Source organism: Bradyrhizobium sp. NAS96.2 (assembly GCF_001908235.1).
GTDB lineage: Bacteria > Pseudomonadota > Alphaproteobacteria > Rhizobiales > Xanthobacteraceae > Bradyrhizobium.
In genome coordinates this window covers 1-57671 of the sequence record NZ_LGHK01000027.1, presented here as the reverse complement: position 1 = coordinate 57671, position 57671 = coordinate 1, and the positions used below count along the sequence as shown (strand labels likewise).

49 protein-coding genes and 1 pseudogene (1 of these 50 running past the window's edge) are annotated in these 57671 nt (G+C 64.4%); 25 read left to right on the top strand and 25 right to left on the bottom strand.

The window, feature by feature from the left end:
- The 6 genes from fabG to gmk form a co-directional block, all read left to right on the top strand.
- Positions 1-492 carry the 3' portion of a 3-oxoacyl-[acyl-carrier-protein] reductase gene (fabG, locus tag AC628_RS08055; RefSeq protein ID WP_024581467.1) on the top strand. It extends 246 nt beyond the left edge of the window, so 492 of the gene's 738 nt are visible here — the last part of the coding sequence; its start codon lies beyond the left edge, outside the window; the stop codon is at positions 490-492.
- Between the two features lie 289 nt (positions 493-781).
- Entirely contained in the window at positions 782-1021 is a 240-nt protein-coding gene (locus AC628_RS08050) for an acyl carrier protein (protein WP_002716125.1), read from the top strand.
- Between the two features lie 96 nt (positions 1022-1117).
- Positions 1118-2383, top strand: coding sequence for a beta-ketoacyl-ACP synthase II (fabF, locus tag AC628_RS08045; protein ID WP_074126185.1), 1266 nt, complete (start codon positions 1118-1120; stop codon positions 2381-2383).
- A 225-nt stretch (positions 2384-2608) separates the two neighbouring features.
- Entirely contained in the window at positions 2609-3865 is a 1257-nt protein-coding gene (gene mltG, locus AC628_RS08040) for an endolytic transglycosylase MltG (RefSeq protein ID WP_074126184.1), read from the top strand.
- Between the two features lie 214 nt (positions 3866-4079).
- Positions 4080-4967 carry a YicC/YloC family endoribonuclease gene (locus AC628_RS08035; RefSeq protein ID WP_074126183.1) on the top strand — a complete coding sequence of 296 codons (888 nt, stop codon included), beginning with the start codon at positions 4080-4082 and terminating at the stop codon, positions 4965-4967.
- A gap of 3 nt (positions 4968-4970) precedes the next feature.
- Positions 4971-5624, top strand: coding sequence for a guanylate kinase (gmk, locus tag AC628_RS08030; RefSeq protein ID WP_074126214.1), 654 nt, complete (start codon positions 4971-4973; stop codon positions 5622-5624).
- Positions 5625-5691: 67 nt separating this feature from the next.
- Here gmk and AC628_RS08025 read toward each other — a convergent pair whose 3' ends face one another.
- The 9 genes from AC628_RS08025 to lptF all read right to left on the bottom strand — a co-directional run bounded on the left by AC628_RS08025 (position 5692) and on the right by lptF (position 17001).
- On the bottom strand, positions 5692-6669 hold the full coding sequence (locus tag AC628_RS08025; RefSeq protein ID WP_074126182.1) for a hypothetical protein: 978 nt from the start codon (positions 6667-6669) through the stop codon (positions 5692-5694).
- A 252-nt stretch (positions 6670-6921) separates the two neighbouring features.
- Complete coding sequence (locus AC628_RS08020; RefSeq protein WP_074126181.1) at positions 6922-8133, bottom strand: ABC transporter substrate-binding protein; 1212 nt, start codon at positions 8131-8133, stop codon at positions 6922-6924.
- A 126-nt stretch (positions 8134-8259) separates the two neighbouring features.
- A complete protein-coding gene (locus tag AC628_RS08015; protein ID WP_074126180.1) occupies positions 8260-9318 on the bottom strand; it encodes an alcohol dehydrogenase in 1059 nt (352 codons plus the stop codon).
- Positions 9319-9337: 19 nt separating this feature from the next.
- Positions 9338-10192 carry a 16S rRNA (adenine(1518)-N(6)/adenine(1519)-N(6))-dimethyltransferase RsmA gene (rsmA, locus tag AC628_RS08010; RefSeq protein ID WP_074126179.1) on the bottom strand — a complete coding sequence of 285 codons (855 nt, stop codon included), beginning with the start codon at positions 10190-10192 and terminating at the stop codon, positions 9338-9340.
- The gene (gene pdxA, locus AC628_RS08005) at positions 10193-11194 is read right to left on the bottom strand and encodes a 4-hydroxythreonine-4-phosphate dehydrogenase PdxA (protein ID WP_074126178.1); all 1002 of its coding nucleotides are present in this window, start codon (positions 11192-11194) and stop codon (positions 10193-10195) included.
- A gap of 17 nt (positions 11195-11211) precedes the next feature.
- A complete protein-coding gene (locus AC628_RS08000) occupies positions 11212-12168 on the bottom strand; it encodes a SurA N-terminal domain-containing protein (protein ID WP_074126177.1) in 957 nt (318 codons plus the stop codon).
- Between the two features lie 77 nt (positions 12169-12245).
- Positions 12246-14663, bottom strand: a complete 2418-nt coding sequence (locus AC628_RS07995) for an LPS-assembly protein LptD (protein ID WP_074126176.1) — start codon at positions 14661-14663, stop codon at positions 12246-12248.
- 77 nt (positions 14664-14740) lie between these two features.
- The gene (gene lptG / locus AC628_RS07990; protein WP_074126175.1) at positions 14741-15838 is read right to left on the bottom strand and encodes an LPS export ABC transporter permease LptG; all 1098 of its coding nucleotides are present in this window, start codon (positions 15836-15838) and stop codon (positions 14741-14743) included.
- The gene (lptF, locus tag AC628_RS07985) at positions 15835-17001 is read right to left on the bottom strand and encodes an LPS export ABC transporter permease LptF (RefSeq protein WP_050425932.1); all 1167 of its coding nucleotides are present in this window, start codon (positions 16999-17001) and stop codon (positions 15835-15837) included. Before lptF ends, lptG begins: the two co-directional genes overlap by 4 nt.
- 369 nt (positions 17002-17370) lie before the next feature.
- On the opposite strand from lptF, the gene AC628_RS07980 reads away from it, so the two are divergent.
- From AC628_RS07980 to AC628_RS07970, 3 genes are all read left to right on the top strand, one after another.
- On the top strand, positions 17371-18873 hold the full coding sequence (locus AC628_RS07980; RefSeq protein ID WP_074126174.1) for a leucyl aminopeptidase: 1503 nt from the start codon (positions 17371-17373) through the stop codon (positions 18871-18873).
- Positions 18874-18888: 15 nt separating this feature from the next.
- Positions 18889-19341: a DNA polymerase III subunit chi gene (locus AC628_RS07975; RefSeq protein ID WP_074126173.1), complete on the top strand. Its 453-nt coding sequence runs from the start codon at positions 18889-18891 to the stop codon at positions 19339-19341.
- A 103-nt stretch (positions 19342-19444) separates the two neighbouring features.
- Positions 19445-19996, top strand: a complete 552-nt coding sequence (locus tag AC628_RS07970) for a hypothetical protein (protein ID WP_083632704.1) — start codon at positions 19445-19447, stop codon at positions 19994-19996.
- Between the two features lie 251 nt (positions 19997-20247).
- On the opposite strand, the gene AC628_RS07965 is transcribed toward AC628_RS07970, so the two are convergent.
- The 3 genes from AC628_RS07965 to AC628_RS07955 all read right to left on the bottom strand — a co-directional run bounded on the left by AC628_RS07965 (position 20248) and on the right by AC628_RS07955 (position 22888).
- Positions 20248-22113, bottom strand: a complete 1866-nt coding sequence (locus AC628_RS07965) for an ABC-F family ATP-binding cassette domain-containing protein (RefSeq protein WP_074126172.1) — start codon at positions 22111-22113, stop codon at positions 20248-20250.
- Between the two features lie 107 nt (positions 22114-22220).
- A complete protein-coding gene (locus tag AC628_RS07960) occupies positions 22221-22391 on the bottom strand; it encodes a hypothetical protein (protein ID WP_168193329.1) in 171 nt (56 codons plus the stop codon).
- Positions 22392-22621: 230 nt separating this feature from the next.
- The gene (locus AC628_RS07955; RefSeq protein WP_050627571.1) at positions 22622-22888 is read right to left on the bottom strand and encodes a hypothetical protein; all 267 of its coding nucleotides are present in this window, start codon (positions 22886-22888) and stop codon (positions 22622-22624) included.
- A gap of 119 nt (positions 22889-23007) precedes the next feature.
- Here AC628_RS07955 and AC628_RS43810 point away from each other — a divergent pair, with 119 nt between their 5' ends.
- The 3 genes from AC628_RS43810 (at position 23008) to AC628_RS07945 (ending at position 24614) form a co-directional block, all read left to right on the top strand.
- Positions 23008-23148: a hypothetical protein gene (locus AC628_RS43810; RefSeq protein ID WP_168193328.1), complete on the top strand. Its 141-nt coding sequence runs from the start codon at positions 23008-23010 to the stop codon at positions 23146-23148.
- A gap of 91 nt (positions 23149-23239) precedes the next feature.
- Positions 23240-23662, top strand: coding sequence for a nucleoside-diphosphate kinase (gene ndk, locus AC628_RS07950; protein WP_050425938.1), 423 nt, complete (start codon positions 23240-23242; stop codon positions 23660-23662).
- A 112-nt stretch (positions 23663-23774) separates the two neighbouring features.
- Positions 23775-24614 carry a TerC family protein gene (locus tag AC628_RS07945; RefSeq protein ID WP_074126170.1) on the top strand — a complete coding sequence of 280 codons (840 nt, stop codon included), beginning with the start codon at positions 23775-23777 and terminating at the stop codon, positions 24612-24614.
- Between the two features lie 65 nt (positions 24615-24679).
- Here the strand turns inward: AC628_RS07945 and ppx are convergent, their stop codons facing one another.
- The 4 genes from ppx to AC628_RS07925 all read right to left on the bottom strand — a co-directional run bounded on the left by ppx (position 24680) and on the right by AC628_RS07925 (position 29839).
- Complete coding sequence (gene ppx / locus AC628_RS07940; RefSeq protein WP_074126169.1) at positions 24680-26182, bottom strand: exopolyphosphatase; 1503 nt, start codon at positions 26180-26182, stop codon at positions 24680-24682.
- Positions 26183-26194: 12 nt separating this feature from the next.
- Complete coding sequence (locus AC628_RS07935; RefSeq protein ID WP_074126168.1) at positions 26195-28399, bottom strand: RNA degradosome polyphosphate kinase; 2205 nt, start codon at positions 28397-28399, stop codon at positions 26195-26197.
- 132 nt (positions 28400-28531) lie between these two features.
- A complete protein-coding gene (locus tag AC628_RS07930; RefSeq protein WP_074126167.1) occupies positions 28532-29209 on the bottom strand; it encodes a P-loop NTPase family protein in 678 nt (225 codons plus the stop codon).
- 87 nt (positions 29210-29296) lie between these two features.
- Positions 29297-29839 (bottom strand): CDP-alcohol phosphatidyltransferase family protein, encoded by a 543-nt coding sequence (locus AC628_RS07925; RefSeq protein WP_028332358.1) that lies wholly within the window; start codon positions 29837-29839, stop codon positions 29297-29299.
- A 160-nt stretch (positions 29840-29999) separates the two neighbouring features.
- Here AC628_RS07925 and purM point away from each other — a divergent pair, with 160 nt between their 5' ends.
- On the top strand, positions 30000-31073 hold the full coding sequence (gene purM / locus AC628_RS07920; RefSeq protein ID WP_074126166.1) for a phosphoribosylformylglycinamidine cyclo-ligase: 1074 nt from the start codon (positions 30000-30002) through the stop codon (positions 31071-31073).
- Entirely contained in the window at positions 31070-31720 is a 651-nt protein-coding gene (purN, locus tag AC628_RS07915) for a phosphoribosylglycinamide formyltransferase (RefSeq protein ID WP_074126165.1), read from the top strand. Before purM ends, purN begins: the two co-directional genes overlap by 4 nt.
- A 96-nt stretch (positions 31721-31816) precedes the next feature.
- Here purN and AC628_RS07910 read toward each other — a convergent pair whose 3' ends face one another.
- A complete protein-coding gene (locus AC628_RS07910; protein WP_021079877.1) occupies positions 31817-32020 on the bottom strand; it encodes a cold-shock protein in 204 nt (67 codons plus the stop codon).
- Between the two features lie 327 nt (positions 32021-32347).
- A complete protein-coding gene (gene rnd / locus AC628_RS07905; protein WP_050425945.1) occupies positions 32348-33496 on the bottom strand; it encodes a ribonuclease D in 1149 nt (382 codons plus the stop codon).
- Between the two features lie 260 nt (positions 33497-33756).
- Here rnd and AC628_RS42645 point away from each other — a divergent pair, with 260 nt between their 5' ends.
- The 7 genes from AC628_RS42645 to AC628_RS07870 all read left to right on the top strand — a co-directional run bounded on the left by AC628_RS42645 (position 33757) and on the right by AC628_RS07870 (position 42273).
- Positions 33757-34728, top strand: a complete 972-nt coding sequence (locus tag AC628_RS42645) for a GNAT family protein (protein ID WP_143201489.1) — start codon at positions 33757-33759, stop codon at positions 34726-34728.
- 375 nt (positions 34729-35103) lie between these two features.
- Complete coding sequence (locus AC628_RS07895; protein WP_074126163.1) at positions 35104-37074, top strand: AMP-dependent synthetase/ligase; 1971 nt, start codon at positions 35104-35106, stop codon at positions 37072-37074.
- The gene (locus AC628_RS07890) at positions 37071-37856 is read left to right on the top strand and encodes an ABC transporter ATP-binding protein (protein WP_074126162.1); all 786 of its coding nucleotides are present in this window, start codon (positions 37071-37073) and stop codon (positions 37854-37856) included. Before AC628_RS07895 ends, AC628_RS07890 begins: the two co-directional genes overlap by 4 nt.
- Before the next feature lie 9 nt (positions 37857-37865).
- A complete protein-coding gene (locus tag AC628_RS07885; RefSeq protein ID WP_283806544.1) occupies positions 37866-38795 on the top strand; it encodes a branched-chain amino acid ABC transporter permease in 930 nt (309 codons plus the stop codon).
- Between the two features lie 15 nt (positions 38796-38810).
- Positions 38811-39938, top strand: a complete 1128-nt coding sequence (locus tag AC628_RS07880; protein ID WP_074126161.1) for a branched-chain amino acid ABC transporter permease — start codon at positions 38811-38813, stop codon at positions 39936-39938.
- A 96-nt stretch (positions 39939-40034) separates the two neighbouring features.
- Positions 40035-41360, top strand: a complete 1326-nt coding sequence (locus tag AC628_RS07875) for an ABC transporter substrate-binding protein (RefSeq protein ID WP_074126160.1) — start codon at positions 40035-40037, stop codon at positions 41358-41360.
- Positions 41361-41457: 97 nt separating this feature from the next.
- Complete coding sequence (locus tag AC628_RS07870; protein ID WP_074126211.1) at positions 41458-42273, top strand: ABC transporter ATP-binding protein; 816 nt, start codon at positions 41458-41460, stop codon at positions 42271-42273.
- A 17-nt stretch (positions 42274-42290) separates the two neighbouring features.
- On the opposite strand, the gene AC628_RS07865 is transcribed toward AC628_RS07870, so the two are convergent.
- The 3 genes from AC628_RS07865 to AC628_RS07855 form a co-directional block, all read right to left on the bottom strand.
- Positions 42291-43448: an acyltransferase family protein gene (locus tag AC628_RS07865; RefSeq protein ID WP_245321088.1), complete on the bottom strand. Its 1158-nt coding sequence runs from the start codon at positions 43446-43448 to the stop codon at positions 42291-42293.
- A gap of 43 nt (positions 43449-43491) precedes the next feature.
- Complete coding sequence (gene chrA, locus AC628_RS07860) at positions 43492-44700, bottom strand: chromate efflux transporter (protein ID WP_502689551.1); 1209 nt, start codon at positions 44698-44700, stop codon at positions 43492-43494.
- A gap of 441 nt (positions 44701-45141) precedes the next feature.
- Positions 45142-46041: a LysR family transcriptional regulator gene (locus AC628_RS07855; RefSeq protein WP_074126209.1), complete on the bottom strand. Its 900-nt coding sequence runs from the start codon at positions 46039-46041 to the stop codon at positions 45142-45144.
- A 104-nt stretch (positions 46042-46145) separates the two neighbouring features.
- Between AC628_RS07855 and AC628_RS07850 the strand changes: the two are divergent.
- A pseudogene (locus tag AC628_RS07850) lies at positions 46146-47134 on the top strand (zinc-dependent alcohol dehydrogenase family protein).
- A gap of 100 nt (positions 47135-47234) precedes the next feature.
- Here the strand turns inward: AC628_RS07850 and AC628_RS07845 are convergent.
- A complete protein-coding gene (locus AC628_RS07845; RefSeq protein WP_074126158.1) occupies positions 47235-48707 on the bottom strand; it encodes a protein adenylyltransferase SelO in 1473 nt (490 codons plus the stop codon).
- Positions 48708-48907: 200 nt separating this feature from the next.
- On the opposite strand from AC628_RS07845, the gene aspS reads away from it, so the two are divergent.
- A complete protein-coding gene (gene aspS, locus AC628_RS07840) occupies positions 48908-50683 on the top strand; it encodes an aspartate--tRNA ligase (protein ID WP_074126157.1) in 1776 nt (591 codons plus the stop codon).
- 302 nt (positions 50684-50985) lie between these two features.
- Here the strand turns inward: aspS and AC628_RS07835 are convergent, their stop codons facing one another.
- The gene (locus AC628_RS07835) at positions 50986-52980 is read right to left on the bottom strand and encodes an aq_1923 C-terminal domain (RefSeq protein WP_074126156.1); all 1995 of its coding nucleotides are present in this window, start codon (positions 52978-52980) and stop codon (positions 50986-50988) included.
- 223 nt (positions 52981-53203) lie between these two features.
- Here AC628_RS07835 and AC628_RS07830 point away from each other — a divergent pair, with 223 nt between their 5' ends.
- Both AC628_RS07830 and AC628_RS07825 read left to right on the top strand, forming a co-directional pair.
- A complete protein-coding gene (locus tag AC628_RS07830) occupies positions 53204-55513 on the top strand; it encodes an NADP-dependent malic enzyme (RefSeq protein ID WP_074126155.1) in 2310 nt (769 codons plus the stop codon).
- Positions 55514-55669: 156 nt separating this feature from the next.
- Complete coding sequence (locus AC628_RS07825; RefSeq protein WP_074126154.1) at positions 55670-56122, top strand: DoxX family protein; 453 nt, start codon at positions 55670-55672, stop codon at positions 56120-56122.
- Between the two features lie 147 nt (positions 56123-56269).
- Here the strand turns inward: AC628_RS07825 and AC628_RS07820 are convergent, their stop codons facing one another.
- A complete protein-coding gene (locus AC628_RS07820) occupies positions 56270-56827 on the bottom strand; it encodes a dihydrofolate reductase family protein (RefSeq protein WP_074126153.1) in 558 nt (185 codons plus the stop codon).
- 19 nt (positions 56828-56846) lie between these two features.
- A partial coding sequence (locus AC628_RS07815; protein ID WP_074126152.1) for a polysaccharide deacetylase family protein occupies positions 56847-57671 on the bottom strand: 825 nt, incomplete at its 5' end.

Here is a 57671-nt window from a genome sequence, read left to right as displayed (position 1 = left end):
ATCCTGATCGCCAATGCCGGCATCACCCGCGACAATCTGTTCGTGCAGTTGCGCGACGAGGATTGGGACGACGTCATCGCGGTCAACCTGACCGCGACCTTCCGCCTGGCGCGCGCGGCGACCAAATTGATGATGCGCAAGCGCTTCGGCCGCATCATCGCGATCACCTCGATCGTCGGCGTCACCGGCAATCCGGGGCAGGGCAACTACACCGCGTCGAAGGCCGGCATCATCGGCCTGATCAAGACGCTGGGCGCCGAATACGCCAAGCGCGGCGTGACCGCGAACTGCATCGCGCCGGGCTTCATCAAGACGCCGATGACCGATGCGCTGAACGACAAGCAGCGCGAAACCATCCTGGCGAAGGTTCCTGCGGCGCGGCTCGGAACGCCCGAGGATATTGCTGCGGCAGCGGTCTATCTGGCCTCCAACGAGGCCGCCTACGTCACCGGACAGACGATTCACGTCAACGGTGGGATGGCCATGATTTGAGCTACTTGCCGGTTCTCGCAATGCGGCGAAAAGCCGTTTTCGGGAGCCGGTTCAGGCGTGTAGTCAAGGCTTTGGAAGTATGGTAGCTGAACCCCCCGTGGATGGGCGAAGAACGCCATTGCAGGATTTTGAAACCCTGTATATTGGCGTGGCGACGCCTGCCGTTCGCCGGGGCTTTAGTCGGCTACGACCGGGCCGAATCAAGACTATGCGCGACTGAGTAATCGAGACGACCACGATGGCTCGTATCGTCTTGGGGTCGGGTCCAATGGAACAACGAGGTTGAACGATGAGTGAGATTGGCGAGCGGGTTAAGAAGATTGTGGTCGAGCACCTTGGTGTCGAACCCGAGAAGGTGGTCGATAGCGCGAGCTTCATCGATGACCTCGGCGCCGACAGCCTCGACACGGTCGAGCTCGTGATGGCTTTCGAAGAAGAATTCGGTTGCGAGATTCCCGACGACGCGGCGGAGACGATCCTGACCGTGGGCGACGCGACCAAGTTTCTTGAGAAGAACGCGAAGAGCTGACGCCGATCGCGAAGTTGACGGGGCCGGACGGACCGCGATCGAGCGGTCCCCCGGCTTCTTACTATTAGCCGCGCATTGCTGGCCGGAGACGTGGAAATGAGACGAGTTGTCGTCACGGGGCTGGGCATGCTTACACCGCTCGGCTGCGGCGTTGACGCAACTTGGGCGCGCATCCTTGCCGGAGACAGCGGCGGCAAGAAGATCGACACCTTCGAAGTGTCCGACCTGCCGAGCCAGGTCGCCTGCTACATTCCGCGCGGCGACGGCTCCAACGGCACCTTCAATCCCGATCAGTGGATGGAGCCGAAGGACCAGCGCAAGGTCGACGACTTCATCGTCTATGCGATGTGCGCGGCCAAGCAGGCGCTCGACGATGCCGACTGGCATCCGAAGTCCGATGAGGACCAGTTCGCGACCGGCACGATGATCGGCTCCGGCATCGGCGGCCTCACCGGCATTGCCGAGACCGCGGTGCTCCTGAAGGAGCGTGGACCGCGCCGGGTCTCTCCCTTCTTCATTCCGGGCCGCCTGATCAATCTGGCGTCCGGCTACGTCTCGATCGAGCACGGCCTGAAGGGTCCCAATCATGCGGTCGTCACGGCGTGCTCGACCGGCGCGCATGCGGTCGGCGATGCGGCGCGGCTGATCGCGCTGGGCGATGCCGAGGTGATGGTCGCGGGCGGCGCCGAATCGCCGATCTCCCGCATCGGCATCGCCGGCTTCTGTGCGGCGCGTGCGCTGTCCACCGGCTTCAACGACACCCCGGAAAAGGCATCGCGGCCCTACGACAAGGATCGCGACGGCTTCGTGATGGGCGAGGGCGCCGGCGTTCTCGTGCTCGAGGAATATGAGCACGCCAAGCGGCGTGGCGCGAAGATCTACGCCGAGGTCACCGGCTACGGCTTGTCGGGCGATGCCTTCCACATCACCTCGCCGCCGCCGGACGGCAATGGCGGCTTCCGCAGCATGAGCATGGCGCTGAAGCGCGCCGGCCTCGTCGCATCCGATCTCGACTACATCAATGCGCACGGCACCTCGACGCAGGTCGGCGACGAGATCGAGCTCGGTGCCGTCGAGCGTCTGCTCGGCAATGCGGCCTCGAAGGTTTCGATGTCGTCGACCAAGTCCGCGACCGGACATCTGCTCGGTGCGGCCGGCGCGATCGAGGCGATCTTCGCGATCCTGGCGATTCGCGATAACGTGGTGCCGCCGACCATCAATCTCGACAATCCGTCGGTGCAAACCGCGATCGATCTTGTGCCGCATACGTCGCGCAAGCGTGACGTGAATGTGGCGCTGTCCAATTCCTTCGGTTTCGGCGGCACCAACGCCTCCGTGATCGTGCAGCGTGTGACCAATTAGTCGGTCTTTGGAGCGTTTTCGAGCGAAGTGGGTACCGGTTCGCGTGAAGAAAACGCGTCAAAACAAGAATCTAAAGTCCCGTTCCGATTCAGTCGGAACGGGACTTTAGAACTAGTCCACCGTTTTGCCGTATTCCGCGGTGACTCCTAATAGCGGGCGTATGCTATTGGCAGGGCAGGGGTTTGTCCGGCCACGATTCAACCGGCAGGATATTGGTTTGCATCGATGAGTGAGAGGCCGCCCATTTCACCAAGGAGTCCACGTGCCGCGCTGGAGCCTGAACAGGTTCCGCCGCCGCCCAAGCGCTCGGATCGTGCCCGCAATCCCTTCGTGATCGTCGGCAATGCCATCTTCACCATCCTGATCATCCTGATGCTCGGCGCCGGAGCGACCTACTACTACGGCAAGCAGGCGCTGGAATCGCCGGGACCGCTGCAGGAAGACAAGATCGTCAACATCCCGGCGCGCGCCGGCAAGCGCGACATCGCCGACGTGCTGTTGCGCGAGGGCGTGATCAACGTCAATCCGTGGGTCTTCATCGGTGGCGTGTTTGCGCTGAAGGCGAGCTCCGACCTCAAGCCCGGCGAATATTCGTTCCAGAAGAATGCGAGCCTGCGCGACGTCATCGCCACCATCGTCGACGGCAAGGTGGTGCAGCACGCCATCACGATTCCGGAAGGCCTGACCTCGGAGCAGATCGTGACGCGGCTCTCCGACAACGACATCTTCACCGGCTCGGTGCGCGAGATTCCGCGCGAGGGCACGCTGTTGCCGGAGACCTACAAATTCCCGCGCGGCACGACGCGCGACCAGGTGATCCAGCGCCTGCAGCAGGCGCAGAAGCGCGTGCTCGCCGAGATCTGGGAGCGCCGCAACACCGACACGCCGCTGAAATCGCCGGACCAGCTGGTGACGCTGGCCTCGATCGTCGAGAAGGAAACCGGCCGCGCCGACGAGCGCAGCCGTGTCGCCGCCGTGTTCGTCAACCGCCTGCGGCAGCGGATGAAGCTGCAATCCGATCCGACCATCATCTACGGGCTGGTGGGCGGCAAGGGCACGCTGGGACGCCCGATCAAGCGCAGCGAGATCACGCAGCCGTCGCCCTACAACACCTATGTGATCGACGGCCTGCCGCCCGGACCGATCGCCAATCCCGGCCGCGCCTCGCTGGAGGCGACCGCCAATCCGGCGCGCACGCGCGACCTGTTCTTCGTTGCCGACGGAACCGGCGGCCACGCCTTTACCGAGACCTACGACCAGCACGCCAAGAACGTCGCCAAGCTGCGTGCGTCGGAAAAGCAGATCCAGAACGACACCGTCGAGCCCGCGGATGATCCGGCGCCTGCCGCCGCTGCGCCCGGGGCGGCCGACACCAATCCGACGGCGACGACGCCGCCGAAGCCCACCAATCAGAAGAAGCCGCCGCGCGGTCGCCAGGGCGCAGCCCAGCAGACCAATTCGCCGCCGGTCGTGCAGCGCTAAAGCGCGATGCGATCATTGCGCTTTAGCTTCTTGTTTGGGCATGATCTTTCGGAAGACTGCTTCACAGGTCTCCGGATCATGTTCTAGCTCTGCGTTTCCCGAAGGTGGACGTAATTCCACTTTCACGGAATCCGTTTTAAGGTCGTAACGGCTGCCCACGAGTCTCGGAAGGCTCCGGGTTGGTCCCATATCCTTCTGTTGGAGAGTTTACGCGATGGCGCTGTCGAGCATGACTGGCTTTGCCCGGAGCCATGGCGCAAGCGGTCCCTATGCGTTCGAGTGGGAGCTGAAATCGGTCAACGCCAAGGGCTTTGACCTGCGCTTGCGGCTGCCGCCCGGCTGGGACGAACTGGAAGCCTTGGCCAAGAAGCGCGCCGGCGAACTGCTGTCGCGCGGCACGGTCTACGCCAACCTCACCGTCAAGCGCACCGATGCGGCGCAGACGATCCGCATCAACGAGGACGTGCTCGCCGCCGTCGTGAAGGTCGCAGGTGAGCTGGCGCAGCGGATCGACGCAGTGGCGCCGAGCATCGACGGACTGCTCGGCATCAAGGGCGTCATCGAGGTGGTCGAGCCCGACAGCAACGAGGACGACGACAAGGCGGCCCGCGAGGCTGCGGCGATCGCCTTCGAGCAGGCGCTCACGAGTCTCGTCGAGATGCGTCGCCGCGAGGGCGATGCGCTGGGCCAGATCCTGATGCAGCGGATGGACGAGATCGAGAAGCTCGCCAAGCGCGCCGAGGCGGCGCCCGGCCGCAAGCCCGAAGCGATCAAGGCCCGGCTCGCCGAGCAGATCGCGGCGCTGCTCGAGACCTCCGATCGCTTCGATGCCGATAGGCTGAGCCAGGAGGCGATCCTGATCGCCACCAAGGCCGATATCCGCGAGGAGCTCGATCGCATCGCCTCCCACATCGGCCAGGCGCGCGAGATGATCGGCAAGGGCGGCCCGGTCGGGCGGCGGCTCGACTTCCTCGCCCAGGAGTTCAACCGCGAGGTCAACACCTGCTGCTCGAAGTCGAACGACGTCGAACTGACCAATACCGGGCTCGAGATGAAGAACGTGGTCGAGCAGTTCCGCGAACAGGTCCAAAATCTGGAGTGAATGATGACGGCGCAGGGTTTTGACGGCGTTGAGCGGCGCGGACTGATGTTCGTCCTGTCGTCGCCCTCGGGCGCCGGCAAGACGACGCTGTCGCGCATGCTGCTCGAGCGCGAGCCGGGACTGAAAATGTCGGTGTCGGCGACGACACGGCCGATGCGGCCGGGCGAGGTCGAGGGCCGCGACTATTTTTTCGTCGACAAGAAGAAGTTCGAGAACATGGTTGAGCAGGGTGAACTGCTCGAATGGGCGACCGTGTTCGACAATCTCTACGGCACGCCGCGCGCTCCGGTCGAGGCCGCGCTATCGGTGGGGCAGGATGTGCTGTTCGACATCGATTGGCAGGGCACCCAGCAGCTTCATCAGAAGGCCAGCGTCGACGTCGTGCGGGTGTTCATCCTGCCGCCGTCGGCCGCCGATCTCGAGAAGCGATTGCATACGCGGGCGCAGGATTCGGAAGAGGTCATCCGCGGACGGATGAACCGCGCCAGTCATGAGTTGAGCCACTGGGCGGAATACGACTACATCGTCGTCAACCAGAATGCCGACGACGCCTTTGCCGAGGTGCAGTCGATCCTGAAAGCCGAACGTCTCAAGCGTGAGCGTCGCACCGGCCTCACCGAATTCGTGCGTGGCCTGCAGCGTCAGCTCGAGAAATAGCCCGCGCGATCGTGATGCGATCGCAACGGATCGCATCACGTCTCATTTTCTTATTCCAGAACCAGCACTAGTTCGCCGCGCTGCGCGCCAGCCGCTGCAGCATCGCCGCGATCTGCTTGTTGTCCTGCTCGGTCTGCCCCGGATCACGCGCCGCCTCACGGCGAGCAACCGGCGTCTCGGCGTGGCGCGGAACGGGGGTCTCCGCACGGCGCGGTGTTGCCTCCGACAGACGCAGCGGACGGTCACGGCCGACGACGGACATCGGCGGGGCCGGCTCGGTGTGGAGCGAATCCCAAGGTGCACGCCACTCATCGCTGATCTGGTAGGGCGGCGTCCGCGTGCGCGTCAGCCGGAACACCAGCGCGCTGACGAGGCCCGCGAGCGCCAGGGCACCGACCATCACGATCAGCAGCATTTGTGTCGATGATGACTTCTCGGCGGAGGCCTCGGCCGTAGCGGCGAAGGCTGATGCTGGCGCGGCCGCTTGTTGCGGCGTCGTGTCGGCCTGCGCGACCACGGTCGGCTGGTCTGCCGCGTGCCGGGTGCCGTTGGTTCCGGCCATGCTGGATGCATCCAGCCACCGCGCGTTCACCTCCGACGGCTGGGCGTTGGCGCCGGCAGGCGCCGCTGTCGCGGCCGGATCGGCCGGCGCTGCCACGCCGCTGGCCTGTGCTGCATCGGGGCTTGCCGCTGGCGCGGCTGTGGCCTGCGGCGAGGGCCACTCGGCATGGGCATTGGCGACTGATTTGCGCATCGCGGGCGGCGGCACCACGGTCGCCGGCTGGCTCTGTGGCGGCGTCGCGTCGGCGGCGGTCGCGGTGTCCTGCGCGGCTGCCGCAGGCTGTTGCTGCGCGGTGGCGGGCTTGGCGACAACCTTGTTCCTGGCGTCACCGAGATACCAGCACTTCTTCTGGGTGCTGCGGTCGAGGTGATAGAACCAGTGACTCCCCGCCGGCGCGGTTCCCTTCGGCGCGGCCTGACAGGTGTCCGCCGTCTTGGCATCCGCCGTGTTGGTGCTCGCGGTATTGGCGGCGGTCTGCGCCATGGCGCCGAAGCTGGCGCCCCCCCAAGATGCTCGCGGCAAGCGCCGCAGCGAATTTCGCTGAACGATTTGACATACACGTCCCCGGTATTTCTTTTTTTACGCAAACGCTGGTGAAACCAATCTCGGCAAAGAGTTGGGTCGCAATGCGCCGCAAATCCGGAACGGGTAGGGCTTAATTGGGGCTCGCGGCGTGTCGCAATTGCGGCGAGCCGGAGGCCGAGGAACCTGCTTGTTGGTTGCGCTCGGGTACGCCTAGTTGCTCTCGAGCACGTCGCTGAACAGCACGTAGCGCTGGCCGTTGAAACGAACCAGACGCATTTGCTTGATCGGCCGCAGGTCGGTCGGCGAGGTCCGCAGGCGGATGCCGGGCAGCAGCAGCGGCAGCTCCATGTCGAGATGCGAGGCCTGCTTCATGACGTTCTCGCGCGTCAGGTCGTTGCCGCACTGCTTGAGGATCTGCACCACCGCGTAGCCGATGTTGTAGCCGTAGGGTGCGTAGTAGTCGCTCTTGTCGACATGCGGGTTGTACTTGTCCATCCAGACGTTCCAGGCCTGCATGGCCGGATCGTCCTTCCACTGCGGATCGGCAGGGTCTTTCTGGTAGGCCGCGGAGATCACGCCCTTGGCGGCCTCGAAGCCCGCAGGACGGATCGCGCCCGCGATCGAGGAGCCGATACTGGAGAGGAATTCCTGCGGGTGCCAGTCGATATCGTAGGCCTTGCGGATCGCCTGCGCCGCGAATTTCGGCACCGCGGCGATGAACAGCACGTTGGCGCCCGCGGCCTTCAGCGACACGATCTGCGAATCCACGGTGGGATCGCTGGTGTTGTAGGCCTGCTGCGATACGATCATCGTCGCGGCCTTGTCGCCGAGCCCGCGCTTGAAGCCGAGTATGTAGTCGCGTCCGAGATCGTCGTTCTGCGCGAGGATGCCGATCCTGGCGTCCGGCAGCGTCGACAGGATGTACCGGGCGTAGATCTCGCCCTCGGACGCGTAATGCGGCGTCCAGCTCATCGTCCACGGATAATGCTCGGGATCGTTGAAGACCGTAGCGCCTGATCCGACGAACAGATGCGGCACCTGCTTCTGGTTGATGTATTTGACGACCGCCATGTTCGGCGCGGTGCCGACCGGGTTGACGAGGAACAGCACCTCGTCGCTCTCGATCAGGCGGCGGATCTGCTCGACCGTCTTCGGCGGGCTGTAGGCATCGTCGAGGCTGATGAAGTTGATCTTGCGGCCGTTGACGCCGCCCTGATCGTTGATCATCGCGAAATAGGCGGTGATCGAGATCGCGCCGGCCGAATAGGCCGACGCCGGACCGCTATAGGGCGTCGTGGTGCCGATCTTGATACTGCTGTCGGTGACGCCGGGCCCGTAATGCTGTTGCGCAAGGGCCGGCGTCACGGCAAGGGCGAACGCGAGCGCCGCCCATGCCTGGATCGTCGAACGTATCCTCCTCATTCGCGTCCTCCCCCATTCCTGTCGGGCGAGGCCGGCGGGACGTCGGCTAAAGCGCGGGGACGCGCTTTAGCGTCCTAAGAGCATGATCTATTCGGAAAACCGCTACGCACTTTTCCGGATCATGCTTTAATTCTTCAGAACAATGCGTCCCACGACTTTTCCGGCCCGCAATTCATCGATCCATTTCTGGACGTCGGCCATCGGCTCTTCCTTCATCGGCGTCGGCTTGATCTTGCCGGCGCGGGCGAGCGCCATCAGTTCCTGGCCTTCGGCAAGCGTTCCGACCATGAAGCCTTCGATGGTCATGCGCTTGTAGACCCACTGCACCATCGGCAGCGTGAACTGGCCGCCCATCAGGCCGGACACCACGATCTTGCCGCCGCGTGCCACCGTCGACACCGCAAACGCCATCGACCTCTCGTTGCCGGCAAAGTCGACGACGCCGTCGAAGCCGCCATCGCTCTCCTTCAGCATGCGCTTGACGACGTCGGGCTCAGCCGGATCGTAGGCGGCCGCAGCACCGCTCTTCAGCGCGGTCTCGCGCGCCGCGGGGCTGAGATCGGCGACCGTGATCGGCTGCTTGAACATCGCCTGCGCGAACGACAGGCCCATCATGCCGACGCCGCCAAGACCGATCAGCAGCAGATTGCGCTGGCGCGGACGATCGACCAGGCGCTTCAGCGCGCCATAGGCGGTCACGCCGGAGCACATCAGCGTGGCGGCCTGGTTGACCGGTAGCGGATCGTAGTCGAGCAGGTATCTTGCGTCGGGCACCAGCACGTGGGTTGCGAAACCGCCGTCGATGGAGACGCCGAGGAAGCGTTGCTTGACGCAGAGATTCTCGTCGCCGGCGAGACAGTCGCGGCACTGGCCGCAGCCGATCCAGGGGAAGACGGCCTTCTTCGTTCCGACCAGATCCTTCGGCGCATCGGGACCGACCTCGTCGACCACGCCTGCGATCTCATGGCCGAGCGTGAAGGGCAGGGTCATGCCGCGGGTGGTGTCGAGCTTCTTGCCGCCGCCGAGATCGGCGTAGCCGTCCTGGATGTGGAGATCGGAATGGCACAGGCCGCAGCGCTCGATGCGCACCAGCACTTCGCGTCCCTGGGGCTTCGGCGTGTCGACGATGGTTTCGCACAGCGGCGCATCGAATTTGACGAGGGATTGGCGAACCATACGCGCCATTACGTTTTCTCCTGTTGTTCTATTTTGTGGACCGTATATCGGCCAATTCCCGCGCCATGGCAACAAAGCCCGCGACCGGAATGGTTTCGGCGCGCCGGGTCGCGTCGATATCGGCTGCGGCAGCAAGCCGCGCCGGATCGACCGACAGCGATTTCAGGCTTTGGCGCAGCATCTTGCGGCGCTGGCCGAACGCGGCTGCCGCGACCTGCTCGAGCATGCGGCGGTCGCACGGCTCGGGCGCGGTGCGCGGGATCAGGCGGACCACCGATGACGTGACCTTCGGCTGCGGCACGAAGGCTGCGGGTGAGATGTCGAACAGGATCTTGGTTTCGGCGCGCCAGTTGGCGAGCACCGCGAGCCGGCCATAGGCCTCCTCGTCTTCATGGGCCACGATGCGCTCGGCGACCTCGCGCTGGAACATCAGCACCATCGTGTCGTACCAGGGCGGCCACGGCTCGATCGACAGCCAGTCGACCAAAAGCTGGGTTGCGATGTTGTAGGGCAGGTTGGCGACAATCTTGGCCTTGCCGCCATCAAGCAAGGGACGGGGATCGAAATGCTGCGCGTCGCCATGCACGATCTCGATGCGGCCGGGGTAGCGCTTGACGATGTAGCCCAGTGCGTCGATCGCACGCTCGTCGCGCTCGACCGCGATCACCCGCTTGGCACCCATCGCCAGTAGCGCGCGCGTCAGTCCGCCGGGACCGGGCCCGACCTCGATCACCGTGCAGTCTTCCAGCGGGCCCGCGGCGCGGGCGATGCGCGCGGTGAGATTGAGATCGAGCAGGAAATTCTGACCGAGCGATTTGCGCGCCGACAGCGAATGCTCGCGAATGATGTCGCGCAGCGGCGGCAGATCGTCGATCGCGCTCACTCAGCTTGACGCCGCGGCCATCCGCGCGGCGAGCCGCAGCGCGGCGATCAGGCTCGAGGGATTGGCCTTGCCGGTGCCGGCGATGTCGAATGCAGTGCCGTGATCGGGCGACGTGCGGACGAACGGCAGTCCGAGCGTGACGTTGACGGCGTCCTCGAACGCTACGGTCTTGATCGGGATCAGCGCCTGGTCGTGATACATGCAGATCGCGCAGTCATAGGTCTTGCGCGCGGCCGCGTGGAACATGGTGTCGGAGGGCAGCGGGCCGCGGACGGCAACGCCGTCGCGGCGCAGAATATCGACCGCGGGCGCGACGATCTCGACGTCTTCCATGCCGAGCGTGCCGTCTTCGCCGGCATGCGGGTTGAGGCCGGCGACGGCAAGCCGCGGCGAAGCGAGGCCGAACCGCGCCATCATGTCCGCGACCGCGATCCGCGCGGTCGACACGATCAGGTCGGTCGACAATTGCGCCAGCGCCTCGCGGACCGACACATGGATGGTCACCGGGACGACGGCGAGCGCCGGCGACCACAGCATCATCACCGGCTGCGGCGCGGCCCCGCCGCGGGCGGCAAGCTCGGCGAGGAATTCGGTGTGGCCGGGATGACGGAAGCCGGCGCGGTACAGCACGTTCTTGGCGATCGGATTGGTGACGACCGCGCTGGCCTTGCCGGCGGCGACATCGGCGACGGCCCGGCGGATCGACGCCAGTGCGGCGTCCGCGCTCGTCCCGTCGGGTTTGCCCGGTTGCGCCGTCGCCGCCTTGCCGGTCGCAACGACGGGAAGGGCCCGTTCAAACGCCGCGGATGCCTCTTCAGCGCTGACCTCGGCAAGCTCCACCGCAAGCCCGAGCGTCCTGGCGCGCTCGGCCAGCGAGGCGGGGTCGCCAAGCAGGTAGAACGGCGGCAGATCGAGTTCGCGGCGGCGCAGCCATGCGGCGAGCGTGATGTCGGGGCCGATGCCTGCGGGCTCGCCGGATGTCAGTGCGAGAGGTTGAGCCATGCGTCAACGATAGTCGATCACCGCCCGCCTGGATATTCGATCATCGCGGCTTTCCGGACTTCCTGCAGATAGGCCTTCGACTTCGCTTCGTACTTCTGCACGTACATCTTATCCCGCATTTCACGCTTCTTGGGCGTGTCCACGGTGGTTGCCTTCCGGCCGCAGAGGGCGACCATCTCGATGCCCTGCTTGGTGAGCTCGGGAGGGGTGAGGTGGCCGACCGGGGTCTTGTCCAGGATGTCGCGCAGCGACTGCGGCAGGTCCGCCGACGTCTTCACGACGATCTCGCGGATCGCTGCGTTGCGCATCGACTTGAAGAAGGTGTTGGCTTCCTCGCAACTGGTCACGCGCTCGCGCAGGGAGTCGGCCTCCTTGCGGCGGCTCTCGAACTCGGATTGCGGCGAGCCGCGGGGCACGATCAGAACGATCGGCTGCATCCTGTACTCGAATGCCTCCGCGTCCGCAGCCTCACCGGTCTCCTTGACCGCGGTGGCGACGTCCTTTTCGCCAACCTGCAGGCTTTCCTTGAAGCGGCCGCGGACCAGGCTGGTCCAGACCATGTCGGCCCTGATGCGCTGCTTGAGCGTATCGGGGCGGATGCCTTTGCTCTCGAGCACCTTGGTCAGCTGATCGTTGTTCAGCCGCATTCGTTGCGCCATGCCGCCGTAGGACTGTTCGATGTCGTTGGCGGTGGGATCGACGCCGAATTTCTTGGCTTCCTTTATCTTCAGCTTCTCGTCGATCAAGTCTTGGAGGACGGCCTTTCGATCCGGGGCCTTGCCGCCGGTCAGGGCGTTAAGCTTGGCGCGCTGCTCGATGTCGAAATTGGTGATCGGCTCGCCATTGACCATCACGGCGATGGTCTGGGCGTGCAGGCGCGCAGCGCCCCCCAGCAGGAGGAAAAGAGCCAGCAGGGAGCTCAACACGAGCGAATGGCGGCGCGTTGGCGGGCTAGCGGTCGTTGGTATGGTCATGTCTGCCGTTTAAACCAATTCAAGCCGGGGCCACAGGCCCGCGGGCAATACAAGCCCCCTGGTAGGCCCCTCACTTGCTACTGCATGCCAGCCGAACTGCTGGTCGTGGAGGTCTGGGCGATCGTCCGCAGCCCGATCTGGAACATGATCGCGTGGCTGAGGACGGGCGGCTGCGAACCGGCCTGGTAGGTATAGGACGTGACGTAGTTGGCAGCCAGCACGAAGCAGTCGTCCACATAGCCCGCGCCCAAGGCATACTGGTTGATCTTGTTCGCTTCAAGATCCCAGCGCGCCGCGCCTTGAACCACCCAGTTCGAGGCCACCTTGACCGAACCGCTGGTGAGGATGCCCTCGCGGCGCGTCAGGTAGCCGAGTTCCGGCTGCGCCGCGTAATCGCCATACGTCACGGCGACCGACCAGCGGTCGAAATTCGCGCTCGCCGTGGCCTCGAACCGGTTGATGTTCCAGGTCGCTTCATCCATCCGCGAGCGGACGCTGAAGGTGTAGGTGCGGTTGGGCGAGTAGGCGAGGCTTGCGACGTAGTCCGAGCGCGGGTTCTGCAGGCCGGAGTCGATGCCGGTGTTGGTGACGTCGGCGACCGCGAACGAGTTCATCCCGAACATCTGGTAGGACTGTCCGAACATCCCCTTGATGGCGCCGCCGTGGTCGAACTGCGTGGTGGCCTGCACGCCGACATTGGCGCGGCTGCCGCCCTCGACGCGGTCGTAGCCGGAGAACTTGTCGACTGCGAACAGGTTGCTGGTATCGAACACCAGGCTCTGCGCGTCCTCGTTCGGAAGCTTGCCGGCATTGGGTTCGTTGGGCCGGATGATGACCTGCGCAATCGGCTCGACGGTGGTCGTGCCCCACGGCTGCACATTGATGAAGGGGTAGCGGTATTCGAGGCCGACGGTCGGCATCAGGCGGACCGTCTGGGTGTCGCCGACCGGCAGGTAGTTGGAGACGCCCGGCTGGTTCGATATGTCGGCGTTGATCGCATCGGCGCGGACGCTGGCAAATGGCGTCCAGATCTGGCCGAACGGGTCGGTGTACGATTTACGCCACTGCGCCTCGGCCGTCAGGCGGGTGTAGGTGCCCGGCATGCCGCGCAGCAGGCACTGCGACGGTGTACGCGCCATCGGATCGGCCGATGTGGTCAGGCACAGGCTGTTGGTGTTGGCAGTCGTCGTGATCGGATCGAACACCGCGGTTTCGCGGGTCAGGTTGACGAAGTTCATCTTGTAGCTGAACTCGCCGCCCAGGATATTCTGGTTGATCACGTTGTTGTAGTCGATCACCGGCGCGACCACCGGAACCTGGTTCTGGTTACCCGAGTAGCTGAGATAATAGATCGCGCGCGCATCGAAGAAGCTGCGGTTGCCGACCCCGGTCAGATAGAGCTGCGAGATCGCTTCCGTCGGCAGCGACAGGAACGATCCGAACGGGTCCTTGTACTGGGCGAGCCGGTAGTCGGACATGAAGAAGTAGTCGGACAGCAGGACGCCGTCCCAGCCCCAGACCCATTTGTCGTTCAGCGCGAACTGGCCCTTGGTGTCAACGCCCCAGCGGAACTGGCGGTCGCCCGGCTGGCCGGTAAACTGCTTCTGGTCGAGCTGGTCGATGCCGTAAAGCCGGATCTGATAGGAGCCGTCCGCGAAGCGTTGGCGGAATTCGGTCTGCAGCAGCACGCCCTGCTTGGACGTGATGCGCGGACTGAAGGTCGCGTCCATGTCAGGCGCGATCGCCCAATAATAGGGGATTTCGACGCCGTAGCCGAACGCCGTGTAGCTGGTGAAGCCCGGCATCAGGAAGCCGCTCTTGCGCTTCACGGTCGGATCGGGCGTCGAGAAGTAGGGCAGATACGCCATCGGAACGCCGAAGAACTCGAGCTGGGCGTTCTCGAAATAGAGCATCTTCTCGGTCTGGTTGTGGATGATGCGCGCGCCCTTGACCTGCCAGAGCGGCGGCTTCTTCGGATCATCCTTACAGGGTGCGCAGGCGGTATAAACGCCGTTGTCGAACACCGTGTAGTTGCCGCTGGACCGATCGGCGCGGGTCGCCGCCATGCGGGTCTGGTCTTCAGTATCGACGCGTAGCGAATCGACGAACCCATCGCGGTAGTCGTCGCTGAGATCCAGGATGTTGGCGTAGGTGATCTTGCCTTCCGCATCGGTCATGCGGATGTTGCCTTCGGCATGAAGACGCTTGGTCTTCTGGTCGTAGATGACCTTGTCGGCCTCGACGCTGGTGCCGTTGTAGAACATCTGGACGTTGCCGACCGCCGAGATGCGCGAGTTGTTGTAGTCGTAATCGACCTCGGTCGCCTGAACGAGCATCTGCCCGTCATTCTTGGCCGGCGGACGGACCGGCTTCGGCGGACGCGGATTGTAGGTGAACGCCTGCGCGGCAGCCGGCGTCGACGTGACGACGTCGAGTGCGCTGACCACGACGAACGCGGCGAAGAGAGCGGAAATCGAAACGCCAAACGCGGCCATGCGGCTTCGTTGCGGGCGCAGGGCACTGCGCCGCCCGAATGCAGGCGACATCAACTGGCGGGCGGCGACAGTAGCCACTACCCGTCCTCCTGGTACAGCAAGGCTAAGAAACCGGTGAGGCTACCCACGACGACGGGCAACCACGCCGCAGCGATGGGATGCATCAACTCAGCCTTGCTCAAATCTTCAGTTACTTTCGACAGCACGTAGAGCAGAAAGCCTGCGCCCACGCCACTCAAAACCATCTTCTGCACGCCGCCCATCCGAAAGAAGCGGAGGCTCACAGAAGCCGCCAACATCACCATCGCAGCCAGCAAAAATGGCTGTGCGATGAGCTTGTGATACTGCAAGCGATAGCCAGCCGTCGCGAACCCAGAGCTCTCCGATGAGCGGATGTAGTTCGGCAGTTGCCAAAAGGACACAGTTTCGGGGGTGGAGAAACTGTTGCGCACCTGTGCCGGGGTGAGGGTGGTGGTCAAATAGAAGGTGTCCTGGTCCACCGGAGCCTTGTCGAGGGTGTATCGGCGTACTCCCGTGAACACCCAGCGGCCCTCTTCGAGCGTTGCTTCGCGGGCCTCGATTCGTTCCTTGAACTGCAACGCCGTATCGAATCGGAACACCGTGAGGCCGGTCAGCCGCACGCCCTGCTGTTCGCTGCGCGCCGCATTGATGATCGCCTGGCCCTCGTCATTGATCTGGTTGAGCCAGAATCCCGACGCGTCCTGAATGCCGCCACCCGGCGCAGAGCCGAACAGTTCGGCCTCCATCCGTTTGGAGAGCTCGCGCAGATTGGCCGACACCGGATTGTAGGCGGTGGTCGCAAAGATGCCGAGCACGATCGCGCTGGCCAGCGCCGGCGAGATGAATTGCCAGGCTGAGACGCCGGCGGCGCGCGCCACGACGAGCTCCAGCCGCCGCGACAACGCGAGATAGCAGGTCATCGCGCCAATCAGCACGCAGAACGGCATCAGCTTTTCGAGCAATTGCGGCACGCGGAACAGCGAGGTCTCGGCGACGGTGATGGCGGAGGCGCCGACCAGGCCGGACGTCTTGCGCACCATCTCGATATAGTCGACCAGCACGAGCAGCACGAAGATGCCCGCGAACACGCCGACTGCCGCGATCACGAATCGGCCGGCGAAATAGCGGCCGAGCGTATTTGTGACCATGCTCATGCGGTTGCCGGCCTTCGGAAGAGGCGCGCAATGCGCTCGTTGTTCCTGTTGATCGCTTCCATCAGCCGCGGCGGCGGCTCGACGACCACGCCGCCGATGATCATCCAGAGGCCGACGCCGATGCCGCCGAACAGCATCAGATATTGCACGAGCGCTGCGATCGGCGTTTTCACCGCGACCACCGAGCAGGCGAATCCGACCATGCGCAGGCCGAACACCGCAAATACCGAGCCGCCGATCGAGAAGTTGCGGCTCTGGCGCGTGGTGCGCGGCGCGCCGAGGAAGGCAAAGGTGAGCGCCGCGAACGCGAACGGATAGAGCGGTGCCATGAAGCGATCATGCAGCTCCGCGAAGAATTGGCCTGACAGCTGCTGATAGGTCTGATCGTTCTCGTCCGGCCACATCAGCTCCCAGAGGTAACGCTCGCGAATTCCGAGCGTGACGTCGCGCCCTTGCGAGAATTTCGACATGTCGAACGCGTAGCGCTGAAACACCACCAGCGTCGGATCGCGCTTGCCGACTTCGAATCGCTCGAGATTGCCGTCCTCCAGCACAAGATACGAGCCGCTCTCGTTCTTGAGCACGGTGCCGTGATCGGCGACGATGGTGACGCGCTGCTGCGGATCGCGGCGATCGTCGACGAAAACGCCGCCGAGCACGCCGCCGGGCAGGCGCTCGCGGATCCGAATCGTCAGGTTCTGGTCGAGCTGGGCGAAGCGGCCGGGCTGCAGGATGTTGGTCAGGACGTCGGCGGTGATCTCGGCATCCCACTGCTTGATCCGGCGCATGCCGTCGGGCGCGAGATAGGCGCCGATGAAGGCGACCAGTGCCGCCACCACGCAGGTGGCGTAGAAGAATGGGTAGAACAGCCGGAACGGCGAGAAGCCGGCCGCGTTCATGACGATGATTTCGGAATCGGTCGCGAGCTTGTTCAGCGTGTGCGAGATCGCGATCATCAGCGCGATCGGGGCGATGATCAGGACGAGGGCAGGGATCACGAGGCCGGTGATGCCGAGGAAGGTGAGGATGGTCTGACCCTGGCTGGTCATCAGGTCGATGCCGCGCAACGCCTGGGTAATCCAGATCACCCCGGTGAGGCTGACCAGGACAAGCGCAAACGACGCCAGCGTCGTTTTGAAGATGTACTTGTCGACCGACCCCATCGCTACCGCACGACCCCTACGTCCCCCTTGGCGCAACCAAACGCACGGCTTTCGACCAATCCCGTCAACCCGGGTTCCCCTATGGTCGAGCCGCGGACCCGTCCGGCTCACTCTCTGTTCACACTCTCACTACCATCCCTTTGATCCGTCAACAAAATGGCCGGGCCAAGGCACGCTTAATTTATGGTTAATTAATCGCTTTTGTGGCCTTCCGGCCACTCCCGCGCTTGGCAGCGGCGCAGCCGGCAGGTCATAGTGTGTCACAAGCCCGGTCCGGGGCGTTCCGGACCGCCATCGCAATGCTCACCCCGCGTGCCGGAAGGACCGTCTCAGGTCCGAGCAACACCCTGAGTTCTGGAGGATTTTCCTATGTCCGACGCCGTCAAGGTCGGCTTTGTCCCATTCTCCGCGTCCGCTCGCGGCATCCTGGTCGCCTTTTGCGACGAGCAATTGAAGCTGGGGGCTGCCACAAGGAAGGCGCTGGGAGCCGCCGCGGAGACGGTCAAACGGGCCGCCGCCGCCAACCAGTTCAAGGGTAAGAGCGGGGCGGCCCTGGACATCCTGGCGCCGGAGGGAATCAAGGTTGACCGGCTGATCGTGATCGGCACCGGCAAGGCGGCCGACCTCAAGGAGAAGGATCTTCTCAAATTCGGCGGCGTGGTGGCCGGCAAGCTCAATGCCGGCAGCGTCGCGATGACCGTCCTCGCGGAACTGCCCGATGCTGCAATGACCGCCGCCCAGGCGGCCACGATTGCCACCGGCATCCGCCTGCGCGCCTACAAGTTCGACCGCTACAAGACCAAGAAGAAGGACGGCGAGGACGGCGCCGTGCGGGCCGAGGTCTCCATCGCGGTCGACGACGTCGCGTCTGCGAAGAAGGCGTTTGCGCCCGAATCGTCGATCGTCGATGGCGTCAATCTGGCGCGTGAGCTCGTCAACGAGCCGCCGAACGTGCTGTACCCCGAGGAGTTCGCGCGCCGCGCCAGCCAGCTCCGCAAGCTCGGCGTCACCGTCGAGGTCCTCGACGTCAAGGCGATGACCAAGCTTGGCATGGGTGCGCTGCTCGGCGTCGGGCAGGGCTCGGTACGGCCCAGCCGCACCGTGATCATGCGCTGGAACGGCGGCAAGAAGAGCGAGGCGCCGGTCGCGTTCGTCGGCAAGGGCGTCTGTTTCGACACCGGCGGTATCTCGATCAAGTCGGCCGGCGGCATGGAGGATATGAAGGGTGACATGGGCGGCGCGGCCTGCGTGGTCGGGCTGATGCACGCGCTCGCGGCGCGCAAGGCCCGCGTCAACGCAGTCGGCGCCATCGGCCTCGTCGAGAACATGCCCGACGGCAATGCACAGCGTCCCGGCGACATCGTCACCTCGATGTCCGGCCAGACCATCGAAATCATCAACACCGATGCCGAGGGGCGCCTCGTGCTCGCCGACGTGCTCTGGTACGTCGCCAAGAAGTGCAAACCGAAGTTCATGGTCGATCTCGCGACGCTGACCGGCGCGATCATGGTCGCGCTCGGCACCGATCACGCCGGCATGTTCTCCAACAATGACGAACTCGCCGAGCGTCTCGCGAAGGTCGGCCTCGAGACCGGGGAGAAGGTGTGGCGCATGCCGCTCGGTCCCGAATACGACAAGCAGATCGACTCGCAATTCGCCGACATGAAGAACACCGGCGGGCGCAATGGCGGCTCGATCACGGCCGCGCAATTCCTGCAGCGCTTCGTCGACGGCACGCCCTGGGCCCATCTCGACATTGCCGGCACGGCGATGGGCGCGCCGAAGACCGAGATCAACCAGAGCTGGGGTTCAGGTTACGGCGTCCGGCTGCTCGAGCGGCTCGTCTCCGATTATTACGAAGCCAAGAAGTAGAGTGTCAGCCGTCGCATGACCGAGGTTCTGTTCTACCATCTGCAGAACATGACGCTGGAGAGCGTGTTGCCGCCGCTGCTTGAGAAGTCACTCGAGCGCGGCTGGCGCGTGGTCGTGCAATCAACGTCGCAGGAGCGCGCCGAGACGCTCGACGCACATCTGTGGACCTACAGCGACGATTCGTTCCTGCCGCACGCAAGCGCGCGCGTTGCCGACGCGCAGGACCAGCCGATCATTCTGTCGATCGAGGAGGGCAATCCCAACCGGGCCAACGTCCGCTTCCTGGTCGACAACGCGGCGCTGCCGGCCGACTGCGACAGCTACGAGCGGGTGGTCCTCGTGTTCAACGGCGACGATCCCGACGCGGTGGCCGCGGCCAGGGAGAGCTGGACCGCCTGCAAGGCACGGGGCTTCGAGGTCACCTATTGGCAGACCGACGAGCGGGGACGCTGGCAGCGGCGCCAATAGCGATATCGACAAATTAATGATAATTCGACGTTTCCCGGGGCGGGTCACGGTCATGCCGCAAAGTGATGTTCGGACAACCCCTTAGGTATAGGGGTTAGGAGCCTTGTCGATCGTGCGAGACGGAACATTCACTCGGAAGTCGCTGCTGGCCCTGCTGGTGCTTGCACCTGGCCTTGCCGGTTGCTCGAGCGCATCCGACATTTTCTCGCGCGATGCAGACTGGTTCTCGCGGCCCGGGCGGGTGTTCATCCGCAACATCTCGATCGAATCGCCGCCGCTGACGCCGGACAAGCCGGTGACCAACGACGACCTCGTCAGTGCCGACGGCAGCTGTCCAGGCATGGCGCCGCCACCGGGGGCTGCCGATGCGAACGCGCAGGCTCCCGGTGCCCCGCCGCCGCAGCCGACCGGCGGCAATGTCGCACTCGGCCATACCGAATGTGACGTCGTGCGCGGCATCGGCGCCCCCGACAGCGTGAACCTGTCCAGTGGGACGGGCGGTGAGCGCGTCGCGGTGGTGACCTGGTCGCGCGGCGCGCGCGCCGGTATCTACACCTTCACGTCGGGACGCCTGACGTCGGTCGAGCGTGGTCCGGATCCTGTGCCGGAGCCGAAGGTCGCGAAGCCGAAGAAGAAAAAGACCGCGCACGGTTAGGGCATTTTTGCCGCAGCAGCAGGTCGATGGCCTGCACGCGCGGGCATGACACCAGACGAATGGGAGCCCACGGCTCCCTCCACACGTCGTCCCTGCCGAGTGCGCAATTGCGCACGGGAGCAGGGACCGATACTCCGCGGCGGATGCGGACTCGTCGTTCGGCGATCGCGCAACAATGACCATCTGTGGTTATGGGTCCCTGCTTTCGCAGGGACGACACCGAACATGCGGCTCCGCGCGGTGGATCAAATCTAGTTCGCGGCCTCGTCGAGTTCGGCGCTGGCGTCCAGCCATTCTTCCTCGGCGCGTTGCAGCGCGCTCTCGGCGCCGGCGCGCGCCTTGGTCAGCTGTGCGGCCTGCTTGGGATCGCGGGTGAAGATATCGGGCAGCGCGAGCGCGGTATCGATCTTGGCGATGATGCCGTTGATGCGCTCGATCTCGCTCTCGGCTTGCGCGATCCGCTGTCGGGGTGAAACGCGCCTTTCATTGCGAATGCGCTCGGGCTTTGCGGCGATCTCCCTGGCGCGCTCGCGTGAGGCCGTCCGTCCGTCATTGGCCGAGAGGATCATGCGGCGATATTCGTCGAGATCGCCGTCATAGGCCGTGACGGTCTGGTTCGCCACGACCCACAACCGGTCGGCGCAGGCCTCGATCAGATAGCGATCGTGCGAGACCATGATGATGGCGCCGGGGAATTCGTTGATCGCCTCCGCCAGTGCCGCGCGGCTGTCGATGTCGAGATGGTTGGTCGGCTCGTCCAGGATGATCATGTTGGGGCCGTAGAACGTCGCAAGCCCGAGCAGCAGCCGCGCCTTCTCGCCGCCCGACAGGCTCTTCACCAGCGTGTCGCCGGCCTTGCCGGAGAAGCCGATCGCGCCGACGCGGGCGCGCACCTTGCTCTCCGGTGTCTCGGGCATCAGCTTGCGGATGTGATCATAGGGCGAGCCGTCGAGATTGAGCTCGTCGACCTGGTGCTGGGCGAAATAGCCGACCGACAGCTTATCCGCCTTTGTGATCCTGCCCGAGAACGGCGCGAGCTTGCCCGCCAGCAGCTTGACCAGCGTCGACTTGCCGTTGCCGTTGGAGCCGAGCAGCGCGATGCGGTCGTCGGTATCGATGCGCAGCGTGACGCGGTTGAGCACAGGCTTGCCCGGCTCGTAGCCGACCGAGACATCATCGACCGCAATGATCGGCGGCGACAGCAGCTTCTCCGGTGTCGGGAAGGAGATCTCGTGAACGTCCTGGGTCACCAGTGCGGTGATCGGCTTCATCCGCTCCAGCATTTTCACGCGCGACTGCGCCTGCCGCGCCTTGGAGGCCTTGGCCTTGAAGCGGTCGACGAAGTCCTGCAGGCGCTTGCGCTCATCGGCCTGCCGCTTGGCGTGCTTGGCGTCGAGCAATTCGCGCGCGGCGCGCTGTTCCTCGAAGGAGGAATAGGTGCCCTTGTAGAGCGTCAGCCTGCCGCGATCGAGGTGCAGGATCTGATCGACCGAGGTGTCCAGGAGATCGCGGTCGTGGCTGATCACGATCACCGTGCGCGGATAGTTGGCGAGGTGGTTCTCGAGCCACAACGTGCCTTCGAGATCGAGATAGTTGGTCGGCTCGTCCAGCAGCAGCAGGTCGGGCGCGGAGAACAGCGTCGCCGCCAGCGCGACGCGCATGCGCCAGCCGCCGGAAAATTCCGCGCAGGGCCGCGCCTGGTCCGCGGTCGAGAAGCCGAGGCCGGAGAGGATCGCCGCAGCGCGGGCAGGGGCGGAGTGGGCGTCGATGTCGACCAGCCGGGTCTGGATCTCGGCGATCCGATGCGGGTCGTGCGCGGTCTCGGCCTCGCGCAGCAGCGCGTCGCGCTCGAGGTCGGCCTTCAGCACGACGTTGATCAGGCTTTCCGGCCCGTCGGGTGCTTCCTGCGCCAGGCTGCCGATCCGCCAGCGCGGCGGCAGCGCGATGCTGCCGCTCTCGGTCGGGAGGTCGCCCCGAATGGCATGAAACAGCGTCGATTTGCCGACGCCGTTGCGGCCGACAAATCCGACGCGGGCTCCGGGCACAATTTGCACGGAACTATGATCAATCAGCAGCCGTCCGGCGATCCGGACCGAGATGTCAGTGATGGAGAGCATGCAGCGTTGTCACCGGACCCGCTGCCAAACGCAACCCGTCTACTCGTAAAAATCTCTCCGGACGGCTGTTGCAAAAACGCAATGGCGCTGCTGCGAGCCCGCAATACCTAATGGTGATCGTTTTCCCGCCGTTGCATCTCCTCGAGGAGTTGCTGGAGGCGGGACGAAAGCGCGGGCTCTGGCCGCAAGCTTTGCTGGAGCCGCTCACCCACGGCGTCGCAGATATAACGGCAGGTCTTGTGGTCAATCTGATCGGCGTCGTTGTCGATCTTGGTCATTGTCATCGTCATGGTAGATCTCTTGGATGTTTCTTGGCGAGTTCCACCTCGCGTGTTCGGTCAATCGTTGCCATGACAAGTCGCGACCCCGAATTTGGTTTCCGTTCCGCCTTACTCTCGCCTTGAGGTGGTGGGGCGTCACGCGGCCGAGTTCCCTGACGGGCGAAAAAAGCCCCGGCGCGAGGCCGGGGCTGAGTTCAGTCAGGGGAGCAGGCGATAGACCAAATGGATCAGTAGCAGCGATTGACCAGGCGCCAGCGGGGACCCCACGGGGTCGGCACCACGCGGCGCACGTAGCAGCCGCCGTAGCCATATCCGTAACCGCCGTAGTAGGCCGGACCTCCGACGATGACGCGCGGGCCACCCCACCAGCCGTGGTGCCATCCACCGTGCCAGCCGCCGTGCCAACCGCCCCAGGCAGAGGCGGAGGTCGGGGCGAGCGCGGCGGCGCCGAGCGAAATTGCGGCAATGGCGGCAAGCGAAATCTTGCGTAACATGATCGTCTCCTCGAGCTATGGGCGCGCGCGGCGCGCCCGCGGTGACATCGTTTCCCGAGACGTCCTGTGAGGCTTGCGGATTGGGAGGGCCAGCAAGGCGTCCGATCAGCGGAGAGCCTATGCGGGTGGAACTGAACGGCAGCGGCACGGCGCTGACAGAATGGGTTCACCTAGGTGAAATCGCGGTAAGCCAGCCCAGCCGCGCCCGTCCGGAGACCGCCTGGACGACGGTTTTCGCCGCGAAAATCCATCAAAACTAAAGGCTAACGCGTCACAGGGTCGCTTGCCGTTACCCCATCGCGCCGATATAAGCCCCGGCAACTCCCAGCCACCGTTTACAAGGACGAAATCATGGCGATTGAACGCACCTTTTCGATCATCAAGCCCGATGCCACCGAGCGCAACCTGACCGGCGCGGTCAATGCGGTGATCGAGAAGGCGGGCCTGCGGGTCGTGGCGCAGAAGCGCATCCAGATGACCCGCGGCCAGGCCGAGACCTTCTACGCCGTCCACAAGGCGCGCCCGTTCTTCGGCGAGCTTGTCGACTTCATGACCTCCGGCCCGGTCGTGGTCCAGGTGCTGGAAGGCGAGGGCGCCATCTTGAAGTATCGCGACGTGATGGGCGCGACCGATCCGTCGAAGGCCGCCGAAGGCACCATCCGCAAGCTCTACGCGAAGTCGATCGGCGAGAATTCGGTGCACGGTTCGGATGCGCCGGAGACCGCGGTGATCGAGATCGCGCAGTTCTTCGCCGGTAACGAGATCGTCGGCTAACGACGTACAACTGAAAGTGACACGGTCTCCTGGAGGAGACCGTGTCAAAATAGACTGGGGAGCGGCGGACGACCGCCGCCAGGGGCGGCCGTAAGGCCGAATAGGACTCGCTGTGGACTGGCTGTGGCAGATCTTTGATCCGGCGTACATCGGCGCGTTCTTCACCGAGTTCAAGAACGAGATGGCGACGCCGACCTTCTGGGTCGCCGTCGGCAAGATCATCTGGATCAACGTCCTGCTGTCGGGCGACAACGCGCTCGTGATCGCGATGGCCTGCCGCGGGCTCGCACCGCGCCAGCGCCTGTGGGGCATGATTCTCGGCGCCGCCGCGGCGGTGCTGCTGCGCGTCATCTTCACCGGCATCGTCGCCAGCCTGATGGAGCTGCCCTACCTCAAGCTGGTCGGCGGGCTGGCGCTGATCGTGATCGCCGCCAAGCTCCTGGTGCCGGAGCAGGAGGACGAGGACAGCGTGCATGCGGCCTCGCATCTGTGGGCCGCGGTTCAGATCGTCGTCGTCGCCGACATCGTGATGAGCCTCGACAATGTGATCGCGGTGGCGGCGGCCGCCAATGGCAGCGTGCCGCTGCTGGTGCTCGGCCTTGCGATCAGCGTTCCCCTGATCGTTGCCGGCGCGGCGCTGATCATGGCGCTGCTCACCAAGCTGCCGATCCTGGTCTGGGCCGGCGCCGCGCTGCTCGGCTGGATCGCCGGCGATGTCATCGCAACCGATCCGGCCGTGCATCCGAAGCTCGATGCGCTGTTCGCCGGGCCGCTCGGCGCCAAGCTCGATTCCTGGCTGACGTCGCTCGGGATGTCGCCGCAATTCGGCCATGGCGGCAACGGTGGCGAGATCACGCTCGCGGTGCTCGGCATCGTCGTGGTGCTGGCCGTCGGATCGATCTGGCGCCGCCACGCGCTCAGGAAGGCCAAGCACGCCGCCAAGGCGGCGTGAACGGAAGCGTTCTCGAGCGAAGTGGACGCCGGTTCGCGTTAAAAAACGCGTTAAAAAAAGCAGCTTCAGCGGCGCACGATCGAGCCGGCGCGGCCGACCAGCCGCGCCAACTGCTTGAAGCGGCTGCCGACGCGATCGGCGACCAGATCCACCATCCGGTGCTCGAACACCAGCATCAGCTTGCGGCCCTGGGTGCGGAAGTGTGTCGCCGGCAGCACTCCGGTGCGCGCCGCCGTGATCAGATGTGCGACGCGGAACGCGGCGCCGAGCACACGCGCGCGCTCGTCCATCGCCGGCGTCACCAGCGAGCGGATCTGCGGCGGCGGCTCGTTTTCCTCGCTGAGGCCGGCGTAGCGATAGAACACCGAGAGCGCGACGAAGGCGCGCCCCTGGTGCGTGATCGAGCCGAAATTGCCGTTCATGATCAGGCTGAGAGTTTCCTCGCCGCGATGATCGGGATGCACCCGCCAGCCGATGTCGGAGAGCAGGCAGGCGACGTGACGCAGCCTGCGGTCTTCCTCGGTCTCGCGCAGCCTGACGACGCGCACCAGGCGGTCGGTCCAGGCGGTCAGTTCCTGGGCGTGGCGGGCGGAGCGCGACAGCAATACGTTGAGGTTCTGCGCGGCGCAGGCCAGCCCGTCCTTGGCGCGCTCGGCCGGCGGCAGCATCTCGTAGAGCAGACCCTCGCGCACGCCGAAGGTCGAGAACACGATGGTCTTCGGCTGTGCGACGCGGATGATGTATTCGAGCACGAGCGCGGCGTAGGCCAGCAGCGGCCGCCGTGCATCGGCGATCGATTCGATGTTGGCCAGCATGTTGGTGGCCGCGAGCCGCCGCAGCCGCTGCGCGAAGTCGAGCGCGTCGACGGCCGGAATCGAATAGCCGTGCATCACCTTGAGCGGATAGCCGCTCTGGATGATGTGGATGCGCGCGAGCGCGCGCCAGGTGCCGCCGACCGCGTAGAAGGTGCGGCCGCGGCCGGTCTTGAGCTGGGCGACGCTGAGCAGCTCGTTCTTGACGATGCGTTCGGCGCGCTTGAGCGATTTGTTCGAGAGGTCCTGCAGCGCGAGGCTGCCGAGCGGCAGCGTCACGCCGCTGCGTACGCGGTTGCCCTTGACGTCGATCAGCTCGAGCGAGCCGCCGCCGAGATCGCCGACGATGCCGTTCGGATTGTGTATGCCCGAGACGACGCCGAGCGCCGACAGCTTCGCTTCACGCGGTCCGGTGAGAATCTCGATCTTGGCGCCGCAGATCCGCTCGGCCTTGGCGATGAAGTCCGGACCGTTCTTGGCGTCGCGGCAGGCGGCGGTCGCGATCGCGTAGACCCGGCCGACCTGCTGGATCCTGCACAGCGCGCGAAAGCGGCGCAGCGCGGTGAGCGCCTTGTTGACCGCATCGGTTGCGAGCAGGCCGGTGCTCTGCACCTCGCGCCCGAGCCCGCACAGCGCCTTCTCGTTGAAGATGGTGATGAGGCTGCGCGCCATCGACTCGTAAACCACGAGACGAACCGAGTTCGAGCCGATATCGATCACAGCGACGCTGGAAGCGCGCTTCCGCGGCCGCTTCACCGTAAGGCCCCCTTAAGACGATGACTGCTGACGCTCGTTGCGACGTGTGAGACGGCGCGGTGAAGATTCCTTGAGAGACTTACCACGGCCGGACAGACTCGGATTTGTCATAAAATAGTCATGCAGGTTGAAAGGCTCTTCGCCTTTCGCGGCCTTCATACGCGTTGACGATCCGTCGGGCAACAATTGCCAGCTCTGCTCGGTGTCCTTCAGGTTCGCGACCATGATCTGTTCGAGAACCTGCTGATGCACCGTAGGATTTTGCAGCGGACAGAGCACCTCGACGCGGCGGTCGAGGTTCCGCGGCATCATGTCGGCGGACGAGATATACACAGCAGCTTTGGTGCTCGGCAGGCCTTGTCCCATGCCGAAGCAATAGATTCGGCCGTGTTCCAGGAACCGGCCGATCACCGATTTGACGCGGATATTCTCTGACAGTCCGGGCAGTCCGGGCCGCAGGCAGCAGATGCCGCGCACCACGAGCTCGACCGAGACGCCGGCCTGCGAGGCCTCATACAGCGCGTCGATGATGTCGGGGTCGACCAGCGCATTCATCTTCATCCAGACCGCGCCCGGGCGTCCGTGCTTGACGTGGGCGATCTCGCCATGGATGTGCTCGATGATCCGCTTGCGCAGCGTCAGCGGCGACACCGCCATCTTCTCGATGTCGCTCGGCTCGGCATAGCCGGTGATGTAGTTGAACACCCGCGCGACGTCGCGGCCGATGATCGGATCCGAGGTGAAGTAGGAGACGTCGGTGTAGATGCGCGCGGTGACCGGATGGTAGTTGCCGGTGCCGGTGTGCACGTAGGTGGTGAGATTGCCGCCCTCGCGGCGTACCACCATCGACAGCTTGGCATGGGTCTTCAGCTCGATGAAGCCGTAGACCACCTGCACGCCGGCGCGCTCGAGGTCGCGGGCCCAGCGGATATTGGCTTCCTCGTCGAAGCGGGCCTTCAATTCGATCAGCGCGGTCACCGACTTGCCGGCCTCGGCGGCATCGGCCAGCGCGCGCACGACCGGCGAGTTGTTCGAGGTGCGATACAGCGTCTGCTTGATCGCGACCACGTCGGGATCGCGCGCCGCCTGTTGCAGGAACTGGACGACGACGTCGAAGGATTCGTAGGGGTGATGGACCACGAGGTCCTTCTGGCGGATGGCGGCGAAGATATCGCCGCCATGGTCGCGCACACGCTCGGGATGGCGCGGCACGTAGGGCGGGAATTCGAGGTCGGGGCGATTGAGGCGGGTGAGCTGCGACAGCTCGTTCATCGCGAGCACGCCGTCGACCAGGATCACTTCATCGTCGGCTGCCGACAATGCGTGCTGCACGAAGATGCGCAGCTCCTCGGGCATCGAGGCCTCGATCTCGAGCCGGATCACCGACCCGCGCCGGCGGCGCTTCAGTGCGGTCTCGAACAGGCGCACGAGGTCTTCGGCCTCTTCCTCGATTTCGAGTTCGGAGTCTCTGATGATGCGGAACGCACCCTGGCCCTTGACGGTGTAGCCGGGGAACAGGCGGCCGATGAACAGACCAGTGGCCTGCTCGAGCGTGATCAGCCGCGCCGGAGCGCCTTCCTTCGTGGTCGGGATCCGGATGAAGCGGTCGATCTTGCCGGGCATGCGGATCAGCGCGTTCATCGCCTTGCCGTCGGAGATCCGCGACAATTGCAGCGCGACCGTGAAGCCGAGGTTCGGGATGAACGGGAACGGATGCGCCGGGTCGATCGCCAGCGGCGTCAGCAGCGGGAAGATGTTGTGGAGGAAGTGATCCTCGATCCAGGTGCGCTCGGATTTGGTGACGTCGCGCCCATCGACCAGCTGGATGCCGACCTTGGACAGGATGTCGCGCAGGTCGCTCCAGATCGCCTGCTGGTCGGCGGCGAGTTGCGACACCGTCTTGTTGATCATCACGAGCTGCTCGGCCGGCAGCAGGCCGTCCGGGCTGCGCTCGGCGATGCCCTCGCGGACCTGCGCCTTGATGCCGGCGACGCGGACCATGAAGAACTCGTCGAGGTTATTCGCCGAAATCGACAGGAAGCGGACCCGCTCCAGCACGGGATGGCCGAGATTGACCGATTCCTCGAGTACCCGCCGGTTGAAGTGTAGCCAGGAGAGCTCCCGGTTGATGAATCGCTCGGGGCTGGTTGCGATCGCGGGGACGGGCGGGAGTTCCGCCTCTTTCTCTTTGATTTCAGATGCTTGTGCCGAGTCCATCAAGTGCTGGTCCAATTCGGGGCAGGGGGCCGGAGCGGTCTAGCCGAAGGCCGCAGAGACCATGTGATATTGCGATGACGTTTCGATGACATTGATGTTCCGCCCGCCCGCGCCGTCAAGCCGCAGGTCCGCTCAGGCGTCCCGCAACAGCTCCGCGGCCAGCGCCCGGGTCACCGGCCGGCCGAGCCGCAGCGCCTCGGTATCCAGCAGCTCGACCGCCTGGCGGACGGCGGTATAGGAGCGTTCGATCCGGTTGGTCAGGTAGCTGACCAGCGGCTCGTCCACGCTCATCTGGCGGTCGGCGCAGAACTTGACGATCAGGCCGCGGAACAGCTGGTCGTCGGGCGGCAGCAGCATCACGGTCGGCACCGCGCGCAGCCGGGACCGTAGGTCGCGCAGCTCGATCTCGAACGCCGACGGCGGCATGCGGGCCGTGATCAGCACGTAGGCATCGTCCTGACGCGCGAGATTCATCAGATGAAACATCGCGCGCTCGTCGAAATCCGACGGCCTCAAATCCTCGACCACCAGCGCGCCGGTCGCGAGCGCCGCCGGCACCGTGTCGGCGGTCAGCGCATGCGCGGCGGTCGCGCGTGCGCCGGCGCTCTCGGCCCAGATCGCGGCAAGGTGGCTCTTGCCGGAGCCGTCGGGGCCCACCAGCAGCATGATTCGATTCGGCCAGTCGGGCCAGCCGTCGATCAGCGCCAGTGCGGCTTCGTTGGCAGGGCCCTCGAGGAAATCGTCGCGGGTCAGTTTCTCCTCGTGCGGCAAGGCCAAGGCCAATTGACGAGGTTGAACGCTACTGGCCACACAAGTCTCCAAACCACTTTATTCTAGCATGATCTCTGCGCGAACGCTTCGCGTTTGTCGCGCGAAAACCGATCTGCGGATCATGCTCTACCGAGCCTCGATCGTGCTCATGTGCCGCACCCACTCCACGAGATAGAGGGACACCGAACCCAAAGTAAAGATCGTGACGAGGCCCATCAGGATCAGGTCGTAGGGATGCGGCTGAAAGCCGAAACCGAGTGAGGCCAGCACCAAGGCAGCGAATGCGACCTGCGCCACCGTGTTCAGCTTCGACACCATCAGCGGCTTCATCTCAACCGGCTTGTCGAACAACCATGACACAATCACGGCGGAGACGATCATGATGTCGCGCGACACCACGAGAATCACGATCCAGCGCGGCACCGCGCCCCAGATTCCGAGCGCGACATAGATCGACACCAGCAGCGCCTTGTCGGCGAGCGGGTCGAGCAGGGCGCCGAGCTCGCTCGTCATGTTGAAGCGCTTGGCGAGGAAGCCGTCGACCGCGTCCGAGACGCCGGCGATCACGAAGATCGCGAAAGCGATCTCCATCTGGCTGGACACGATGGCCCAGACGATCACCGGCACCAGGATGATGCGGCCGAGGGTAATGATGTTCGGTATGCTCAACTTGAGTCGCTTCCCGGCTAGAAGCCTGATTTTACTCGATATCCGGCTCTTTTGCGCGGCGGCCGGGTGTTATCTACATAGTATCGCGGCGAGCTGCCCGCGAGCCATTGCGCGGGGGCGGAATTCCTCGTAACCAGCCCCTGATCATCTGGAATTGGGCATGACCGAGCGCAAAAACGGGCTCACTTACGCGGATTCGGGTGTCGATATCGACGCCGGCAATCGTCTGGTCGATCTGATCAAGCCGATGGTGCGGGCCACCGCACGGCCTGGCGCGGACGCCGAAATCGGCGGATTCGGCGGGCTGTTCGACCTCAAGGCCGCGGGCTTCAAGGATCCTGTCCTGGTGGCCGCGACTGACGGCGTCGGCACCAAGCTGAAGATCGCGATCGAGACTGGCATCCACGGCGGCATTGGCATCGACCTCGTCGCGATGTCGGTCAACGACCTTGTCGTGCAGGGTGCGGAACCGCTGTTCTTCCTCGACTATTTCGCCTGCGGCAAGCTGCATCCGGAGGCCACCGCGCAGATCGTCGCCGGTATCGCCGAGGGTTGCCGCGAATCCGGCTGCGCGCTGATCGGCGGCGAAACCGCCGAGATGCCCGGCCTCTACAAGGACGGCGATTACGACCTCGGTGGCTTCGCCGTCGGCGCGGCCGAACGCGGCACCCTGCTGCCGACCGGGGATATCGCGGCCGGCGACGCGGTGATCGGCCTTGCTTCCTCTGGCGTGCACTCCAACGGCTATTCGCTGGTGCGCAAGCTCGTCGAGCTGTCCGGCGTGGCCTATGACGCGCCGGCGCCGTTCGCGCCGGTCATGACGCTCGGCGCGGCGCTGCTGACGCCGACCAGGCTCTACGTGAAATCCTGCCTGCGCGCGATCCGCGAGACCGGCGCGGTGAAGGGGCTCGCCCACATCACCGGCGGCGGCTTCACCGACAACATCCCGCGCGTGCTGCCGAAGCATCTCGGCGTCGGCATCGACCTGGCGCGGCTGCCGGTGCTGCCGGTGTTCAAATGGCTGGCCGAGCAGGGCGGCATCGCCGAGCTCGAACTGCTGCGCACTTTCAACTGCGGCATCGGCATGATCGCGATCGTCAAGGCTGATGCGGTCGATGCGGTGACCCAAGCCTTCACCGCCGGCGGCGAGACCGTGACGCTGCTCGGCGAGGTGATCGAGGCGAACGACGAGCATCGCGCGGTCTATCACGGTCATCTCGATCTCTCGCGATGAAGCGCCGCACAGCCATCCTGATCTCCGGCCGCGGCTCCAACATGGCCGCGCTGATCGAGGCCGCGAAGGCTGCGGACTTTCCGGCCGAGATCGCGGTCGTGATCTCCAACCGTGCCGACGCGCCCGGGCTGGAGAAGGCTGCCGCCAGCGGCATTCCGACCGTCGTCATCGCGAGCAAGCCGTTCGGCAAGGACCGCGCCGGCTTCGAGACGGTGCTGCAAAAGGCGCTCGACGACAACAAGGTCGAGCTGATTTGCCTCGGCGGCTTCATGCGGCTGTTCACCGCCGATTTCGCGCGGCACTGGTACGGGCGGATGCTCAACATCCATCCCTCGCTGTTGCCGTGTTTCCCCGGCCTCGATCCGCATGGCCAGGCGTTGCGTGCAGGGGTCAAGCTGTCCGGCGCGACGGTGCATTTCGTGATCCCGGAGACCGATGCCGGACCGATCGTGATGCAGGGCGCGGTGACCGTGGCCGACGATGACACGCCGGAGACGCTCGCCGCACGCGTGATCGGAATCGAGCATCGCATCTATCCGGAGGCGCTGCGGCTGCTGGCGAGCGGCCGGCTCAAGCTGGAAGGCGATCGCTGCAGCACGCAGGGAAGCGTCGCAACCGACAGCACGTTGATTGCGCCGGCGCCTTAGGGAGCGTCGCCTGCGTCAAAGAAAATCCCTGAGAGGATCCCCCCGGGGTGATGCAGCCGGGGGAGGTATCAGGACGAAGTCCGCCGACAGCGTCGATCAGTGAACCTTGAGGTTCTCTGCCGACGCCTTGCCGCGGTTCTCCACCAGCTCGTACTCGACGGTCTGGTTCTCGTTGAGTGTGCTGAGGCCTGCGCGTTCGACCGCCGAGATGTGGACGAACACATCCTTGTCACCGACGGCCGGCTTGATGAACCCGTAGCCTTTGGTCGGGTTGAACCATTTGACGGTACCCTTCGGCATCGTCTCTCTCCCAGTCTAGACATAAAAAAGACGCGGCCACGTTTTCCACGTGCCACGCCACAAGCGTGCTTTCCGCTGTCTGCTCAATTCCCGGGTCTTCAGGTCCAAAGTCTTCAAGTCCGAAGTTTCGCCTCTCGAAGCCTTGGATAGAAACGTCGTGAAACGCACAGTCGAACGGCCGCAATCCGATTGTGAAGGGATTGCAACACGAAAATTGCGCGTTAGCAAGCGCGGTGGTTTTGCGTGACGCAACCTCAGCCTGTGCCGGTCGAACGACAGGCCCAAGGCGTTCGGCCAGTGGCCGACGGTCGGATGGAACCTGGTGCGCTAGCCCCTGTCGACCCGCACCACGCGGCCCTTGTCGATCGCGAGCGCGAGCTGGCCGTGCTTGAGCTTGAGTGCCGCTTCGCCGAACAATTCGCGCCGCCAGCCGTGCAGGGCGCCGACCTCGGCCTGATCGCTGGCCGCAATCTGCTCGAGGTCGTCGACGGTGGCGATCACCTTGCTGGCGACGCCGTGGCGCTCCGAGGTCATGCGGAGCAGCACCTTGAGCAGCTCGACGGTCGCCGCACCGTTGGAATTGTTTCTGGGCTTTTCCAGCTTGGGCAGCGTCGCCTGGTCGCGGGCCAGCCCGCGCTGCACGGCGGCAATGATGTCGGCGCCCCATTTCGAGCGCTCGAAACCCTTCGGCAGCGAACGCAGATTGCCTAGCTTCTCCAGCGAAGTTGGCGCATGGGTGGCGATGTCGCCGACCGCATCGTCCTTGAGCACGCGCGAGCGCGGCACGTCGCGGCTTTGCGCCTCCTGCTCGCGCCAGGCGGCGACCTCGATCAGCACCGCGAGCTCGCGCGGCTTGCGCACGCGGGTCTTGAGCCGTTCCCAGGCGCGCTCGGGATGGAAGTCGTAGGTCTTCGGCGAGGTCAGGATCTCCATCTCCTCGCTGACCCAGTCGCTGCGGTCGCGCTTGCGCAAATCGGCATCGAGCGCCGCGAACACTTCGCGCAGATGGGTGACGTCGGAGACGGCGTAATGCAGCTGCTCTTCGGTCAGCGGGCGGCGCGACCAGTCGGTGAAGCGGTGGGTCTTGTCGGGGCGATGGCCGGTGACGCGGTCGACGAGCTGGTCATAGGCGATGCTGTCGCCATAGCCGAGCACCATGGCCGCGACCTGGGTGTCGAAGATCGGGTGCGGGATCGTGCCGGAGAGGTGCCAGACGATTTCGATGTCCTGCCGCGCGGCGTGGAAAACCTTCAGCACGGCCTCGTTCGACATCAACTCGAAGAACGGCTTGAGGTCGATGCCGGGCGCCAGCGCGTCGACCACGACGGCTTCGTCCGCACTTGCCATCTGCACGACGCAGAGCAGGGGATAGTAGGTCGTCTCCCGCAGGAACTCGGTGTCGACGGTGATGACCTTGTGTTGGGCGAGCCGATCACAGGCGGCGGCGAGGTCGGAGGTCGTGCTAATCAGATCCATGAAGTATCCATGACGGCTTGACCACACGCGTTCTGCCGAAAGGGCAGCTATGTCAAGGGTCTTGCAGGGATTTTGGCCCTGCATGGGGTGACGGACAGGGCATTTTTGGATTGATTGGGCGTGATTCGAGGGTGTTTTCGGCCCGGTCGTGCCGCGAATTTGGCCCGTCATCCCCGCGAAAGGCAGAATCCATAACCACCGGAATTTGCTGATCGGGCGACCGCGGCCCCGGTCTCGCGCGGCAATTTGCATAGGGGGTAATGGGTCCTGGCTTTCGCCTGGACGACGCCGGGTGGTTCTCGATTCAAGATGTCAAACCCGCGGTGTCATCACCCGCGAAAGCGGTGATCCAGTATTCCAGAGGCGGTCGTTATCGGGCGCTCGCGTTGCTGCGAGCATTTGCGCCGTCGGGCAAATTGGTAATTGGCGATTTGGAGCAACCAGGAGCGCAGACTTGTCAGGCGGGCCACGCGTGCCGTACCTTGCACAAGCAACCTGAAGTCGAGTTACAAAAAGGACCCGCCACCGTGATCGCCACGCCGTCCGGTTCTGTGACTAGCGAGCTGTTTCAAATCGCCTCTGATGTCCCGGAGCATCGCCGCGATGCTGTGCTCGACGACATCAGCAGCATCATCGATACGAACTGGCTGACCGAAGGACGATTCTGGTCGCGTCAGCACGCGCCGTTCAATGCCGACCACGGCATTGTCCTGCTTCATCACGGGGGCGCATGCGTGGCCTACATGATCATCCAGCGCCTGGCCGTTGGCGGCACGCCGGTGATCTATCTGTCAGGCACCGCAGTCCGGGACACCTATCGCGGCGGCGGTTTCTTCAAGCGGATGTTCGAGACCGCGATGGCGGCGGAGTTCGGCGACCCGGCGGCGCCGGCAGAATTCTGCCTGTGCTGGCGGACGCGAAATCCCGTCATCTACGTGCTGGGCCGCGCGCAATGCCGCAGCGTCGTGCCGGCCATTCCGGCCGAGGTGCAAGGGAACGATCTCGACGAACTCTGTCTCAGCCTGGCTGCAACGCTGTATCCGCGTCAGGCTATCGAGAAGGCGACGATGGTGATGCGGGGCGCCTACGGCCGGCTGCGTTATCGCGATGAGCCGACGACCCAGACCTCGCCGGAGGTCGACCGGTGGTTCGCGCGGATCATCCCCGACAGTGCCGATGCGGTGTTCTGCGCGGGATGGGCGAACAATCGCTGGTCGCAGCGCAATCTGTGATTGGCGATCTGCCCGGCCTCGACCGACGCGTGATGTGGCCCGAATTGATCCGCGCTTCGTCCGCGTGGATGCGCGACGGCCAGCCGTGCCGTGAGGCCAGCAACTCATTGGGGTTACCTCCTACAGGAGCCGACCAGCCGCATTGCACCGCAACCCATTTCGGACTGGTTTGATAGTCAGCTCCGTCTTGGGGCGCACGCTATCTCTTTCGCTCGGGCGCCACAGAGAAGCGCCATCTTTTCATAGGGTACTTGTGGGGGTCCCGATCCGTTGTAAGGTGGAGCATGCGGCACTCGCATGGCTGTTGCCCAAAAAGGGCAGGCATCACCATAACAGGAGCGAACCAACGCGCCGGTTTTTGGGACCGAGACCGACATGGCTGGCGGCGGATCGTTCGATACGTTCCCCAAATTGCTGCTGCGAAATGCTGCACAGTTTGGCGCGCGGCCGGCGTTTCGGCACAAGGATCTCGGTATCTGGCAGAACTGGACCTGGGCTCAGGTCGCCGAGATCGTGCGAGCTTACGCCGCCGGCCTGGATCGCCTTGGCTTGCGACAAGGCGACACGATCGCCATTGTTGGCTCAAATCGTCCGAAGCTTTACTGGACCATGATGGCAGCGCAGATGCTGCGCGCCATTCCCGTTCCGGTCTACTCGGATGCCGTGGCGGATGAGCTTGCCTTTGTGCTCGCTCACGCCGAGACGAAGCTCGTCGCAGTGCAGGACCAGGAACAGGTCGACAAGGTCTTGTCGGTGTCCGAGCGGCTGCCGCAACTCAACAAGATCGTCTACGACGAGCCGCGTGGCCTCGACGGCTACGAGCGCAGTGGAGTGATCGCAATCGACAATATCATTGCGGACGGCCGCGCCGCGCTTGCGGCCGACGTGGCGCTTGGTCAACGGATTGATGAATACGTTCAGGCTGGGAACGGTTCAGACATTGCGGTCATCCTCTACACCTCGGGAACGACCGGAGCGCCGAAGGGTGTCATGCTGTCGGCGGGCCGCTGCATCGATGCTGCAACCGACACCACGCGGTTCGACAAGCTGACCGACAAGGACGTGGTGTTCGCTTATCTGCCGCTGGCCTGGGCGGGCGATCATTACGTCAGCTACGTGCAGGGCCTCGTGGCCGGATTCTGCATGGCGTGTCCCGAGAGCAGCGACACGATCGAACAGGATCGGCGTGAAATAGGACCAACCTTCTACCTGGCCCCGCCACGCAGTTTTGAGGCCATGCTGACACGGCTGATGGTCCGCATGGAGGACGCCGCGCCGCTCAAGCGGCGATTGTTCGATTACTTCCTGGACGTCGCACGCCGGTATGGCGAACAAGTCTTGACCGGACGTCCGGTGCCGCTGTCGGGCCGGTTGCTTTATGCGCTCGGGCGCTGGCTGGTCTACGAGCCTCTCAAGAACGTCCTCGGCCTGTCTCTGGTACGGGTCGCCTACACCGGAGGCGAAGCCATCGGTCCGGATCTGTTCGCGTTGTACCGCTCGATCGGATTGAATCTGAAACAGCTCTACGGTCAGACCGAGGCGTTCCTTTATGTAACGTGCCAGCCTGATGGCGAGATCTACCCGGATACGGTTGGTCCGGCCGCGCCCAACGTTGACATCCGCATCGCGGAATCGGGCGAAGTACAGTTTCGCTCGCCCGGCATGTTCCTCGGATATTTCAAGGATCAGGCAAAGACCGCGGAAGCCATGACGTCCGACGGATACGTCAGGACCGGCGATGCGGGCTTTTTTGACGAGCAGACCGGGCATCTGAAGATCATCGATCGTGCGAAGGACGTCGGTCGGCTGGTTGACGGCACGATGTTTTCCCCGAAGTACCTTGAGAACAAGCTGAAGTTCTATCCCAATATCAAGGAAGCGATCGCGTTCGGTGACTCGCGAGAGTTCGTTTGCGCCATGCTCAACATCGACCCGGTTGCCGTTGCGAATTGGGCGGAGCGCAACAACGTCGCCTACGGATCCTATCAGGAGCTTGCCGGGCATCCGCTGGTCTACGACATGGTCGCGAAAGACGTTGCCGCGGTGAACCGCTCGCTGGCCGGGGAAAAGGTGCTTGCGGGTGCCCAGATTCGCCGTTTTCTCATTCTGCACAAGGAACTCGACGCCGATGACGGCGAACTGACCCGCACGCAGAAGGTGCGCCGCCGCTTCATTGCCGAACGCTATGCGCCGTTGGTGACGGCACTCTACGACGGGGCGCGGGACGCCGACATTTCTACGGACGTCACTTTTGAGGATGGCCGGAAGGGCACGATCGCGGCACGGGTCAGGATTTGCGACATGCAGGCCATTGGTTCGGGGGAACCTCTGGGGAGAGCAGCATGAGAGCGCCGGACACCGACGACATCCTGCTTCAGGTCGAGCGCGTGGCGCTCTCCTTCGGAGGCGTCAAGGCGCTGAGGGACGTTTCGTTCAACATCAGGAAAGGCGAGATTCGGGCCATCATCGGCCCCAACGGCGCCGGAAAGACTTCGATGCTGAACGTCATCAACGGTTTCTATCGTCCAAATCATGGCGCGATCACCTTCAAGGGGCGCACCCGGGCCAAAATGCAGCCTTTCGAGGCAGCACGCGGCGGCATCGCGCGTACCTTTCAAAATGTCGCCCTGTTCAAGGGCATGAGCGCGCTCGACAACATCATGGCAGGCCGCACCTTGAAGGTGCGCTGTGGCGTGTTGTGGCAGCTGCTGCGCTTTGGCCCTGCTCTCGCGGAGGAGGTCGAGCATCGGCGCAAGGTTGAGGAGATCATCGACTTCCTCGAGATCGAGACAATCCGCAAGGTCCCCGTTGGGCGTTTACCGTATGGTTTGCAGAAGCGTGTCGAGCTTGGTCGCGCTCTCGCGATGGAGCCCGATCTCCTTCTCCTCGACGAGCCGATGGCGGGCATGAACCTCGAGGAGAAGGAGGACATGTCGCGGTTCATCATGGATGTGAACAATCATTTCGGCACGACCATCGCCCTGATCGAGCACGATATGGCCGTGGTCATGGATCTGTCGGATCGGGTGGCGGTGCTTGATCACGGCGTAAAGATCGCCGACGGCACGCCTGACGAGGTGAAGAGAAGTCAGACCGTCATCGACGCCTATCTTGGCATTGCACACTGAGGAGCGCTCTTGATCGCATTTGGGCAGTTTCTCGAAGTCCTGATCGGCGGATTGATGTCCGGCGTCCTCTATTCGCTGGTCGCGCTCGGATTCGTGCTGATCTTCAAGGCATCCGGGGTGTTCAATTATGCGCAAGGAGCGATGGTATTGCTCGCAGGGCTGGCGCTGGTTCGCGCCCTCGATCTCCTGGTCGCCAATGGCTTTCCGCTTTGGGTCGCGGTCGTGCTCGGCATCGGCTTTGCCGCCGTGATCATGGCGGCAACGGCCTGGCTCATCGAGCGGTTCGTGGTCGGACCTCTCGTCAACCAGGACGCCCTCACGCTGTTCATGTCCACGATCGGCGTGACGTTCGTCATCGAGGGCGTGGCGGAGATGATCTTCGGATCGGACGTCTACCCATTGCGACTGTTCCCGACCGACGCCTGGTTCTTGTTCGAAGGGCTCTTCCCGGGCGGGATTCTGGTCAACAAGCTGGACGTCTGGGGCGCGTTGATCGCTGGCATCCTGGTCGCCGGCCTCGCGCTCTTCTTTCAGCGTACCAAGACCGGTCGCGCGCTCAGGGCCGTGGCCGATGACCATCTTGCCGCGCACTCGGTCGGGATTCCAATCAGTTGGATTTGGTTCGTGGTCTGGCTCGCTGCCGGTCTCGTTGCGCTGGTCGCGGCGACAGTGTGGGGTACCAAGCTTGGCGTGCAGTTCTCCATCACCTTCCTTGCGCTGAAGGCCCTGCCGGTTTTGATCATCGGAGGCCTCACCTCCATTCCGGGAGCCATCGTCGGCGGGCTCATCGTGGGGGCGGGCGAGAAGATTGCCGAGGTGTATCTGGGGCCATCCATCGGCGGCGGTATCGAATACTGGTTTGCCTATGTGCTGGCGTTGGCGGTGCTGCTTGTGCGGCCACAGGGTCTGTTCGGCGAGCGGATCATCGAACGCATCTGAGGCAAGGAGGTCGGTGTGCTCTATCGCGAAGCTGGCCAGTTCAAGACGACCTACGCGGAAGACATGGCGATCTTCCCGATTCGTCAGGATCGTATTGCGCTCGCCATCTTGCTCGGGATCGCTTTCATCGGCGTGCCGCTGCTGGCTACCTTCCGCATCTGGCCGTTCGGCAGCGACTATCTGCTGTGGGCCATCTTGCTGCCCTTCCTCATCCTGGCGCTCGCCGCCATCGGCACCAACATTCTCGTCGGCTATTGCGGCCAGATCTCGCTCGGCAGCGGCGCATTCATGGCCATCGGCGCTTATTCGGCCTACAAGCTGGCGACCGGCGTCCACATCCCGCTGGCCTCGCTCGGCTTCGCGATCGCGATCCCACCGTTGCCCGTATTGGCATCCATTCTGCTCGGCGGGTTCATGTCGGCGGGTGTTGGAATCCTGTTCGGTATTCCCAGTCTGCGCATCAAGGGCCTCTATCTGGCGGTTGCGACGCTTGCCGCGCAGTTCTTCTTCGATTGGGCGTTCCTGCGGCTCCCGTGGTTCACCAACTATGCGCCGTCAGGATCGGTGAATGCCCCGGAACTGGATTTCTTCGGCGTGGTCGTTCGTACGCCGGTCGAGCGCTACCTGCTGTGCCTGCTCTTCGTGACCGTGCTTGCGGTGTTGGCGAAGAATCTCGTTCGCGGCAATCTCGGAAGGCAGTGGATGGCGATCCGCGACATGGATATCGCCGCCGAACTGATCGGTATCCGGCCGCTCTACGCAAAGCTGACGGCTTTCGCGGTCTCTTCGTTCATCATCGGAGTGGCGGGCGCACTCTGGGGGTTCGTCTACCTCGGTTCATGGGAGCCGCTTGCATTCTCGATCGAACGCTCGCTGGATCTTCTGTTCATGGTCATCATCGGCGGGCTCGGATCGATCATGGGTTCGTTCATCGGGGCGGCCTTCATCCTCATCGTGCCGATCCTGCTGAATGTGCTTCCAACCGAACTCGGCCTGCCGCTGTCCACGCAAACGATCACGCACCTCCAGTTCATCATCTTCGGATCGTTGATCTGTTATCTTCTCATCAAGGAACCCCATGGCTTCGCCAGGCTGATATCGATCGGCAAGGAGAAGCTCAGACTTTGGCCGTTTCCCTATTGAAGGAGCGATCGTGCCTCGATCGCAACGCGGAGGGCGGCCGCTGACAACCGAGAGGAAGGAAATACCCCACCGACGTTTAAAGAGGAGGATATCAACATGGCAAATATTGCACGTAACGTACTGATACTGGCGGCCGCGCTGTCGGGAGCGGCGTTTAGCGCACCGGCCGTGGCGCAAAACGAGCAGTTCATCCCAATTCTGTCCTACCGGACCGGACCGTACGCGGTGAACGGCGCACCCTACGCGAACGGCGTTGTGGATTACTACAACCTGATCAATGAGCGTGACGGCGGCATCAACGGCGTCAAGATTCTGTTCGAAGAATGCGAGACGGCATACGCGACCGACAAGGGCGTTGAATGTTACGAGCGCCTCAAGAGCAAGGGGCCGACCGGGGCAGCGTTTATCAACCCACTGTCGACCGGTATCACCTTCGCGCTGACCGAAAAGACCGCGACGGACAAGATCCCGATCATCACGATGGGCTACGGCCGTGCCGATTCCAAGAACGGCGCGGTGTTCGCGTACAACTTCCCATTGCTCGGCACTTACTGGTCCGCGGCCGATATCGCGATCCAGCACGTCGCCAAGGAGCTCGGCGGGTTCGACAAGCTGAAAGGCCGGAAGATTTCGCTGCTGTATCACGACAGCCCCTATGGCAAGGAGCCGATCCCGATGCTCCAGGTGCTGGCGCAGAAGTACGGCTTTGAGTTTACCCCGATCCCGGTCACGCACCCCGGTGTCGAGCAGAAGTCGCAATGGCTGGCGATCCGCCAGCAGCGGCCGGATTATGTCCTGGTCTGGGGCTGGGGCGTCATGAACAGCACGGCAATCAAGGAAGCGGCGGCCGTTGCCTATCCGCGCGAGAAGATGATCGGTGTTTGGTGGTCAGGCGCAGAGCCGGATGTGACGCCCGCGGGCGATCAGGCCACCGGCTACAAATCCCTGATGCTTCAGCATGGCGCAGGAAAATTCCCCGTGCACGCGGACGTAGAGAAGTACATCTACGCCAAAGGCAAGGGTTCGACAGAACCTGCCAAGATCGGCGAAGTTCTCTACAACCGCGGCATGACGAATGCCATGCTCGGCGTGGAGGCGATCCGCAAGGCGCAGGAAAAGTTCGGCAAGAAACCGCTGACGGGCGAGCAGGTCCGGTGGGGGCTTGAGAACCTCATCCTCACCGCTGCACGTATCAAGGAACTCGGCTTTGAGGGGATGTTGAAGCCCGTCAGCATTTCCTGCTCCGACCACGAGGGCGCGCGCTACGGGCGCGTCCAGCAATGGGATGGCAAGGGTTGGAAAGTGATTTCCGACTGGTACACGGCCGACGAATCCCTGATCGAGCCGCTCGTCGCCGATGTGTCCGCGAAGTATGCCGCAGAGAAGAAGATCAAGCCGCGCGACTGCGCGAAGGAAACCTGAGCCGGTGTGAGCGATCCGGGAGGCAGGTCTGCCTGCTCCCGGATTCCGGAAGGTGCAACCGTTTGGAGGTCTGCGCGTGTCAACTGCCAAGGTCGCCATGACGACGGAAGCAGCGCTCGTTCTGTCCGTCAACAATATCGAGGTCGTCTATGATCACGTCATCCTCGTGTTGAAGGGCGTATCGCTGGAGGTGCCGCGGGGCGGCATTGTCGCGCTTCTCGGCGCCAATGGCGCCGGCAAGACCACGACGCTGAAGGCGGTCTCCAATCTGCTGCACGCCGAGCGCGGCGAGGTTACCAAGGGCTCGATCCAGTTCGATGGCGTCGAGGTGAAGTCCTTGTCGCCAAATGATCTGGTGCGGCGCGGCTGCATTCAGGTGATGGAGGGGCGGCGTGCCTTCGCTCATCTGACGGTCGAGGAGAATATCCTGACCGGAGCCTTCACGCGCAGGGACGGCAAGTCAGCCATCGCGCAAGATCTCGAACGGGTCTACGCCTATTTCCCGCGCCTCCGCGAACGGCGCGGTTCCACCGCCGGATATACATCGGGCGGCGAACAGCAGATGTGCGTGATCGGCCGCGCGCTGATGTCGCGCCCGAAGATGATCCTGCTCGATGAACCTTCGATGGGCCTCGCGCCGCAGATCGTGGAGGAGATCTTCGAAATCGTGAGGGACCTCAACATCAAGGAAGGCGTCTCATTCCTTCTCGCCGAACAGAACACCAACATGGCGCTCAGATATGCCAGCCACGGCTATATCCTCGAAAATGGCCGCGTGGTGATGGATGGCGAAGCGCGCGCGCTCACCGCAAACGAGGACGTCAAAGAGTTCTATCTTGGCGTCGCCGGCGACAAGCGAAAATCATATCGCGATGTAAAGCACTACAAGCGGCGCAAGCGTTGGCTCGCTTAGTTGGCGATCGGCCAGGCCTAGACCGGCAGGACGACGTCGTCTCGATCAATCCGCCTTTCGCTCGCGCGAATCCGCGACGGCCAGCCATGCCGTGACGCCAACATCGTGAGCTGGTCTTTGACGCGATAATGCGCGGGAGCTTCGAGGAAGCGCCAGACGAACCACGCCAGTGCGACCATGCATGCCACGACCAGCGTGGTCGACAGTGCATTCGGCGTTGGCGTGATCAGCAGCAGGATCACGTAGCCGAGCTGCAGATGCAGCAGATAGAGCGGGTAGGTGATGCCGCCCACGGCCCTGACCAGGCTATCCGGCAGCGGCACCGACTTGATGCGGGTGGCGGCGAACACGATGGCGAGCGAGACGATGCAGATCGCCGCGACGACGCGGGGATCGAAGCTGCCATGGGTGTGGACGCCGAGCCGGTCCAGCTTGTGCACGGCCTGGAACGTCGCCGTGCCCATCGCCAACGTCAGCAGGCTGTAGAGCCTGGTGTCGCGCCGTCCGCGGTAATGTTCATAGATCAGGAGCCCGACGGCGAAGAAGCCGCTGTCGTCGGCCATGAACAGCTTCTCGAACAGCGGAATATCGAGCGTCAGCTCGTTGGCGAAGGTGATCGCGATCCACGCCACGATGATGGTGTCGATCCGCCGCGGGAAGATGCCCCAGGCCAGCAGCAGCGCGACCCAGGCGTAGAACGCGACCTCGATCACCAGCGACCAGTAGGCATCGTCCATGTAGGGCTGGCCGAGCATCGGCGCTGCGATGAACAGGTTCGCGAGCCACTGTCCCCACGTCACCTGAAACCAAGCGTGGCCGAGCAGCAGCGTCGCAAGGAAGGTCAGTGTCATGCAGATGACGAAGGTCGGATAGATCCGGCTGAAGCGGGCGATCGCGAAACCGACCGGCGTGCGGCCTTCGGCCGAATAGGCGATGACGAAGCCGGAGATCGCGAAGAACACGGGGACGCCGAGGAAGCCGTATTGGGCGACTGGGGCGAGATAGGGCAACGCCACCATTTGCGCGCCGTGCGATGCGGTGCCCCAGAAGCCGTAATGATACAGGATCACGGCCCCGACCGCGGCGAGCCGCAGCAGGTCCAGCACGGGAACCCGGGTCGGATCCGGTTGTTTGGCGACGCTCGGCATGCGCCCGTCATCATGGCGACGAGGCATGAAGGCGTCCTTAATCCGGCAGGCCGAACGCCGGCGCGGCCGTTCACGATTGCAGGAGCCCGGTGGCGATGCCGGCGGCGGCGCTGAGGACGACCACCACGAGCGGCGGTGCCCGCCAGGCCGTGAGCAGGACGAAGCCGGCCAGCGCGATGCCGACATCGAGCGGACGCTGCACGCTGCTGGTCCAGACTGGATTGTAGAGCGCGGCACCGAGGATGCCGACCACGGCGGCGTTGACGCCGCGCATCATCGCCTGCGCCGCCGGCTGCTTGCGGAAGCTATCCCAGAACGGCAGCGCCGCGAGCAGGACGAGAACCCCCGGAAGGAAGATGCCGATGAGGCCGACGACCGCGCCCGGCATGCCGCCGATCACGGCGCCGAGATAGGCAGCGAAGGTGAACAGCGGGCCCGGCACCGCCTGCGCGGCGCCATAGCCGGTCAGGAACGCATCGTCGCCGATCCAGCCCGGCGTCACCACCGCTTCGCGCAGCAGCGGCAGCACGACATGGCCGCCGCCGAACACCAGCGCGCCGGAGCGGTAGAACGCCTCGAACAGGCCGAGGCCGGGCCAGGTCCGGGCGAGGAGCGGCAGTCCGACCAGCAGGGCGAGGAACAGGATCAGCGCGGCGACGCCAGCGCGGCGCGACACCGGCATGGCGACGTGCGTGACGCCGTTGGCCATTTGGGCCCGGCAGAACCAGAGCCCGGCGACGGCGCCGAGAATGATGGCGCCGATCTGCGCGATCGTCGACGAACTGGCGAGGATGATGAGCGCCGCCACCGTCGCGATCGACGCGCGCTCGCGATCGGGGCAGAGCGAGCGCGCCATGCCCCAGACGGCCTGGGCGACGATCGCCACCGCGACCAGCTTGAGGCCATGTACCAGGCCTGTGCCGGCCGGGCCGCTCAATCCGCCGGCGCCGAAGGCGAAGAGCACGAGCGCGATCGCCGAGGGCAGCGTGAAGCCGGTCCAGGCTGCCAGCGCGCCCAGATAGCCAGCGCGCATCAGGCCGAGCGAAAAGCCGACCTGGCTGCTGGCGGGGCCGGGCAGGAATTGGCAGAGCGCGACCAGATCCGCATAGGCCTGCTCGTCCAGCCAGCGCCGGCGGATGACGAACTCGTCGCGGAAATAACCGATATGGGCAATCGGACCGCCGAAGCAGCTGACGCCGAGCTTGAGGAAAATCAGCAGCACCTCGAGTGGCGAGTGCGCGGCGGAGGACGTCGTGTCGGATTGCTGAATCTCGTTCAAGCGCCGTCAATTCCCTGGCTTGCGTCCCACATCAGGACTCATCAGGGCAACGATATCGCGATTTGGTGACGCCTAAGCGCGATATTATCTGGTTACAGCGAGATCGGAGGGCGCCGTGCGCCCGACATGCCGGTGGCCGTCGCGATGGCTCACTCGTAGCGCATGTTCTTCGACGGCCGGCGCGCCGCAGGCATCGCCAGCACGACGAGACACAGCGCGATCATCGCCAATCCCATAAATTCGAATGCAAATGCGTCCACGGGCCGTTCTCCCCCATCAGAAACAGTTAGACTTGTTGGGGGAGCGTTGACGCGCTGTTAAGCCTTATGGTTACCGCCGCGAGCCTCCCGGCATGGTGGAGGGTGAGTTAACGCTCACATGGCGCATTGCGGGAACCAGCTTCGTAGGATGGGTCCCATCCTACAGGGCTGTGGTGCGGTGCTAGGCCACAAGCTTCGGCAGCGCAGCGGCGAGTGCATCGACCGCAAGGCGAACCTTGAGCGGCAGCCGCGGCGTCGGCAGCCACAGCGCATGGCAGTCATAGGGCAGTTCGCCTTCGGTGCCGAGAACCCGGACCAGCGCGCCGCGCTCGAGGCGTTCGCGCACCAGCCAGGAGGGCAGCCACGCCAGCCCCATGCCGCGCGCCGCGGCATCGGCGATCGCTTCGAGATCGTCGAGCCTGAGCCGCCCGGCCGGCCAGACCTCGCGCGGCGGCGTACCGTCGCGCGGGAACAGCCAGGGGCGCGCGCGGCCCAGACGGCGATAGACGATCGCCTGGTGCTGGCCGAGTTCGTCAAGGGTACGCGGCCTGCCGTGCGCCTTCAGATAGGCGCGCGAGCCGCACACCACCATGCGCTGGCGCGCGATGCGCCGCGTGATCACGCTCGCCTGCTCGGTGAGATCGCCGGTCCTGATCGCAAGATCGTAGCCGCCCTCCATCAGATCGGCGACCGGGTCGCCAAACGAAAGATCGAGCTCCAGCGCCGGATATCTCTGCGCCAGCTTGAGCAGCAGCGGCGCCACGCAGTGCCGGCCGAGCAGCGCCGGCATGGTCACCCGCAGCCGCCCGCGCGGTTCGGACAACGCGTCGGCCGCGATGGCGTCGGCGGCGTCCGCTTCGGCAAGCACAGCGCGGCAACGCTCGTAGTAGGCGTGTCCGAACTCGGTCAAGCTTTGGCGCCGCGTGGTGCGGTGAATCAGGCGAACGCCGAGCCGCTGTTCGAGGAAGCTGACATGCTTGCCGACCATCGGACCGGACATCTCGAGCGCCTCAGCTGCGGCGGCGAAGGAGCCGAGATCGACCGCCCTGAGAAAGACGGCCATGCTGGTCAGGCGGTCCATCATTCGAAACTCCGAGTTTTGACTGTTCAGTCTGCGGGATGATTTATCCGCCCAATTGGCCTTGGCATAGCTCTATTCAATTCAACTGTTTTGGAGTGTTGCCGATGACTCGCGTCGTTCGCTTTCATCAAATTGGTGGTCCCGAGGTGCTGCGCATCGAGGAGGTTGCGATCGCACCACCTGCGCGCGGCGAGGTCCGGATCCGGATCAAGGCGCTCGGACTGAATCGTGCCGAGGCCCTGATGCGCAGCGGGACCTACATCGAGACGCCGGCGTTGCCGTCCGGCCTCGGCCTCGAGGCCGCAGGCCTTGTCGAGGTGATCGGCGAGGGCGTCGTCGATTTCGCGCCAGGGGATGCCGTCAGCATCGTGCCGCCGATCTCGATGGCGCGTTGGCCGGCCTATGCCGAGCTCGCGGCGTTTCCGGCCGAGCTGGTCGTCAAGCATCCGCCGGCGCTGAGGTTCGAGACGGCGGCCGCGGTGTGGATGCAATATCTCACGGCGTATGGCGCCCTGATCGACATTGCGAAGCTTGACCGCGGGGAGTTCGCCGTCATCACGGCGGCATCGAGCAGCGTCGGGCTCGCCGCGATCCAGATTGCCAATCGCATCGGCGCGATCCCGATCGCGGTCACGCGCACCTCAGCCAAGGCGCAGGCGCTGCGCGACGCCGGTGCTGCGCATGTGATCGCCTCCGCGGAGGAAGACCTGCAATCAAGGCTGGAGCAGATTGCGGGCCCCGACGGTGTTCGTGTCGTGCTTGATCCCGTCGGAGGCCCCATCTTCGTGCCGCTGGCAGCGGCGATGGCGCATGGCGGCATCCTGATCGAGTATGGGGGCTCAGCTCCGAGCCGACGCCGTTTCCGCTGTTCACGGTGCTGAGCAAGAGCCTGATCCTGCGTGGCTACCGCGTGCACGAGATTGTTCAGGATCCCGCGCGGCTCGCCGCGGCGAAGGCGTTCATCCTCGACGGGCTCGCAGACGGCGCGCTGAAGCCGATCATCGCGCGGACGTTTCCGTTCGAAGAGATCGTCGAGGCGCACCGCTTCCTCGAGTCGAACGTGCAGTTCGGGAAGATCGTGGTGACGGTATGAGAGATCAGTAGGATGGGTAGAGCGAAGCGAAACCCATCGGTCTCGCGCGCAGAACGAATGATGGGTTTCGCTGCGCTCTACCCATCCTACTATCTTGGGCTCACGTCCCGCAGAATGTCTGCGTCACCATCTGCTCGGGCAGCGGCGGCTCGGCGTAGGCGGCGAACTGCGGCTGATCCTCGAACGGCTTTGCCAACACCGTCAACAACTCCTCGAACGGCGCGTAGTCGTCGTTGTTGACGGCTGCCTGGATCACCGCCTCGATGCGGTGGTTGCGCGGGATGAAGGCCGGGTTGACGGCGCCCATCGCCGCCTTGCGCTCGGCTGCGCTCTGCGGCTCCAGCGCGAGGCGGGTGCGCCAGCGGGCGGCCCATTCGTCGAACGCTGTGGGATCGGTGAACTGCGCGCGGACGTCGGTTGCGTCATCGGCTGCGGCGTTGCCGAGATGGCGGAAGGTCAGGGTGAAGTCGGCCGCGTTCTTGGCCATCGCGTCGAGCAGGTCCTGGATCAGCGCCTCGTCGCCATCCTGCGCGGTGAAGAAGCCGACCTTGGCGCGCAGCCCGGCCTGATAGGCCGCGGTGAATTTTTCCGGGAATTCGCCGAGGATCGTCTGCGCCTGCTCGAGGGCCTTCTCTTGCTCGCTGTCGAACAGCGGCAGCAGGCACTCGGCGAGCCGGGTCAGATTCCACAGCGCGATGCGCGGCTGGTTGGCGTAGGCGTAGCGGCCCATCTCGTCGATCGAGGAGAACACCTGCGCCGGGTTGTAAGCGTCGAGGAAGGCGCAGGGGCCGTAGTCGATGGTCTCGCCCGATATCGAGGTGTTGTCGGTGTTCATCACGCCGTGGATGAAGCCGACCAGGAGCCAGCGCGCGACCAGCGACGCCTGCCGGGCGACGACTCCGGCGAGCAGTGCGTGATAGGGCTGCGCCGCATCCCTCAGTTCGGGATAGTGCCTCGCAATGACATGGTCGGCGAGCGCGCGCACGCCGTCGGTGTCGCCGCGGGCGGCGAAGAACTGGAAGGTGCCGACGCGGATGTGGCTCGAGGCGACGCGGGTCAACACCGCGCCCGGCAGCGCGGTCTCGCGCATCACGGGCTCGCCGGTGACGACCGCGGCCAGCGAGCGGGTGGTCGGGATGCCCAGCGCGAACATCGCCTCGCTGACGATGTATTCGCGTAAGACCGGGCCGAGCGCAGCGCGGCCGTCACCGCGGCGGGAGAATGGGGTCGGGCCTGATCCCTTGAGCTGGATGTCGCGGCGGACGCCGTCCTGGTCGATGACCTCGCCGAGCAGGATGGCGCGGCCATCGCCGAGCTGGGGAACAAAGTGCCCGAACTGGTGGCCGGCATAGGCCATGGCAATCGGGTCGGCGCCGTCAGGCAGCCGCTTGCCGGCGAGGATTTCGGCGCCTTCCGCCGTCGACAGCAGGTCCGGGTCCAGCCCGAGCTGGATCGCGAGCGGCCGGTTCAGCTTGATCAGCCGAGGGGCGGCGACCGGGGTCGGCGCGACGCGGGCGAAAAAGTTCGCCGGCAGCGCCGAATAGGTGTTCTGGAACGGGAAATGGATGGTCATACCGGGAAGATAGGCCTGCGGGCCGAATAGGCAAACGATTGGCGGCCAATTGGCGTTGGACCGCCGCAAAATCTGCAGTTTCGGGCCAAAAGCGGGCGTTCCCTCGGTTGCCGCCCCGGGCGGGCTCGGGTAAACCCAGCGCCTTCGGATAGGAATTTTCCTACCGCGATTCTCCTCCGACATCAGTTTTTGGAACGACTATGCATCGCTACCGGTCACACACATGCGGCGCGCTCCGTGAGAGCGATATCGACCAGACGGTCCGGCTCTCAGGCTGGGTTCACCGGGTCCGCGACCATGGCGGCGTGTTGTTCGTCGATCTGCGCGACCATTACGGCATCACCCAGTGCGTGGCCGATCCGGACTCGCCGGCGTTCGCCGAGGTCGAGAAGTTCCGTTCGGAATGGGTGGTGCGGATCGACGGCAAGGTCCGCCGCCGCCCCGCCGGCACCGACAATCCGGAACTGCCGACCGGCATGGTCGAGATCTACATCAAGGAGATCGAGGTGCTTGGCCCGGCGGCCGAGCTGCCGCTGCCAGTGTTCGGTGAGCAGGAATATCCTGAGGACATCAGGCTGAAGTACCGCTTCCTCGACCTGCGTCGCGAGAAGCTGCACCAGAACATCATGACCCGTGGCGCCGTGGTCGATTCCATGCGCAAGCGGATGAAGGAGCAGGGCTTCTTCGAATTCCAGACCCCGATCCTGACGGCGTCGTCGCCGGAAGGCGCGCGCGACTTCCTGGTGCCCTCGCGCATCCACCCCGGCAAGTTCTACGCGCTGCCGCAGGCGCCGCAGCAGTACAAGCAGCTCCTGATGATGTCGGGCTTCGACCGCTACTTCCAGATCGCACCCTGCTTCCGCGACGAGGACCCGCGCGCCGACCGCCTGCCGGGCGAGTTCTACCAGCTCGACGTCGAGATGAGCTTTGTCACCCAGGACGACGTGTTCGCGGCGATGGAGCCCGTCATCACCGGCGTGTTCGAGGACTTTGCCAAGGGCAAGCCGGTGACCAAGAACTGGCCGCGGATTCCATTCGCGGAGGCGGTGCGCAAATACGGCTCCGACAAGCCCGATCTGCGCAACAAGATCGTGATGCAGGAAGTCTCCGAGCACTTCCGCGGCTCCGGCTTCAAGGTGTTCGCGCGGATGCTGGAAGACCCGAAGAACCAGGTCTGGGCGATCCCGGGCACCGGCGGCGGTTCGCGCGCGTTCTGCGACCGCATGAACTCCTGGGCGCAGGGCGAAGGCCAGCCCGGCCTCGGCTACATCATGTGGCGTGAGGGCGGCGAGGGCGCAGGTCCCTTGGCGAACAACATCGGCCCGGAGCGCACGGCTGCGATCCGCGACCAGCTCGGCCTGAAGGAAGGCGACGCGGCGTTCTTCGTCGCCGGCGATCCCGAGAAATTCTGGAAGTTCGCGGGCCTCGCGCGCACCAAGCTCGGCGAGGAGCTGAACCAGATCGACAAGGACCGCTTCGAGCTCGCCTGGATCGTCGACTTCCCGATGTACGAGTATGACGAGGAGAACAAGAAGGTCGACTTCTCGCACAACCCGTTCTCGATGCCGCAGGGCGGCCTCGACGCGCTGAAGACGCAGGACCCGCTGACGATCAAGGCGTTCCAGTACGACATCGCCTGCAACGGCTACGAGATCGCCTCCGGCGGCATCCGCAACCACAAGCCGGAAGCGATGGTGAAGGCGTTCGAGATCGCCGGCTATGGCGAGCAGGAAGTCATCGACCGTTTCGGCGGCATGTACCGCGCGTTCCAGTATGGCGCCCCGCCGCATGGCGGCATGGCGGCCGGCCTCGACCGCATCGTGATGCTGCTCTGCGGCACCAACAATCTGCGCGAGATCTCGCTGTTCCCGATGAACCAGCAGGCCATGGACTTGCTGATGGGCGCGCCGTCGGAAGCGACGCCGAAGCAGCTCAAGGAGCTGCACATCCGGACCAACCTGCCGGCCAAGGGCTAGGCGGGTCGTCACCTCGCCCCGCAAGCGGTTACTTGGGGGCGAGGCGCGGTACTTGCGCAATTTCTGAATATTAGAAATATATCCCTGATTTGCCCGACCTTTCAAGCTGCCTGGCCGAACGCCGGGAGCCGCCAGCTCCTTTGCATGGGTCGTTTTTCGATATTTGGCAGCGCGGCCGCAAGCGGGCAACTTCTGTCGCGTAGCCCGGATGGAGCGAAGCGAAATCCGGGGCGGTCTCTCCAACGGCGACACTGTTCCCGGATTGCGCTTCGCTCCATCCGGGCTACGGCAGGGAGCGGGCATCACAGCCCCGTCGAGGCCTCGATCTTGAATTGCGCAAGGGCCGATTGCGGATCGGTCCTGAGCAGTTGCATCAGCTGAAGCGCCGGCGCTTTGGCGCGCGGGGTCAGCTTGATGACCAGCGTCTGTCCCGGCGTCTCGATGAACTGGCTGATCGCGGTGACAAGGGCTGTCGCATTCGGATTGCCTCCGCCGATCGCATCGCCCTGCGCCTTGATGCTGTCGAGGATGGCCTTGCGCGCCTCGTCGCGGCCGACGTTCTGGGTGCGGGCGAACTGGGCGACCGCGAGGTCGATGACGCCGAGGTCGTGGACAACAAGCTCGATCGTGCCGGCCTCGATCTGCGCGGCTGCGCCAATCGCCTCCGCGGCGCTGACCGAAAATGCCTCGCGCGGCACGTTGCCGAGCGCGAGCTTCGCCGATGCATTGAGCAGGCCCGCCATGTCGAGCTTGACCGGCTCGAGCGCGAACGACCGTGACGGCTCGGTCCAGGCAGCGCCGAGATCGGCATCGACGGCCATCCGGTCGATGCCGGCTGCGACGAGTGCCTGCTGCTGCGGATCCGTTGCATCCAGCGGTGCAGCCATCTTCGCGACCAGCCGCAGCTTGCTCGGGATCGTTCCGACGAACTGACCCCAATCGAGGCTGAGGACGTCGATGTTGACCGGCTTGCCGGTGGCCTTGTAGGGCGCCGTGACACTCTTGATCTCGACGCCCTCGATCAGGGGAAACAGCGCCAGCGTCTGTTCGGCAGACGGCTTCTGGCCAGCGAACTGTGACGACAGTCGCAGGAAGCTCGCGACATCGAGCGCCTTCAGCGCGAAGCGTCCGACCTTGAAGGGGCCGTTCGGCGCATGGGCGTCAATTCCCTCGACCGCGAGCTCGCCGATCTTGCCGCGTTCGAAATTGAATCGCATTGAAGAGAGCTTTAGCTGGGTCTGCGGTGCCTGTGGCGCCTCCATCGAGAGCCCGTGCATCTCCGCATTTCCTATGCTGAAGCCGGCGTAGAGGCCGGCGATTTTATCCAGCAGTTCGCGCGCCTGGGCCGGAGATGGCGGCGGACTCCCCGGCGGCGGGATCATTGCTATCAACGACGGCAGCTGCATCCGTGACGGGTTGATCCTGACCTCATCGATCGTCACGCCGTCGATCCGCGTATTCAGGCCGGGCGTGGCGTTGATGATGTAGGGACCGGCCGAAACATGTCCCTGAACCCGGTAGTCGCGGTCGTCGTTGGCCTTGGCGGGATCGAAAATCGCCGCCATCGCGCCGACGTCGATATCTGTCGCGACAATGTTCGAGAGCTCGCCGGTTGTCTTGAGTGGCTTGCCCCCGGGCTGGGAGTTGAATGTGAAGACGGCGCCGTCGGTCTTGCTGGACGCGATCTTCCCGTCCTTGATGTTGTCGAGCACAATGTTCGAGTAAGTGTATTCGCCGTTCATGCTGTCGGCACCTGATGTGGCGGTCTTGACCGTTCCGGTCAGGCGGGGGGCCGTGATCGACGAGGCGGCGACGCCGGCCAGATAGGTGAGGCCGAACCCGTAGAGATCGAACAGCGATGCCGACTTCCGAAGTTGACGAACACCGGTCGGTCCGGTGAAATCCTTCACCGTGACCTGCGGCACCTTGTAGTTGAGCGTGAAGGCCTGCTTGTCGCCCATCGTGGCATCGATTTCGACGTCGCGGGCCTCAAGGCTCGCGGCGGAAAAGTGCGAGGTGTCCGATCGGTCGACGCCATAGGCCATCACGGTCGCCGCCTTCAGCCTGAACGGCGGCTGCGTGCCGGTTTCAACGGCGATATCCCCGATGGTCAGGGTGCGCTGCATCAGGTCGAATGAAATCCGGCCATGGCTCGCCGTGCCGCCTTCGGCGCGGACCTGGTCGAATACGGCCTCCACGGCGCTCGTGATCCGCCGCTGGGTATAGAGGTCGAAGCCGAAGAAGCCGCCGATCGCAATCACGACGACCGCGATCAGGCCGAGCAGAATTTTCTTCATTCGGTCAACTCCGGATCATCAAGGGAAAAAAATTGCCAAGCTGCGGCCGAACGGTGCAGCATCGGCGAACTGGGCCGTCCAGGCCTGTTGACGGGGGTATTATCGGATGTTGCATCCAAGCGGCCGGACATGCTTCACATCCAGCTCGATTTGCCGGACAACTGACTTTTGCCTGGATTAGCACAGAAACAAGAAATTTGGGCCGGAAACGCGGGGAGCACGCATGTCGTCATCGTCTGAAGAACTCCATAACGCCGCGCTCGCCTATCACCGGCTGCCGCGTCCGGGCAAACTCGAGATCCAGGCCATCAAGCCGCTCGCCAACCAGCGCGACCTGGCGCTGGCCTATTCGCCGGGCGTTGCCGCTGCCTGCACCGAGATCGCCAAGAACCCGGCCGAGGCGGCGACGCTGACCGCCCGCGCCAATCTCGTCGCGGTGGTCTCGAACGGCACCGCGGTGCTCGGCCTCGGCAATATCGGCCCGCTGGCCTCCAAGCCCGTCATGGAAGGCAAGGCGGTGCTATTCAAGAAGTTCGCCGGCATCGATGTGTTCGACATCGAGATCAAGGCCGACACGATCGAGCGCGTGGTCGAGACCGTCGCGGCGCTGGAGCCGACCTTCGGCGGCATCAATCTGGAAGACATCCGGGGACCGGAGTGCTTCGAGATCGAGGCGCAGCTCAAGGAGCGCATGAAGATCCCGGTATTCCACGACGATCAGCATGGCACCGCCATCATCGTCGCCGCCGCGATCGTCAACGGGCTGCTGCTGAACGGCAAGCAACTGAGCGATGTGAAGATCGTTTGCTCCGGCGCCGGCGCCGCTGCGATCGCGACCCTCAATCTGCTGGTCTCGATGGGAGCGCAGCGCAAGAACATCTGGGTCTGCGACATCGACGGTGTGGTCTATGACGGCCGCAACACCACGATGGATCGCTGGAAGGCGGTCTATACCCAAAAGACCGACGCACGCGTGCTGGCCGACGTCATTCCGGGCGCGGACATCTTCATCGGACTGTCGGCGCCGGGCGTGCTGAAGCCCGAGATGGTCAAGCAGATGGGGGACAAGCCGCTGGTGATGGCGCTTGCCAATCCGGTGCCCGAGATCATGCCGGACGAGGCGCGGCTGGCGCGTCCCGATGCGATGATCTGCACAGGACGGTCGGACTTCCCGAACCAGGTCAACAACGTGCTGTGCTTCCCCTTCATCTTCCGCGGCGCGCTCGACGTCGGCGCCACGGCGATCAACGAGGCGATGAAGCATGCCGCGGTGGATGCGATCGCGCAGCTCGCGCGCGATCCGCCGTCGGATGCGGTGGCCCATGGCCTCGAGACCGGCGAGACCCAGGGCTTCGGCCCGGGCTCGCTGATCCCGAGCCCGTTCGATCCGCGCCTGATCCTGCGCATCGCCCCGGCGGTGGCCAAGGCGGCGATGGAGTCGGGCGTTGCGACGCGGCCGATCAGGAACTTCGACGAATACTGCGCCGAGCTGCAACGCTACTCGTTCCGCTCCGGCATCACCATGAAGCCGGTGTTCGCCAAGGCGAAGACCCAGCCGGTGCGCGTGATCTACGCCGAAGGCGAGGATGAGCGGGTGCTGCGTGCAACCCAGGTGGTGCTGGAGGAGAAGCTGGCGCGGCCGATCCTGGTCGGCCGTCCGTCGGTGGTCGAGACCCGCATCAAGCGCTTCGGCCTTTCGATCAAGGCCGGCCGCGATTTCGACCTGGTCAATCCCGAGGACGATCCGCGCTACCGGTCCTACGTGCAGTCCTATATCGACGTCGCCGGCCGCCGCGGGGTGACGCCGGAGGCGGCGCGGACCGTGGTGCGCACCAACAACACCGTCATCGCGGCGCTGGCGGTGTCGCGCGGCGAGGCTGACGCAATGCTGTGCGGGGTCGAGGGCCGCTACATGAGCCATCTGCGCCATGTCCGCGAGATCATTGGCTTCCTGCCGGGGGTCAGCGACTACGCTGCGCTGGCACTGATGATCACCTCGACCGGCGCTCATTTCATCGCCGATACGCAGGTGCGGCCGAACCCGAGCGCGGAGGAGCTGGCGGAAGTGGCCTCGCTGGCGGCGATCCACGTCCAGCGCTTCGCCTTCAAGCCGAAGGTCGCGTTCGTGTCACATTCCGACTTCGGCAGCTATGATACGGACTCCTCGCGCAAGATGCGGCGGGCCACCCAGCTGTTGAAGGACAAGCATCCGGAGATCGAGGCCGACGGCGAAATGCAGGGCGACACCGCGCTGTCGGCCGCGGCGCGGCGCTTGGTGCTGCCGCAATCGCGGCTGGAAGGTGAGGCCAACATCCTGATCATGCCGACACTCGACGCCGCCAACATCGCCTATCAGATGATCAAATCGCTGGCCAACGCGTTGCCGGTGGGGCCGATCCTGATCGGTCCGGCGCGCCCGGCGCACATCCTCACCCCCGGCGTGACGGCGCGCGGCATCCTCAACATGACCGCGGTCGCCGCGGTCGAGGCCCAGGAGCGTGCCGGCCGCGCGCAGCCGACGCTGTTCGGCTGACGGGCGTTGTTTGAGCACGTTATGTTCGGAAAGCCGCAGCGCGGTTTTCCGCATCGTACGCGAGCCGAGATGGATTCGATTTGATCGAAGCAGGCGGAGCGACCATAATCGCTGCGCCTGCTTCGTCCGATTTCTGCCATCCAGTGAGGCCGACCCATGCCAGCGTTCATCACCTTCGGACGGATTCTGTTTGCCGTGCTGTTCCTCTATTCGGGAGCGAGCAAGCTGTTCGGCATCCAGGCCACCGCGGATGTGATCGCGGCGAAGCTGACGATCCCGGCTATCGCCGCGCCGTATACCCAGCAGATCGAAACCGTCGTCGGCATGCCGTTCATGCAGCTGCTGGCGATTGTGGTCGGCGGCTTCGAGATCCTTGCCGGGCTGATGATCGCAGTGAACGTGCTGGCGCGGTTCTTTGCGCTCCTCCTGATCATCTATGTGTGCGTCGTCACCTTCTACTTCCATGATTTCTGGAATCAGCCGGCGCCCGACAACCTGAGGACCCTGATGGATGCGCTGAAGGATCTGTCGCTGATCGGCGCGCTGTTCATCATCGCCGGCTACGGCCGCGGTCCGCGCCGCGACGACCCGGCCTATGGGGACGTGTAGGGCACAGCGGCGTAGGATGGGTAGAGCCAACGGGTCCGCGCAAGCGCGGCCCGATGATAAACTCCGCGAAACCCATCATCTCTTGTGCCGAGCAATCGATGGGTATCGCTGCGCTCCACCCATCCTACGAACTACAAATCTAGGATCTCAACCGATCCGCCGCCATGGCGTGACGCTGACGTCCTGCGTGGCATCGATCAGTTGCGCTTCGCCGGCGTGAAGACCGTGCCCAGCGAGCACCTGCTGCGGGGTGCGGGCAGGGACGCCAGGAAAGCACGGCTCGCCGTCGGGGAGGCGCACCTTCGCTGCGACCGAGAGCCAGAACGTATCGTAACGGTCCATGAACATGCCGAACACGCCGGGACCGCCGATGACGGCGACCATGCCCGAGGTCACGCCGGCCTCACGGCTCGCGGTCTCGAACGGGCAGCCGGCGGGATTCCACAGTAGCGCCTTCGGATTGGCCGGATCGGGCGCAATCGCCGCCACCTTGGCTGTCAGGATCAGGCGGCGCCGCTTCCGCGCGTTCGGCTGCTCTTCCTGGGAGTGGCGGCCGTGCACGACGAGATCGGCGCGGTCGAGGGCAGCGGTGAAGAACCGCTTGTCGCCCTCGATCTTGAGCTCGTCCGGCATCACGTTCCGCGCATTCGCCAACCGGCCGTCGGCGGAGACGATGACGAAACCCTCGATACGCAATCCAGACACCAGGACTTGGCCGGCGCGCTTACTGATCGACCGTGGTGACGACGCTGTTGACCGGCCGCGAGCTCACGGTCGGCAGCTTGACGTCCTTGGCGAGCTCCTGCTCGTATTGCGGCAGCACGGTCGCCGGGAATTTGGCGCGCATCGCCACAACCTTGTAGCCGCCGGCCTTGAGCTGCGTCAGCAGCGTCGGCAGGGCTTCCGCGGTGTGCTTCTGGAAGTCGTGCATCAGGATGATGCCCTTGCCGAGCTTGGCGAGCTTCTTCATCACGGTGTCGATCACCTGCTGCGCGTTCTTCGACTTGAAATCGAAGGAGTCGAGGTCGCAAGAGAAGATCGCGATGTTGCGGTTGCCGAGATAGGTGACCATCTCCGGCGGGTGCTGCAGCGCCGGGAAGCGGAAGAACGGCGAGGGTGAGGTCTCGAGCGCCCATTTGACCGCAGCCAAGCCGCGCTCGATCTCGTCCTTCTTCTGATCCTCGGTCAGCTTCTTGTTGTTCAGGTTCTCATGCGACCAGGTGTGCGAGCCGACGGTGTGGCCGGCTGCATAGACCTGACGCAGGATCTCGGGGTGATAGGTGGCATGCTTGCCGATCGGGAAGAAGATGCCGGTGGTGCATTCATCCGCGAGCGCCTTCAGCACCGCCGGCGTGTTGCCCGGCCACGGACCGTCGTCGAAGGTCAGCACCACCTCGTGGTCGCGCAGGAAGTCGAGCTGCTTGAAATGCTCGAAGCCGAAGCCCGGTCCGCCTGTCGTGTCGATCTCGACGGTGCGGGCAACGCCGAGCGCGTTCGGATTGGTGCAGGCGGCGCGCGCCGGCTGCGGCGGTTGCTTCGGCGGCACGGG

Bases quoted from the DNA above. Each gene is read 5' to 3' on its own strand.
- lptG (WP_074126175.1), bottom strand. From the start codon at position 15,838: ATGAGCATGGTCACAAATACGCTCGGCCGCTATTTCGCCGGCCGATTC.
- AC628_RS08050 (WP_002716125.1), top strand. From the start codon at position 782: ATGAGTGAGATTGGCGAGCGGGTTAAGAAGATTGTGGTCGAGCACCTT.
- AC628_RS07830 (WP_074126155.1), top strand. From the start codon at position 53,204: ATGTCGTCATCGTCTGAAGAACTCCATAACGCCGCGCTCGCCTATCAC.
- AC628_RS07955 (WP_050627571.1), bottom strand. From the start codon at position 22,888: ATGTTACGCAAGATTTCGCTTGCCGCCATTGCCGCAATTTCGCTCGGC.
- AC628_RS08035 (WP_074126183.1), top strand. From the start codon at position 4,080: ATGGCGCTGTCGAGCATGACTGGCTTTGCCCGGAGCCATGGCGCAAGC.
- AC628_RS07870 (WP_074126211.1), top strand. From the start codon at position 41,458: ATGACGACGGAAGCAGCGCTCGTTCTGTCCGTCAACAATATCGAGGTC.
- AC628_RS08015 (WP_074126180.1), bottom strand. From the start codon at position 9,318: ATGGCGCGTATGGTTCGCCAATCCCTCGTCAAATTCGATGCGCCGCTG.
- AC628_RS07855 (WP_074126209.1), bottom strand. From the start codon at position 46,041: ATGGACCGCCTGACCAGCATGGCCGTCTTTCTCAGGGCGGTCGATCTC.
- fabF (WP_074126185.1), top strand. From the start codon at position 1,118: ATGAGACGAGTTGTCGTCACGGGGCTGGGCATGCTTACACCGCTCGGC.
- AC628_RS08025 (WP_074126182.1), bottom strand. From the start codon at position 6,669: ATGGCGCAGACCGCCGCCAATACCGCGAGCACCAACACGGCGGATGCC.
- AC628_RS07875 (WP_074126160.1), top strand. From the start codon at position 40,035: ATGGCAAATATTGCACGTAACGTACTGATACTGGCGGCCGCGCTGTCG.
- purN (WP_074126165.1), top strand. From the start codon at position 31,070: ATGAAGCGCCGCACAGCCATCCTGATCTCCGGCCGCGGCTCCAACATG.
- AC628_RS07910 (WP_021079877.1), bottom strand. From the start codon at position 32,020: ATGCCGAAGGGTACCGTCAAATGGTTCAACCCGACCAAAGGCTACGGG.
- gmk (WP_074126214.1), top strand. From the start codon at position 4,971: ATGACGGCGCAGGGTTTTGACGGCGTTGAGCGGCGCGGACTGATGTTC.
- aspS (WP_074126157.1), top strand. From the start codon at position 48,908: ATGCATCGCTACCGGTCACACACATGCGGCGCGCTCCGTGAGAGCGAT.
- pdxA (WP_074126178.1), bottom strand. From the start codon at position 11,194: ATGGCTCAACCTCTCGCACTGACATCCGGCGAGCCCGCAGGCATCGGC.
- AC628_RS07965 (WP_074126172.1), bottom strand. From the start codon at position 22,113: ATGCTCTCCATCACTGACATCTCGGTCCGGATCGCCGGACGGCTGCTG.
- lptF (WP_050425932.1), bottom strand. From the start codon at position 17,001: ATGGGGTCGGTCGACAAGTACATCTTCAAAACGACGCTGGCGTCGTTT.
- ndk (WP_050425938.1), top strand. From the start codon at position 23,240: ATGGCGATTGAACGCACCTTTTCGATCATCAAGCCCGATGCCACCGAG.
- AC628_RS07825 (WP_074126154.1), top strand. From the start codon at position 55,670: ATGCCAGCGTTCATCACCTTCGGACGGATTCTGTTTGCCGTGCTGTTC.
- AC628_RS07935 (WP_074126168.1), bottom strand. From the start codon at position 28,399: ATGGACTCGGCACAAGCATCTGAAATCAAAGAGAAAGAGGCGGAACTC.
- AC628_RS08020 (WP_074126181.1), bottom strand. From the start codon at position 8,133: ATGAGGAGGATACGTTCGACGATCCAGGCATGGGCGGCGCTCGCGTTC.
- AC628_RS07845 (WP_074126158.1), bottom strand. From the start codon at position 48,707: ATGACCATCCATTTCCCGTTCCAGAACACCTATTCGGCGCTGCCGGCG.
- AC628_RS43810 (WP_168193328.1), top strand. From the start codon at position 23,008: ATGCGGGTGGAACTGAACGGCAGCGGCACGGCGCTGACAGAATGGGTT.
- AC628_RS08000 (WP_074126177.1), bottom strand. From the start codon at position 12,168: ATGACCATACCAACGACCGCTAGCCCGCCAACGCGCCGCCATTCGCTC.
- AC628_RS07980 (WP_074126174.1), top strand. From the start codon at position 17,371: ATGTCCGACGCCGTCAAGGTCGGCTTTGTCCCATTCTCCGCGTCCGCT.
- AC628_RS07865 (WP_245321088.1), bottom strand. From the start codon at position 43,448: ATGCCTCGTCGCCATGATGACGGGCGCATGCCGAGCGTCGCCAAACAA.
- AC628_RS42645 (WP_143201489.1), top strand. From the start codon at position 33,757: ATGGGTCCTGGCTTTCGCCTGGACGACGCCGGGTGGTTCTCGATTCAA.
- purM (WP_074126166.1), top strand. From the start codon at position 30,000: ATGACCGAGCGCAAAAACGGGCTCACTTACGCGGATTCGGGTGTCGAT.
- mltG (WP_074126184.1), top strand. From the start codon at position 2,609: ATGAGTGAGAGGCCGCCCATTTCACCAAGGAGTCCACGTGCCGCGCTG.
- AC628_RS07835 (WP_074126156.1), bottom strand. From the start codon at position 52,980: ATGAAGAAAATTCTGCTCGGCCTGATCGCGGTCGTCGTGATTGCGATC.
- AC628_RS07895 (WP_074126163.1), top strand. From the start codon at position 35,104: ATGGCTGGCGGCGGATCGTTCGATACGTTCCCCAAATTGCTGCTGCGA.
- rnd (WP_050425945.1), bottom strand. From the start codon at position 33,496: ATGGATCTGATTAGCACGACCTCCGACCTCGCCGCCGCCTGTGATCGG.
- AC628_RS07975 (WP_074126173.1), top strand. From the start codon at position 18,889: ATGACCGAGGTTCTGTTCTACCATCTGCAGAACATGACGCTGGAGAGC.
- AC628_RS07890 (WP_074126162.1), top strand. From the start codon at position 37,071: ATGAGAGCGCCGGACACCGACGACATCCTGCTTCAGGTCGAGCGCGTG.
- AC628_RS07995 (WP_074126176.1), bottom strand. From the start codon at position 14,663: ATGGCCGCGTTTGGCGTTTCGATTTCCGCTCTCTTCGCCGCGTTCGTC.
- AC628_RS07960 (WP_168193329.1), bottom strand. From the start codon at position 22,391: ATGACCAAGATCGACAACGACGCCGATCAGATTGACCACAAGACCTGC.